We start from the raw sequence: 52,323 nt of genomic DNA, 5'->3' as shown, positions 1-52,323 counted from the left end.
GCGCGGCGTGGCGGTGGCGGTCAACGGCGAGGTGGTGCCGCGTACCGGCTGGCCGGCGACGGTGCTGCGCGGCGGTGACCGGGTCGAGGTGCTCAGCGCCGCCCAGGGCGGGTGAACCGGATGGACGAGTCGACCGGCTTCGAGCTGGGCGGGGTGCGGTTCACCTCCCGACTGATCCTCGGTACCGGCGGGGCGGCCAACCTGCACGTGCTGGAGCAGGCGATCCGGGCGTCCGGCACCGAGCTGGTCACCCTGGCGTTGCGCCGGGTGGAGACGGTGCCCGGCGGTTCCGGAGGTCTGCTGGACCTGCTCGACCGGTGCGGCGTACGGCTGCTGCCGAACACCGCCGGCTGCTACACGGCGGGCGAGGCGGTGAAGGTGGCCCGGCTGGCCCGGGACGCGTTCGAGACCGACTGGGTCAAGCTGGAGGTGATCGGCGACGAGCGGACGCTGCTGCCCGACGGGGTGGAGCTGCTGCGCGCCGCCGAGGAACTGGTCGACGACGGGTTCACCGTGCTGCCGTACACCTCCGACGACCCGGTGTTGGCGCGGCGGTTGGCCGACGTCGGCTGCGCGGCGGTGATGCCGGCCGGTGCGCCGATCGGCTCCGGCCTGGGGATCAACAATCCGCACCACATCCGGCTCATCCGGCAGGACGTCGCCGTGCCGGTGATCCTGGACGCGGGCATCGGCACCGCCTCCGACGCGGCGCTGGCCATGGAGCTGGGCTGCGACGCGGTGCTGCTGGCCAGCGCGGTGACCCGGGCCGTCGACCCGGTGGCGATGGCCACCGCGATGCGGTACGCGATCGCCGCCGGCCACCTCGCCCACGCCGCCGGCCGCATCCCCCGCCGCTTCCACGCTCTGCCCTCCACTCCCGACGAAGGCCGCCCCGACCTGTGACCGCGCGGACTGATCTCGTGGATCTTGGCCCGGGGGCGCCCCTCCGAGGGCCGGTTCGTACCAAGATCCAAATGCCCTCGGGGGTCGTGCTGCTGACGGATCGGCGGGTGGCGCGGAGGCCGCTGGTGGAGGTGGTGGCGGCGGCCGTGGCCGGGGGAGTGCGGTGGGTGGTGCTACGGGAGAAGGAGCTGCCGCGCGTCGAGCGCCTGGCCCTCGCCGCCGAGCTGCGGTCGATCCTGACCGAGGCGGGCGGAACCCTGATCATCTCCGGCCCCGACCCGCTGACCGACCACGGCGACCCCGACCGCCGTGCGCCCGGCGGCACAGCCGACGCGCCCGGTGCCGACATCACCGATGCTCGTCCCGGCATCCGGGCCGGTGCTGCCGGAGCCAGCCGGTCGACGGTCGCGCTGCACCTGTCGGCGGCCGGCCCGTACCCACCGCCCCTCGCCGACCTGGTCGGCCGCTCCTGCCACGACGTCGCGGAACTGCGTCGACTCACCACAGAGGACTACGTCACCCTCTCGCCGGTCTTTCCCACCCGGACCAAGCCCGGCTACGGCCCACCCCTGCGCCCCGCAGGGCTGGCCGAGCTGATCCGGCGGAGCCCCGTGCCGGTGCTGGCCCTCGGCGGCATCGAGACCCCCGCCCAGGTGCACGCCTGCGTCCAGGCCGGCGCCTGCGGCGTGGCCGTCCTCGGCGCCATCATGCGCGCCCACGACCCACAACAGACCGCCGCCGCCCTCACCGCCGCCTGCCACGCCACGACCACCCCGCACGCTCCAGACCGGCGCGTCCGGGCGGGGTCGCCCACGACGGATCAGGAGCAGCCCGTTCACCAGGCCCAGACGACCCCGAGCCCCCCAACCCGGCACGTTCCGGCGGGAGGTGACCACGACGGGGCTGCGGCCGACCGTGCCCACGCAGGGATCAAGCCTGACCGCCCGGAGTGGGCACGGTCGGCCGCAGCCCCCAACCGCGACCACACGACAACCCCAGACCAAGAGGAACTGCCGTGACCCCAACCACCGTGCTGACCGTCGCCGGCTCCGATTCCGGTGGTGGCGCCGGCATCCAGGCCGACCTGAAGGTCTTCGCCGCGCTCGGCGCGTACGGCACGAGTGTGCTGACGGCGGTCACCGCGCAGAACACCCGGGGCGTGGACGCGGTGCTGCCGCTGCCCCCGCACCTGGTCACCGACCAGCTCGACAGTGTGCTGTCGGACTTCGCGGTACGGGCGGTCAAGACCGGGATGCTGGGCACCCCGGCCGTGGCGGCCGCGATCGCCGACGCGGCGGCGGCCGGCCGGCTACCGCAGCTGGTCGTCGACCCGGTGCTGGTGGCCACCAGCGGGCACCGGCTCGGCGTGGTGGAGGCGGTGGAGCGGTTGCTGCCGTACGCCCGGGTGGCCACACCGAACAGCGCGGAGGCCGCCGCGCTGACCGGGACGGCGGTGACCGACGTGGCGGAGATGACCGCGGCGGCGCGGGCCCTGGCTGCCGGTGGACCGGAATGGGTGATCGTCACCGGCGGCGACGTGGACGCCGGTGCGGAGGCGGTGGACGTGCTGCACGGCCCGCAGGGGACGACGGTGCTGCGTGCCCCACGCGTGCCGACCCGGCACACCCATGGCACCGGGTGCTCGTTCTCGGCCGCCGTGACGGTGCGGCTGGCGCTGGGCGATCCGGTGCCGGCGGCGGTCGAGGCCGCCAAGGAGTACGTGACCCGGGCGCTGACCGGCGCGCGGGACTGGGAGCTGGGCGCGGGCCGTGGGCCGATGGACCACTTCGGCTGGTCCGCCTGAACAGGGAGGCTGTCATGCAGACACGTCGCAAGGTGTACGTCGAGGGATCACGGCCGGACATCCGGGTGCCGTTCGCGGAGGTGGAGCTGACCGGGGACAACCCCCCGGTGCGGCTCTACGACACCTCCGGACCGGGCTCCGACCCGGAGATCGGGCTGGCGCCGTTGCGGGGACCATGGATCGCCGAGCGGGCCGACGTGGCGCCGGTACGCGGTGGCGGAACCCCACTGGCCGGCTCGGACGGCAAACGGCCCACGCAGCTCGCGTACGCCCGCGCTGGTGTGGTCACGCCGGAGATGGAGTTCGTGGCGATCCGGGAGGGGATGGCACCGGAGTTCGTCCGGGACGAGATCGCCGCCGGCCGGGCCGTGCTGCCGCTGAACATCAACCACCCGGAATGCGAGCCGGCGATCATCGGCAAGGCGTTCCTGGTCAAGGTCAACGCGAACATCGGCACCTCGGCCGTGACCTCGTCGGTGGCCGAGGAGGTGGAGAAGCTCACCTGGGCCACCCGGTGGGGCGCGGACACGGTGATGGACCTGTCCACCGGCAAGCGGATCCACGAGACCCGCGAGGCGATCGTGCGCAACTCCCCGGTGCCGATCGGCACCGTGCCGATCTACCAGGCGCTGGAGAAGGTCGGCGGTGATCCGGTGAAGCTGAGCTGGGAGGTGTTCCGGGACACCGTGATCGAGCAGGCCGAGCAGGGCGTGGACTACATGACGGTGCACGCCGGGGTGCTGCTGCCGTACGTCCCGCTGGCGGTGGACCGGGTGACCGGCATCGTGTCGCGCGGCGGTTCGATCATGGCGGCCTGGTGCCTGGCGCATCACGAGGAGAACTTCCTCTACACCAACTTCCGGGAGCTGTGCGAGATCCTGGCCCGCTACGACGTGACCTTCTCTCTCGGTGACGGTCTGCGGCCCGGCTCGATCGCGGACGCCAACGACGAGGCACAGTTCGCGGAGCTGCGTACCCTCGGCGAGCTGACGAAGGTCGCCTGGGAGTACGACGTGCAGGTGATGATCGAGGGGCCCGGGCACGTGCCGATGCACAAGATCAAGGAGAACGTCGACCTTCAGCAGGAGTGGTGCCACCAGGCGCCGTTCTACACGCTCGGTCCGCTGACCACCGACATCGCGCCCGCGTACGACCACATCACCTCGGCCATCGGAGCCGCGATGATCGGCATGTTCGGCACCGCGATGCTCTGTTACGTCACGCCCAAGGAACACCTCGGACTGCCCGACCGGGACGACGTGAAGGCCGGGGTGATCGCGTACAAGATCGCGGCGCACGCGGCCGACCTCGCGAAGGGACACCCGGGGGCGCAGGCCTGGGACGACGCGCTGTCGAAGGCGCGGTTCGAGTTCCGCTGGGAGGACCAGTTCAACCTCTCACTGGACCCGGAGACCGCGCGGTCGTACCACGACGCGACGCTGCCCGCCGAGCCGGCGAAGACGGCGCACTTCTGCTCGATGTGCGGGCCGAAGTTCTGCTCCATGAAGATCACGCAGGACCTGAAGGAGTACGCCGCCCGCGGCATGCAGGACAAGTCCGACGAGTTCGTCGCCTCCGGCGGACGGGTCTACCTGCCGCTGGCCTGACCGGTCGGGACAGGTGAGACCTGAGTGCCTCATGTCCGAGTGACGTGACCATGTCACCCGGACATGAGGCGCCACACGTCAACCGTCCCTCGGGGGTCGTCGACGGTGAATCCGGACGCTGTGGACGGTGTGACCGGCCGGCTCTCAGCGTCGGTGGTGCCGACCCGTCGACCGCAGGGAGCGGCGTGGACCCTTCGGCGGGGTCGCCTCGTCGTCGTCGAGCGGTCGGCTGAGCCCGGCTACCCAGTCGACGTACTCCTCGTCCTGAGCCGGCAGCGGTTCGTCCTGCCCGGTCGCGGCATGTTCCGCGGACCGGGACCTGCCGCGTCGGAACAGTCCACGTCGGCCCTTCTCCGCTTCGCCGTCCGGCTGGACGTCCTCGGCCCGGACGGCGGGCGGCTTCGAGAAGGCGGCCGTGAGGTCACGGGCGGTGGCCGCCGGCTCGATGGAGACCTCCGGGGTGTCGGGGAGCGTCGCCGAGCTGCCCAGAGTCGACGACGCCTCGGATCCGACCGTGGCCCCGATGAGGTCGGGCGACCCGAACCGCTGCCGTGATCGCGACGGCGCCTCGGGCGGCACCTCCGCCGCCGATCGATCGCCGGCATCATCCGTTGGCGTTGGCGTTGGCGTTGGCGTTGGCGTTGGCGTTGGCTCGGCGATCGGCGCGGCCTGCGCCGTCGCAGCCGTCGGCTCCACCGGCGGGGCCGGTGCCCGGGGTGTGGGGGTGCGGGGCGTCGGGGTTCTGCCGCTGGAAGCGACCGGCGACTCCGCCCCCACCGTGCCGGGTGCCGCCTGGGGAAGGTCGCTGCCGTCGCCCACCGGCGCCGGCTCTGTCGATGCTCCGCGCTGCCCGTCGCTTCCCGCCACCGGTTGCCCGTCGAACACCGACCCGGCGGTCTCACGCGCTGGCTCGCCGCTCTGTGCTGGCTCGCCGCTCTGTGCTGGCTCGCCGCTCTGTGCTGGCTCGTCGCTCTGTGCTGGCTCGTCGCTCTGTGCCGGCTTGCGGCTCTGTGCCGGCTTGCCGCTCTGTGCCGGCTTGCGGCCCTGTGCCGGCTTGCCGGCTTCAATTCGCCGCGCGGCGTCGCCTGCTCGCTCGGTGGCGTCGGTTCGGCTTGCGGCGTCACCGGCACGCGCGACACCGGCATCAGCGGGGCCGGTGCGGTCGGTGCGGTGGTCGCCGGGTGCGCTTCCGGCGGAGGGCCCGCCGTCTGGCGGCTGCCCACCGTTGCCGGTCGTCGGCGCGACTGTCGTCGGTGCGGTGCCGGCGGCCGGGCGGCGTCCCACCGCACCGGCTGCGGTCGGGGTGGTGACGGCCGACGGCTCGGTGTGCGCGAGCGGCCAGTGCCAGTGCGGCGGTGACCCGTCCGACGTGACGACACCCCGGGGGGCGCCGTCGGAGCGGGTTCCACCGGTGGGCCGGTCGGCCTCGGTGCCGCCGTCGACCACCACGACCGGGCCGGCCGCCGGGCCGGCCGCCGGGTCGGCCGGTGCGCCGGCCGACCTGGGCGGCGCGGGGGTCGCCGGCAACGGTTGCAGGATGGCGGTCGGTTCGATGGCGGTCCCACCGGTGGGTGCGGCGGCCCGGTGGGCGAGCCGGCCGGTGGCCGGCCAGGGCAGCAGGGCTGCCGCGGCCGAGCCGAGCGCGCCGACCACCACCGCGATCAGCGCGGCGTAGTAGGGGGTCAACTGGTACCGGTCGCTCGTGTCACCCGGCCCGGCGGCCAGGTAGGCGAAGGCCACCAGCACCGGTCCGGCGACCCCACTGGGCCCGCTGACCAGTGGGGGATGGCCACGCCACCGGGCCACCGTCGCGGTCACCGCGCCGGCCAGCAGGGTCACCAGCGGAAGGATCAGCAGCGCCAGTTGCTGCGCGGTGCCAGCGGCGAGCCAGGCCGGCTCCAGCACGCCGAGGCGTACCGGGGTCAGCGGTCCGCTCGCCCCCAACGACGGGATCACGGAAAGTAACGCGAGGAACCAGACCGCCGCGGCCACCGCTGCCATGTTCCAGGCGAACGGCGGTCGGACCAGGACGGCCAGCGCGGCACCGGCGCCGACCACCGCGCCGAGTCCGGCGCAGATGGCCACGGCCCATACCGGGTCGACCGAGACGAGTTCCGCGTTGCGGGCCGGCTGCATGCACAGCGGCGCCACGACGGTGGCACCCAGGGCGGCGCTGCCCGCGACGGCCAGTTGCCGGGGGGTGCCGGTGAGCTGCCCACCATGACGGGCCAGCCGCTCGGTGAGCACGGCGCCGATCACGGCGGCGTTCGTGGCGAACCAGCCGGCCCAGACGAGCTGGGCCGGCCACTGGTTGATGCTCGCGCCGGTGAAGCTTCCGGTGAGCCGGACGATGCCGAAGCCGAAGGCGAGGCCGAGCTGACCGGCGCCGGCGAGCAGGCTCACGCCGAACGCGGTGAACAGTAGTCGGCTCGATGTCCGATGGGCCATGACCGGCACGTTACGGTCCGTCGCCACCGATCGCCACCGGCGCGCCGTGTACGGACGTACGACCTGCTCGCGGCGGGTCTACTTGAGCTCGACCAGCCGGGCCAGGTATGTCGTGTCGCCGACGTTGGTGAGCATGTGCACCGCCCCCGGATCGCGATAGACCACCCCGCCGGTCGGCTCGTCGGCGTCGATCTTGACACCGTCGATTGTCTGCACGACGTTCTTCGCGCCCTGGACGGCCACCACCAGATAGGGGAGGTCGTGCCGGTGCAGCGGCTGGCGCTCGCCGGGCTCCAGCCGGATGTGCCAGACCCGTACCCGGTCGTTCTCGAAGACGATCTCCTGGCCCACCGGGCCGAGTACGGCTCCGGAGTCGGGCGTGGGAACGTCGGGTGTCGGCTCGGTCATCGGGTTCCGTCCACGTGGGGGAGCACCTCGGCGGCGATCAGCTCCAGGTGGTCCAGGTCGGTGAGGTCGATCAGGCGTAGATGCACCCGGGTGGTGCCGATCGCGGCGAACTCGCCGATCCGGTCGACCAGTTGCTGCGGTGAGCCGACCACCGGATCCTCCGGCGGCAGGGCGCTCTTGACGTGCAGTGGCGCCGCTCGGCGGCGGGCCTCGCTGTCGGTACGCCCGATCGCCACCACGATGCCGGCGGAGAGCGTCAGCGGCCGGCGCCCGCTGCCGGCGCGGTCGACCCGCTCACTCGCCTCCTGAACCCGCTCGTACGCCTCACGGGCCTGCTCGACGCTGGTGAAGGGGACGTTGAACTCGTCGGCGTAGCGGGCGGCGAGCTCCGGGGTGCGCTTGGGACCGCGCCCCCCGACGATCACCGGAGGGCCCGGGCTCTGCACCGGCTTGGGCAGGGCCGGCGAATCGGTGAGCCGGTAGTGGTCCCCGACGTAGCTGAACGTCCCGCCGGACGGGGTGCGCCACAGCCCGGTGATCACTTCGAGCTGTTCGGCGAGCCGGTCGAAGCGTTCGCTGGTGCCGGGGAACGGGATGCCGTACGAGATGTGCTCCCGGGCGTACCAGCCGGCACCGATGCCCAGCTCGACCCGACCGCCGCTCATCTGGTCGACCTGAGCCACCATCACCGCGAGTGGACCGGGCAACCGGAACGTCGCCGAGGTGACCAGGGTGCCCAGCCGGATTCGGCTGGTTTCCCGGGCGAGCGCCGCCAGGGTCAGCCAGGCGTCGGTCGGACCGGGTAGGGCCGGTTCGTCGCCCATGGCCTGGTAATGGTCGGCGCGGAGGAAGGCGTCGAAGCCGCCCTGCTCGGCGAGCCGGGCGAAGCGGAGCTGGTCGTCGTAGGTGGCGCCGCGGTGCGGTTCCGTGAAGACAGCCACCCGCATGCTCATCGCGCCACCTCGCTCCGCTCGGCGCCGCGACGAGGCACCACGGCACTGCGCCGAATGATTCGCTCGCTGCGCTCGCTCATCGCGCCACCTCCGTACCGGCTCCCGCCGGCTGTTCGCGTTCCATCAGCAGTTCGTGCAGGTCGGCACTGACCCGGGCGACGTCGGCCAGATGGGCGTTGCGGCCCAGGGTGCGCGGGCGCGGAATGGTCACCTCGACGACCTTGCGGACCCGGCCGGGGCGTGGGCTCAGCACCACCACCCGGTCGGCGAGCAGCACCGCCTCGTCGATGGAGTGGGTGACGAAGACGACGGTCGCGCCGTTGCGCATGTGCACCCGCTGGAGTTCGCCGGCGAGTTCCTCACGGGTGAGCGCGTCGAGCGCGGAGAAGGGTTCGTCCATCAGCATCACCCGGGGGTCGCCGATCAGCGACCGGCACAGCGCGACCCGTTGCTGCATGCCACCGGACAGCTCGTGCGGAAGTCGCTTCTCGAAGCCGGACAACCCGGCCACCTCGAGCAGGTCCCGCGCCCGGTCCCGGTGGGCGGCCCGCTTCCAGCCGAAGATCTCCACCGGCAGCAGGACGTTGTCCAACACGCTGCGCCACGGCAGCAGGGCCGGCCGCTGGAACAGCATGGCGATGTCCCGGCGCGGCCCGGTGACCGGTTTACCGGCGACGGTGACCTCGCCGGAGGTGACCGGGATCAGGCCCGAGATCAGCCGCAGCAGCGTGGACTTGCCGCACCCGGAGCGGCCGAGTACCGCGACGAACTCACCCTCGGCGACGTCGAGGTCGATGCCGCGCAACGCCTCGACCCGACCGGCGCGGCCGTCGAAGGTGCGCGACACCTCGGAGAGTCGGATCATCGCCGACGGGCCTCCCCTGAGTGGAAAGTCAGGAACGGGCAAAGGCTATCGGCCTGCGTTCCGTATCGCACCGTCCGGGGTGGACATCACTTTGTATCCGTTCCGCAACCCGGTACGCCTGGCGTCGCAAAGGTGGGGTTCTCGTACGCTGTGCCCGCGAGAGTCCCCCTCGATACGCGGTGTCGGCTTCCATCCGGCTGCCGGTGCCGCCCCGACAACTCCCTTCCGGCGGCCCCGACGCCCCGGTTGGAAAGGACAAGGTGCACTGATGAGAAGGCTGACCCGTACGGTCGCCGCGGCCACGATGGCCACCGCGCTCGCCCTGGTCTCCGCGTGCAGCAGCGGCTCGGACGACGCGGACGGCAACGACGTCGGCTCGTCCCTGGAGCAGGTGACGTACCTCACCTCGTTCGGCAACTTCGGGCGCGACGCGTACGCCTGGGTGGCCAAGGAGAAGGGCTACTTCAAGGAGGCCGGCTTCGACGTCGAGATCAAGCCGGGGCAGGGCACCGGCTCCGTGATCCAGACGGTCGTCGGCGGTCAGGCGCACTTCGGCCCGATCGACCTGACCGGTGGACTGCTCCAGCTCGGCAACGGTGACGCCAAGGACTTCGTCGCGGTGGCCGCGATCCAGCAGCGCACCATGGCGGCCATCGCCACCGTGGAGGGCACGGGCATCACCACCCCGAAGGACCTGGAGGGCAAGACTCTCGCCGACACCCCCGGCTCGGTGGTCCGCAACCTGTTCCCGACCTACGCCCGGATGGCCGGCATCGACTACACCAAGGTGAAGTGGGTCAACGGCGAGGCGCAGACCCTGATGGGCACGCTGGCCTCCGGTTCGGTCGACGGCATCGGGCAGTTCGTGGTCGGTCAGCCCACCATCGAGGCGGTGACCAAGAAGAAGGCCGTCCTGCTGCCGTACAGCAACGTGATGCAGGACCTCTACGGCAACGTGCTGATCACCTCCAAGCAGTACGCCACCGAGAAGCCCGAGCAGGTCAAGCGGTTCACCGAGGCGCTGCTCAAGGGCCTGGAGTACGCCCTGGCGAACCCGCAGGAGGCGGCCGAGATCCTGGCCAAGAACGCCGAGGCGGTCGTGCTCGCCGCGGCGGCTGCCGAGCTGCAGTTGATGGCCGGCTACGTCCGTTCCAGCAACTCCGGCACCGCACTGGGCACGCTGGACAGCGGCCGGGTCGCGAAGAGCATCGCGATCCTGCGTGGCGCCGGCGCCCTCAAGTCGGACCTCACCCCTGACCAGATCATCGACTTCAACCTGGCACCGAAGGCCTGAGGCCGCCCGGTACCGCACGGAGTACGCCGCGCCGCGTTCGTCGGTGCGGCGTACTCCGCTCCCCGCTCATGACGATGCGCCGCACGCAGGAGGATCCGATGACCGACGTCCGTCCACGGCAGCCGGAGGCGACGCTCGCACCCGAGCAGTCGCCGGCCGCACCGGGTGGCCGACGGTGGCGAGCGGGAGACCTGCGCTCGGGCACCGCGGCCGCGCTGCTACCGGCGGCCGGGCTGCTGGTCGCACTCGGTGGCTGGTGGCTGGTGGCCCGGCTGGAGCTGATCCACCCGGCCGCCCTGCCGCCGCCCGGTGACGTGCTCACGGCGTTCTCCGCTCGGCCGGCCCGACTGCTGGAGCACACCGTCGCCACCACTGGCGAGATCCTGCTCGGCTTCGCCCTCTCCGCGGTGGCCGGGGTGCTGATCGGCCTGGCGCTGGCGGCCTCCCGGACGGTCGAGCGGATGTTCACCCCGCTGCTGGTCGCGGTCAACGCCGTGCCGAAGATCACCCTGGGGCCACTGCTGGTGGTGGCGCTCGGCTGGGGTCAGAAGCCGATCCTCACCATGGTCTTCCTGCTCTGCTTCTTCCCGATCGTGCTGTCCACCGCCACCGGGCTGACCACCACTCCGGCCGAACTCGCCGAACTGGTGCGGTCCTGGAACGCCTCCCGTTGGCAGGCGTTCCGCAAGGTCCGCTTTCCCGCCGCGCTCCCGCAGATCTTCGTGGGCCTCAAGGTCGCCATGCCGCTCGCCGCGATCGGTGCCGTGATCGGTGAGTTCCAGGCCGGTGAGGGTGGTCTCGGTTACGTCATCCAGCAGTACGCCGGCATCGGCGACACCGCCACCGCGTGGGCCGCGATCATCCTGGTCGCCCTGGTCAGCATCGTGCTCTACGCCGCGCTGGTGCTCATCGAGCGGCGCAGCCTGCCCTGGCTGCGGGAGACCACCTCCAGCCGCTGACCGCACCAGCCACCCAAGAGATCAGCCGGCCAGCCGCCACCGGCCGTTGCGGGCGATCAGGGTCGTCAGCGCCTGCGGCATCAGCCCGGAGTGGTTGTCCGGCGTCATCCGGATCGGACCGGACAGGCCGTCCAGCTGGGACGTCTCCAGCACGTCGCGGACGCGGTTCCGGTCGACCTCACCGACGGGCCCGCCGGCCCGCAGCTCCGCGTCCGCGATGAGCTGGATCGCGTCCGCGGCGAACGAGGCGGAGCCGTGGTAGCCGCCGTACCGGGCGGTGTAGTCCTGGAACCACTGACGGCGGGCGGCCTTCGCGGGGGTGGTGGCGATCACGTCGTCGATCACCATCGTCTGGGTGAAGACCAGGGTGGCCCGTTCGGCCGACCGGGCGGCCTCGCCGAGGAAGAGGTCGCCGGCGGCCGAGGCGTCGAGGAACAGGGCGCCGGTGTAGTTGGCCCGCTCGACCGCGCCGGCGGCGAGCATCGCCTGCTCCGGCGGGGTCCAGATGACCAGGGCGTCGGGATCGGCGCCGGTCAGCCGGCCGGCCTGCCCGTCCAGTTCCGTGTCGGTGCCGCGGACGGACGCCTCGGCCAGCACCCGGATGTCGACCTTGTCGAACTCGCGGCGCAGCGCGGCGGCACCCTCCTGGCCGTAGGCGTCGTCGCTGCGCAGGAGGCCGACCGTGGCGATGTTGCGGCGGCGCAGTTCGACGGTGAGGGCCGCGGCGTTGTCGTCGGCGTTCGGGGCCAGTTTGAACATGTAGCGGCGTTCCGCGACCGGGTTCGCCACGGCACCGGCCGGCGCGAGCGCCACGGTCGGGATCTTGTTCTCATTGACCGTACGCACGGCACCGAGGGCGCATTCGTTGCAGCCGCCCATGATGATGGCGGTGACCCGTTTGTCGTTGCTGAAGTCGACGATGTTGCGCAGTGACTCACTGGCGTCAGAGCGGTTGTCCTTGAACAATAGTTCGACCGTACGGCCGTTGAGCGCGCCTGAGGCGTTCAACTGATCGCGCTTCAGTTCCAGGGCCTGCCGGTACGCCTCGCCGACCCCGGCCGAGGCACCGGAGAGTTCCAGGTCGGCGGCGATCACGATCGGGCTCGTGTCCTGCTCCTCCCCGCCGAACTGGCAGCCGACGAGGGTGGTGGCGAGCAGGGTCGACACGAGCGCCGTGGCGGTGGCGGAGCGGAACGGGGTCAACTGGGTCCTCCTGATGCGGCACGGGCGGGGCCCGGTCACCGGCGGCTCATCCGTCCTCTGTGGATAATGAGACGGCTCTGCCGTACCGTGTGCGCGAAGCCTGCAAAACCTTGCCAATGCCGGGCGCTGCGGTCAAGCGGGTCAGCGAAGGCGTTTCGGGACACCGATCCCACATGTTGGTGTAACCAAATGTTTTCAAATGCTCACTGTGGCGACACGGGTGGCCACTCTGGAGTTACATGCCCTGTTCAGGGTGCTGTGGAAATGTAGGTATTAGTTGACCGGATCACGGGTTGCGTGCCGTCCGACCGTTTCCTGCCCTCCTGCGGCTTCCCAAACACGATCTCGTCTGATGAAATCGCGGCCGTGCCGCGCGTGGCGCCGGCCGTCGCTCGGCGCCCGGGTCGGCGGTTCTGGCGGGAAGAAAACGACGGAGGCGATGTCGTGAGCACCGGACCGACGACCCTGCCCGCCAGTGGCGACGCCGCGCAGCGGAGCGGCGGTCGGCTGCCCCGGCTGCGCGACGCCCGGATCCGGTCCAAGCTGGCGCTGATCCTGGTGGTTCCGGTGGCGGCGGTCATCGCACTGGCCACGGTCCGACTGGTCTCCGTCGGCGAAGGCGCCTACGACGCGAGTCAGTCCCGCGCCCTCACGGCGCTGTCCATCGACGTCTCCGCGCTGGCGAACGACCTGCACGCCGAACGGATGGCGGCGGCGGCCTTCCTCGCCGCACCGCAACAGCGGGCCGACGCGTACAACCTGCGGGTCCGCGAGACCCAGCAGCGGATCGACGAGTACCGCGCGGAGCGGGCCCGGGTGGGTGACGCCCCGGCGGCGATCCGCGACCGGCTCACGGCCATCGACGCGCACCTGGACACCCTCGACGGCACCCGGCAGGAGGTGCTCGCCCGCCAGCAGATGGAGGTCGCCGAGGCGGTGCTGCGCTACGGCGTGGTCCTCGACGACCTGGTCGCCTACGGCGACGGGCTGGCCCAGTTGCCCGGCGGCGAGGAGGTCGGTGACACCCGGCGGGCGGTCGCCGCCTTCGCCCGGGCGAAGGCGGCCGTCGCCGAGGAGGAAGCGGTCGCCTTCACGGCACTCAGCGCCGGCCGCCTGGACAACGAGCAGTTCTCCGCCTTCGTGGCCACTCTCACCGGGCAGCAGGAGGCACTGGTGGCCTTCTCGCTCGCCGCCGACCCGGTGCAGCGGGCCCTGGTCGAGAGCACCGTCTCCGGTGACGCGGTGGTGCTGGCCGACCGGATCGCCACCGACCTCAGTCGGTCGGTCAACCAGCGTGCGCCGTTCACCGCGCAGGAGGCCACGGCGGCGATCGGCGCGGTGAACGAGCTGATGCGGTGGGCCGAGATCGAGCTGGAGAACCGCCTGCTGGCCCAGGCCGAGCAGGCCCGCTCGGACGTCATCCGGCAGGCCGTCGTCGAGACCACGCTGGTGCTGCTCACGCTGATCATCGCGGTGACCCTGGCCGTGGTGCTGGCCCGCTCGCTGAACCACTCCCTGCGCCGGCTGCGGGAGGGCGCGCTCTCGGTGGCCAACCACGACCTGCCGGAGGCGGTGCGTCGGCTGCAGGGGATGGGCAACGTCAGCGACGGCAGCGTCGACGAGATCGTTCGCGAGGTACGCGACCCGATCCAGCTCAGCAACCGCGACGAGGTGGGGCAGGTCGCCCTGGCCTTCAACGTCGTGCACCGGGAGGCGGTCCGGGTCGCGGCCGAACAGGCGGCCCTGCGGACGAGTGTCTCGGCGATGTTCCTCAACCTGGCCCGACGCAGTCAGACGCTGGTCGACCGCATGATCGGCGAGCTGGACGCGATCGAGCGCGGTGAGGAGGACCCGAAGCGGCTCGCGCAGCTCTTCGAACTCGACCACCTCGCCACCCGGATGCGCCGCAACGACGAGAACCTGCTCGTGCTGGCCGGGGCCGACTCGGCCGTGCCGCGCCGCGACGACGCCCTGCTCGTGGACGTGCTGCGGGCCGCGCAGTCCGAGGTGGAGCTCTACAACCGGATCGAGTTCGGCACCGTCGACACCGACGTGTCCGTGGCGGCCCACGCGGTGAACGACGTGGTGCGGCTGGTGGCCGAGCTGCTCGACAACGCCACCCGCTTCTCGCCCCCCAACACCACCGTGGTGGCCGACGGACGGCGCATTCGGGACTACGTGCTCATCCAGATCGAGGACCGTGGTCTCGGCCTCTCCGACGAGCAGTTGGACTCGCTCAACCGCCGGCTCGCCGCGCCCTCCGCGGTCGACGTCGCGGCGTTCCGCCTGATGGGTCTGGCGGTGGTGAGCCGGCTCGCGGCCCGCTACGGCATCCGGGTCGAGCTGCGTCGCAACGTCGAGGGTGGCACTGTCGCACAGGTCACCCTGCCCGCCGCCACCGTGGTGCTGCCCAGCCTGCGCGGTCGCGACCAGGCGATCACCCGACCCCGGCAGCCGCTCGCGGTCGAGCAGAACCCGCTCGCGTCGGTCGGTCGCGGCGATCCGGCCGGCGGCACCGGCCGCAGCACCACCGCGACCCTGGTCGACCGGTGGCACAACGGCACGGGCACCGGCACGCCCTGGCCGGGGGCGGAGTCGGTCCCCGCCGACCCGCCGCCGACCCGTACGCCGCCGCCGGCCTTCAACGGGTTCAACGCGGGTTCGCCGACGGTCGCGCAGCCCACCCTCGACCCGCTGTCGCACCGCGGCGCCGGCAACCACGGCCAGCACGCCGATCCCGGCCTACCGGTGGGACCGGTCGCGGGTGCGGGCGGCACCGCGTCGGCGGGATTCGCTCCGGCCCCCGGTCAGCACGCCGGTGGCGGCGATGGCGACGGCTCCGGCTTCCGTGGGCTCGGTGCCAGCCTGGCCGCGACCGCACCACCCCCGACGCGCCCGATCACCGTGCCACCCGAGCAGTCCTCCGATTCGCCGATCTTCCGGGAGATGGAGGCGGTCTGGTTCCGGTCGCACGGCAACGACGTCACCACGATCTTCAGCCGGCCGCAGTTCGACGAACCCGCCCCGCAGGCGGTCGCCAGCCCACCGGCGCCGGCTGTCGAGCCGACCAGGGGACGAAGCCCGTTGCCCACCCGCACGCCGGGTGCGGCCGCCGCCGCGACACCCGCGCCGCCGCCACCGTCGTACACTTCCTCGTCCGCCAGCACGGCTGGTCCGGCGCCGAGCGCGCCGCCGACCCCGCCCGCGCCACCACCGCCGTCCGCGCCACCGCCGTCCAGCCGGCAGCCCGAAACCGATCAGCCGGAGGACGACGCCTGGCGGACGGCGGCCGACGAGGGCTGGTCACGGGCCAGCCGGGCGGCCGAGCCCACCCCCGCCGGCACGACCCGGTCGGGGCTACCCAAGCGGGTGCCCCAGGCACAGCTCGTGCCCGGCGGCATCGAGCCGCGCGGGCGTGAGCACGGCCGCCGGACCCCCGACGAGGTACGCGGTCTGCTGTCGGCGTACCACCGTGGTGTCCAGCGTGGTCGGACGGCTGGAGCGAGTCAGAACAGCACCTCGATCAAGGAGACGAGCCGATGAACAGGCCAGCGGCCATACAGGACATGGGTTGGCTGCTCAGCAACTTCGCCGACAGCGTGGCCGGCATCGCCCACGTCGTGGCGGTGTCCGCGGACGGGCTGTTGCTCGCCTCCTCCCGGGACCTGCCGGCGGATCGGGCGGATCAGCTCGCCGCGATCACCTCCGGCGTGGTGAGCCTGACCGAGGGTGCCGCCCGGATGTTCAGCGCCGGCGGGGTCCTGCAGACAGTTATCGAGATGGACAGTGGCTACCTGTTCCTGATGTCCATCAGTGACGGGTCGTCGATGGCGGTGCTCGCGGCGCGTAGCTGCGACGTCGGCCAGGTGGGCTACGAGATGGCACTGCTCGTGGAACGGGTCGGTGCGGCGTTGGTGCCGCTGCCCCGGGACGCGGTGCGGTCGTAACGGGTGCGCCGGACCGGCGGAAGGCGGAGGAGGTGATCGCGGATGGATCGGCAGCGTGACCCACGGGGTGCGCTGGTGCGGCCGTACGCGGTCACCCGGGGCAGGACCGAGCCGTTGCAGGACATCGCCCTGGAGGCGGTGCTCGTGGCCAGCCCCACACAGATCGCCGAATCACGGTTCGCCGGGCACGACAAGCATCGCATCGCCACGGTCTGCGAGGGCCGGCCCGAGTCGCTGGCGGAGATCGCCGCCTACACCCGGCTACCGCTGGGTGTCGCCCGGGTGCTGGTCGCCGACATGGTGGCCGAGGGCCTGCTGACGCTACAGACGGCCGCTCCCGCCACAGGTTTCGAGGAGCGGATGGAAATGCTGGGAAGGGTGCTGAGTGGACTTCGCGAGCTATGACCCCGCCGGGGCCCGCCAGAGCCGGGGAATCATCTCCGCGAAGATCGTCGTCGCGGGTGGCTTCGGTGTCGGCAAGACCACGCTGGTCGGTGCGATCTCCGAGATCACACCGCTGACCACCGAAGCGGTGATGACCTCGGCCGGCGTCGGCATCGACGACCCGTCCAAGGTGCCGGGCAAGGAGACCACCACGGTCGCCATGGACTTCGGCCGGATCACCATGGCGCAGGATCTGATCCTGTACCTCTTCGGCACGCCTGGGCAGACCCGGTTCTGGTTCATGTGGGACGAGATCATCCGAGGTGCGGTGGGCGCCGCGGTGCTGGTGGACACCCGCCGGATCACCGACGCGTTCGCCCCGCTCGACTACTTCGAGAACCGCAACCTGCCGTACGTGGTCGCGCTCAACCGGTTCGACGGCGCACCTCAGTACGAGTTGGACGAGGTGCGCGAGGCGTTGGCCATCTCGCCGGACGTGCCGTTGGTGATGACCGACGCCCGGCAGCGTGATTCGGTCAAGCGGGTCCTGGTGACCGTCGTCGAGCACGCCATGGCGCGGCTGCAGGCCGAGCACGACCGCGGCTTCCCGACCCCGGTCGGATAGGCGGTGGCCCGCCGGCCCGGTAGCGGCCGGGCCGGCGGGCTCAGTCGACGCGGAGGCGGTAGCCCCGCTTGACCACCGTCTGCACGACGCGGGGCGCCTTCAGGCCGGCCCGCAGCCGGGCCACCGCCATCTCCACCGCGTGCTCGTCGGCCCCGCGCGGCAGCGTCCGCAGCAGGGCGGTACGCGACAGCACCCGGCCCGGCGTCTGCGCCAGTGCCCGCAGCACCGCCATCGGCGCCGGGGCCAACGGGCGCAACTCGCCGTCGACCACCGCCGCGTGTCCGCGCAGGGTGAGCAGGTGCCCGGCGACCTTGATGGTCACCGTACGGCGGGGCAGTTCGTCGACGATGGTGCGGACCAGCGCGCCGAGCCGGGCCCGGCTCGGCGCGCTCACCGGCACCCCGCGCCGGACCAGCGGCTCGGCGGTGACCTGTCCGACGCAGCTGGCCAGCACGTCCGTACGCAGCGCGTCCAGCACCGCCTCCGTGCGATCGCCGGAGGCACGCAGCAGCGCTTCCACCGCCGGTGCCGAGGTGAAGGTGACCGCGTCGACCAGCCGCCCCGCCACCAGGTCGACCAGCCGGTGCAGCGGCGCCGGATCGGTCGGTGGGGCCCAGCGGTAGACCGGGATCTCGATGACCGTGGCGCCGGCCTCCTCCAGTGCGCGGGTGCACTCCGGTTGCCGCTCGCCGTGCAGCTGCATGGCGATCACCTGACCGGACACCCCCCGTCGACGTAGGTGATCGACCACCTCGTCGCAGCTCTCCGAGGCCGGTGACCACTGGTCGTACAGACCGGCCGCCCGGATCGCCCCCCGGGCCTTCGGGCCCCGGGCCACCACGTACGCGTCACCGAGGATCCCGCGCAGCGGCTCCGCGAGCCCCCAGCCCTCGGCGGCCTCCAGCCAGCCGCGCATCCCGATGCCGGTGTTGGCCATCAGGATGTCGGGTGGCCGTTCCAGGCAGGCACGGGTGGCCTCGCGCAGCTCGGTGTCGTCCGCGAGCGGCACGATCCGCAGGGCGGGGGCGAGCACCACCCGGGCGCCCCGCCGTTGGAGCAGCGCGGCGAGTTCGTCCCGCCGCCGGTCGGCGGTCACCCCGATGGTGAAGCCGGCCAGTTCCTCGCGCATCAGCCCTCCTGTCGCAGCCGCACCTCGACCATGCCGTTGTGGCAACGGATCTGGTGCCGAGCGACCGAAACGCCCGGCAGGTCGAGACAATCCCCCGTGCGCAGGTCGTACACCTGCTTGTGCAGCGGCGACGCGACCGTCGGCACCTCGCCCCGACTGCCCACGATGCCGCGGGAGAGCACGTACGCCCCGGAGACCGGGTCGAGGTTGTCGATCGCGTACAGCCCGTCCGCGGTCCGGAAGATCGCCACCTGCACCCCGGCGACCAGGGCGGCGACGCCCCGGTCCCGGTCCAGGCGATCCAGCGGGCAGACGGTGACCCAGCCCAGTGCCGTCGCGGCGGTCATCGGCGCACCTCCGGCAGGCCGAGCGCGACCGGTTGACGGCCCTGCGCGCCGGACGGTTGCCCACCGACGGGTACCGGTTGTCCGCGTTCGGTGACGAAGGTGATCGACGGGTCGGGCACCTCCGGCGCGTTGACGAAGGAGGTGAACCGGCGCAGCCGGTCCGCGTCGGTCAGGACGTCGCGCCACTCGTCCGAGTAGGACCGCACGTGCCGGGCCATCGCGGCGTCGAGTTCGGCGCAGAGACCGAGCGAGTCGTCCACGATCACCGCCCGGAGGTGGTCCAGGCCGCCGTCCATCGCCTCGATCCAGGCGGCGGTGCGTTGCAGCCGGTCGGCGGTGCGGATGTAGTACATCAGGAACCTGTCGATCAGCGTGACGAGCGTTTCGGTGGACAGGTCGGTGGCGAACAGGTCGGCGTGCCGGGGCCGGAAGCCACCGTTGCCGCCGACGTAGAGGTTCCACCCGGTTTCCGTGGCGATCACACCGAAGTCCTTGCTGCGGGCCTCGGCGCATTCCCGGGCGCAGCCGGAGACCGCAGATTTGATCTTGTGTGGGGCACGGAGACCCCGGTAGCGCAGCTCCAGGGCGACGGCCAGGCCGACCGAGTCCTGCACGCCGTAGCGGCACCAGGTGGAACCGACGCAGGACTTCACGGTGCGCAGCGCCTTGCCGTACGCGTGCCCGGACTCGAACCCGGCGTCCACCAGTCGGCGCCAGATCTGCGGTAGCTGGTCGACCCGGGCGCCGAACAGGTCGATCCGCTGCCCACCGGTGATCTTCGTGTAGAGGTTGAAGTCGCGGGCCACCTCGCCGATGACGATCAGCTTCTCCGGGGTGATCTCCCCGCCCGGTATCCGGGGCACCACCGAGTAGCTGCCGTCGCGTTGGATGTTCGCCAGGAAGTGGTCGTTGGTGTCCTGCAACGAGGCCTGCTCGCCGTCGAGGATGTGGCCGGTGCCGAGCGAGGCCAGGATCGAGGCGACCACCGGTTTGCAGATGTCACAGCCGCGTCCCCGGCCGTGCTCGGCGATCAGCCGGGAGAACGTCCGGATCCCGCGGACCCGGACGATGTCGAACAGCTCCTGCCGGCTGACGTCGAAGTGCTCGCAGAGCGCCTTCGACTGGACCACGCCGGCCGCGTCGAGCAACTGCTTCAGCATCGGTACGCAGGAACCGCAGCTCGTCCCGGCCCGGGTGCACGCCTTCAGGGCGGCCACGTCGGCGCAGCCGTCGGCGATGGCCGTGTCGATGTCGCCCCGGGTCACCGCGTTGCAGGAGCAGACCTGGGCGGTCGCGGGCAGCGCGCCCGCCGTGGCGCCCACCGCGTCGTCACCGGCCAGCAGGGCCAGCGGTGCGGCCGGCAGCGGCCCGCCGACACTGGCGCGCAGCGTCGGGTACGCGCCGGCGTCGCCGACCAGCACCCCGCCGAGCAGCGTGGACGCGTCGTCGGAGAGGACCAGTTTGGCGTACACCCGGGCGGCCGGGTCGGTCCAGGTGACGTCCAGGCAGCCGGGCGTCGCCCCGTGCGCGTCGCCGAACGAGGCGACGTCGACGCCGAGCAGCTTGAGTTTGGTGGCGGTGTCCGCACCGGGGAAGGTGGCGGCACCACCGACCAGCCGGTCGGCCACCACCTCGGCCATCGCGTAACCGGGGGCGACCAGGCCGTAGCAGGTGCCGTCGACCGCCGCGCACTCGCCGACCGCGTAGATCCGCTCGTCCGTGCTCCGGCAGGCGGCGTCGACCAGGACCCCGCCGCGCGGACCGATGTCGAGCCCGGCGGCCCGGGCCAGCTCGTCGCGGGGCCGGATGCCGGCGGCCACCACCACCAGGTCGGCGTCGAGCACCGCGCCGTCGGCGAGTTCCAGGGCGGCCACCGCACCGTCCGCGCCGGACCGCAGCGCGGTGGTCGCCACGCCCAGGTGGCAGGCCACGTCCAGGTCCTCGACGTAGCGGCGGAGCATCGCGCCACCGGCGGTGTCGACCTGCACCGGCATCAGCCGTGGGGCGAACTCCACCACGCTCGTGGTCAGCCCGAGCAGGCGCAGCGCGTTCGCCGCCTCCAGGCCGAGCAGCCCGCCGCCGATCACCGCGCCGGTGCGGCGGTCCTTGGCGTACCGGCGGATGGCCGCGAGATCGTCGAGCGTGCGGTAGACGAAGACGCCGGCCAGGTCCGACCCCGGCACCGGCGGCACGAACGGGTACGACCCGGTGGCGAACACCAGCACGTCGTACGGGTGCTCGCCGGTGGTCGTGGTGACCACCCGCCGGTCCCGGTCCACGCCGGTGGCCGGCTCGCCGAGGCGCAACTGGACGCCGTCGTGCGCGGTGTGCAGGTTCAGGTCCTGCTCGTCGGCACCGTCGAAGTACGCCGAGAGCCGCACCCGGTCGTACGCCGGGCGGCTCTCCTCGGCGAGCACCGTGACCCGCCACAGCCCCTGTGGGTCGCGGGCCCGCAGCGCGTCCACGAACCGCTGGCCGACCATGCCGTTGCCGATGACGACCACGTTGCCGCCGGTCATCGCCCCACCTCCACGGGATCCGTTCTGGACAACCAGTCGACGATGCCGGCGACCGCGTCGCGGCAGCTGCCGCAACCGGTGCCGGCCCGGGTCGCCGCGACCACGGCGTCGACCGTGCGGGCTCCGTCCCGCCAGCAGCGCACGAGGGCGCCCTTGCTCACCGTGTTGCACTGGCAGACCGTGGCCGCGTCCGGCATCAGTGCCGGCGACGCGGCGGGTGCCGCGACCGCCCCGCCGACGGCGCGGCCGAGCAGCAGCGCCCGCCGGTCGGTGGGCACCGGGTGACCACGGTCGAACAGCTGGATCACCGTGCCGACCGAGGGGTTGTCGCCGAGCAGGATCGCGGCGGCCAACCGTTCGTCGTGGATGCGCAGCCGGGCGTACGTGCCTCGGGCCGGGTCGGCGAAGGTCAACTCCTCGCCGGGACCACCCGTCGGGTCACCCATCGCGGCGAGATCGATGCCGGCCGCCTTGAGCCGGGTGACCACCGGTCGCGGCCGGTACCGGGCCTGTGGGTCCTGCCCGGTCACCAGCTGGGCCACCACCCGCGCCTGCGCCCAGGCCGGTGCCACCAGCCCGGTGAGCGTGCCGTCGTGCTGCGCGCAGTCACCGATCGCGGAGATCCGCCGGTCGCTGGTGCGCAGCCGGTCGTCGACCAGCACCCCCCGTTCCACGGCCAGGCCGGCCGCGGCGGCGAGGGCGGTGTCGGGGCGTACGCCGCAGGCGAGCACCAGCAGGTCGGCGTCGAGCGACCGACCGTCGGACAACTCCAGCCGCACCCCTGCGGCGTCGGCGCGTACCGCGGTCGGCTCCACCGCCACGTGGGTGGTCACGCCGAGACCGGCGAGGGTGCCGGCGAGCATGGCGCCGGCGGCCGGGTCGAGCTGACGGTCCATCAGGTACGGCACCCGGTGCACCACGCCCACGTCGAGCCCCCGCAGCGCCAGCCCACGGGCGGCCTCCAGGCCGAGCAGCCCGCCGCCGAGCACCAGGGCGCGCCGGGCGGTGCCGGCGAGGGCGAGGATGCGCCGGCAGTCGTCCAGGGTGCGGAACGGGATCACCCGTGCCGGCAGCTGCTCCGGGTCGAGCCCGGGCAGCGCGGGCACCACCGCCCGGCTGCCGGTGGCGAGGACCAGGTGGTCGTAGGGGATCCGGTCGCCGTCGTCGGTGCGTACCTGGCCGGTGGCCCGGTCGATCGCGCTGACCGTCACCCCGGTGCGCAGGTCCACGCCGCGTCCGGCGACCTCCGCCAACTCCACGTCCGACTCGTCGATCTTGCCGGTGAGCAGGGTGGACAGCATGATCCGGTTGTACGCGGGGTGTGGTTCCGCGCCGAGCACGGTCACCTTCAGGTCCTCGCCCCGGGCGTGCAGTTCCGCCGCCACCCGGGCGCCGGCCATCCCGTTGCCGACCACCACGACCCGTTCGCTGTGCCCGGTCATGCCCGCTCCACCCGTACCGCGCAGATCTTGAACTCCGGCATCCCGGAGACCGGGTCGACGGCGTCGTTGGTGACGGAGTTCGCCCGTGCCGGCCCACCCCAGTGGAACGGCGCGAAGACGGTGTCCGCCCGGATGCCCGGGCTCAGCCGGGCCGGTGCCTGGAACTCGCCGCGCCGCGAGAGCACCCGTACCGGCTCGCCGTCGGTGACGCCCAGCCGCTCGGCGAGATCCGGGTGCAGCTCCACGAACGCCTCGGGTGCGGCTCGCCGCAGCGCGGCCACCCGGCGCGTCTGGGTGCCGGACTGGTACTGCGCGAGCACCCGGCCGGTGGTGAAATGCAGCGGAAAGTCGGCGCAGACCTCCTCGGCCGCCGGCCGGTGCTCCACCGGGTGGAACCGGGCCAGCCCGTCGGCGGTGGGGAAGCGCTCGGTGAACAGGCGGGGGGAGTCGGGCCCGTCGTCGTCGGGGCACGGCCAGAAGACACCGTCCGTGGCGTCGATCCGGTCCCAGCTGATCCCGGCGTAGTCGGCGATGCCGCCGGCCGAGGCCCGGCGCAGCTCGGCGAAGACCACGCGCGGGTCCGCCGCCTCCGCCTCGCTCGGTCGGCCGCCCCCCGCCTCGCTCGGTCGGCCGACCGCCGTCGAGTCGGTGTGCCGTTCGCGCACCGGGCGGTCCGCAGGTGTCGTTCCTCGCATCCGGACGGAGAGGGCGGCCAGGATCTCCAGGTCGGTGCGGACGCCCGCCGGAGGCGGACGGAGCGCACGGCGGCGCAGCACCCGTCCTTCCAGATTGGTCATCGTGCCGTCCTCCTCGGCCCACTGGGCGGTGGGCAGCACCACGTCGGCCAGCGCCGCCGTCTCGGAGAGCAGGAAGTCGGCGACGACCAGCAGGTCCAGGTCGCGCAGGCGGCCCTCGACCCGGGCGGCCCGGGGTGCGGAGACCACCGGGTTCGAGCCGAACACCAGCAGCGCCCGAGGCCCCTGGTCGGTGCCGAGCGAGTCGAGCAGCTGGTACGCCGGCACGCCCGGCCCGGGCAGCTCGTCGGCGGGTACCCCCCAGACCCGCGCGACGTGGGCGCGGGCCTCCAGGTCGTCGATCTTGCGGTACCCGGGGAGCTGGTCGGCCTTCTGCCCGTGCTCCCGGCCACCCTGGCCGTTGCCCTGCCCGGTCAGGCAGCCGTAGCCGGAGCCGGGGCGGCCGGGCAGACCGAGCGCGAGGGCGAGGTTGACGAAGCCGGTGACGGTGTCGACGCCCTTGGCGTGCTGCTCGGCGCCGCGGGCGGTGAGGATGATCGCCCGTTCGGCGGTGCCGAGGGCGCGCGCGGTCTCCTCCAGGTCGGCCACGGGTACCCCGGAGAGCGCTTCGGCGCGGGCCGGCCACCAGCCCGCCACGGTGCGGCGCACGTCGGTGAAACCGGTGGTGCGGGTGGCGACGTAGTCCCCGTCGACGTAACCCTCGGTGAGGGCGATGTGCAGCAGCGCGTTGGCCACCGCCAGGTCGGTGCCGGGCAGCGGTTGCAGGTGCAGGTCGGCCTGCCGGGCGGTGGCGGTCACCCGTGGGTCGATCACGATCAGCTTGCCGCCCCGCTCCCGGTGCTCGGTCAGCCAGCGCACCAGCGGCGGCATGGTCTCCGCCGGGTTCGCGCCGACCAGCAGCAGGGTGTCGGCCCGACCCAGGTCGGACAGCGGGAACGGCAGTCCCCGGTCCACGCCGAAGGCCCGCATGCCGGCGGCCGCGGCCGAGGACATGCAGAACCGTCCGTTGTAGTCGATGTGCCGGGTGCCCAGTGCCACCCGGGCGAACCGGCCCAACGCGTACGCCTTCTCGTTGGTGAGCCCGCCGCCGCCGAAGACGGCGACCGCGTCGCGGCCGTGCCGCTGCTGCACGTCGTGAAGGCCGGTGGTGATCCGGTCCAGCGCGGCTTCCCAGGTGGCCGGGCGCAGCTCGCCGGTGGCCGGGTCGCGCAGCAGGGGACTGGTCAACCGTTCCGAGTGGCTGAGCAGCTCCGGCGCGGTCCAGCCCTTCTGGCAGAGGCCGCCCCGGTTGGTGGGGAACTGGCGAGGTAGCACGCTTACCGCGCCGTCCTCCTCGCGCAGGACCATCCCGCACTGGAGGGCGCAGTACGGGCAGTGGGTCGCCACCTCGCGGGGCTCGCGCCCCGGTGGTGTCGCCGGCCGTGCACCGTCTGTCATGTCGGCAAAGCGTGCCGTTGGGCAGTTTCCGGTCCGCGTCCCGTTTGTTTCGGTCCTGTCAAGAGCCGCTCACACCGCACCTCGGCTGGGGGATGGCTCGCGAGGTCTACAATGTGGAACGGTAATCCTGCTATATGGGAGGCTGGTGTGGGCGTTGCCGAGGCGTTCGATGCGGTTGCGGGCGATTACGACGCCGCGCGCCGCAGGCTGATCCCCTGTTTCGACGCGTTCTACTCCACCGCCGTGGAGGTGGCCGCGCCACAGTTGCGGGCCGCCCTGGCGGTCGGGCGTACGCCCGAGGTGCTCGATCTCGGCGCCGGGACCGGTCTGCTCTCGTCATTACTCTCCGCAGTCGTGCCGGGCGTGCGGCTGACCCTTGTGGATGCCGCACCACAGATGCTTGCCGTCGCCGCCGAGCGGTTGGCCGGCCGGGGCGTCGCGCACCGGGTGGTGGTGGCCGACCTGGCTGACCCGCTGCCCGCCGGGCGTTACGACGCGGTGGTCAGCGCGCTGGCCATTCACCACCTGGACGACGCCGCCAAGCGTGACCTATACCGGCGGGCGGCCGGTGCGCTGGTCTCCGGTGGGGTCTTCGTCAACGCCGAGCAGGTGGCCGGCCCGACCCCGGAACTGGACCGGCGCTACCACGAGGTCTGGCTGGCGCAGGTCGCGGCGCTCGGTTCCGATTCCGCCGAGATCGCCGCTGCCGAGCAACGGATGGCCTACGACCGTCCCGCACCGGTGACGGAGCAGTGCCGTTGGCTGACCGAGGCGGGCCTGGCGGACGTGGACTGCTTCTTCAAGGCGTGGCGCTTCGCCGTGATGGGCGGCCACGCGCCCGGCGGAACCGTCGACGATCCGTCCGCGCCATCAGCTCGACAGCGCTGACACGGGGTCTCCGGCTGCCACGGGCGGCACGTCGGGGATGACTGTGAGTCATACCAGTGGGTAGTCTGTCGGTATGACAGCCAAGGTGACTCTGTCGTTCGCCGACGACACGATCGCGGATGCCCGGCGGTTCGCCAAGCGGGAAGGGCTCTCGCTCTCCGCCTGGATGGACCAGGCGGCCCGGGAGAAGGCGCTGCGCGAGGTCTTCGCCGCGCACGCCGCCGCGGTCGGCCGGGCCGGGCTGGACCTGGAATCCGCCTCGCTGGCCGATGCCCAGGAGGTCGGCATGGTCGACGACCTGCTCTTCGGCGGTCCACCGCGTGCTGCGTAGGGGCGAGGTCTGGCGGATCGAAGGGGCCCGGGAGCGTCTCGGTCTGGTGGTCAGTTCCGATGTCTACAACTCCACGGCGGTGCCAATCGTGATCGTGACCGAGGTGGTGGAGACAGCGCTGCTGCGCGACTCGCCACTGGCGGTGTCGATGGGTGACCGGATGGTGATGCCGGACCGGATCTCCTCGCCGATGAAGAAGTGGTTCACCGAGTGCGTGGACGTCGCCGACGCGGAGACGATGCGGCGGGTGGACCGGGCGTTGCGGATTCTCCAGCAGCTCTGAGTCGACCCGTTCCTCACCGCCGCCGTCGGCACGTGGTGCGATCCCCGTTGCCGGGCCGACCCGAACGGCGAACGCCGCGGTAACGGCGGCTCCCTAGCTTCTGCGGCATGACCACCACGAGCGAGCAGCCGACGGTAATCGAAGAGGAGAGCCTGGACCGCCGACCAGGTCGGTGGATCGGGCACTGGGCACCGGAGGATCCGGCCTTCTGGCGGCGGATCGGTCGCGGTGTCGCCCAACGCAACCTGATCTGGTCGATCTTCGCGGAGCATATCGGCTTCTCCGTGTGGTTGCTCTGGAGCATCGTCGTCGTCCGACTCGGCGACGCCGGCTGGCAGCTGACCACCAGCCAGGCGCTCTGGTTGACCGCCGTGCCCAGCGGGGTCGGCGCGCTGCTGCGCCTGCCGTACACCTTCGCCGTGCCGGTCTTCGGCGGGCGCAACTGGACCGTCATCTCCGCGCTGCTGCTGATCGTGCCCTGCGCCGGGCTGGCCTGGGCGGTCGAGCATCCGGAGATCGGCTTCGTGCCGTTGCTGCTGATCGCCGCCACGGCCGGGTTCGGCGGTGGCAACTTCGCCTCCAGCATGGCCAACATCTCCTTCTTCTATCCGGAGCGGGAGAAGGGGTGGGCGTTGGGGCTCAACGCCGCCGGCGGCAACATCGGGGTGGCCGTCGTGCAGTTCGTGGTGCCTCAGGTGATCGTGCTGGGCGGCGGACTCGCGCTGGCCCGGGCCGGTCTGATGTACATCCCGCTGGCGGTGATCGCGGCCGTCTGCGCGTACCTGTTCATGGACAACCTGGCCGAGGCGAAGGCCGACGTGGGGCCGGTCTGGTCGTCGCTGCGACACCGCGACACCTGGATCATGTCGCTGCTGTACATCGGCACCTTCGGCTCGTTCATCGGCTACTCGGCGGCCTTCCCCACCCTGCTCAACTCGGTCTTCGGCCGGCCGGACGTCGCACTGGCCTGGGCGTTCCTCGGCGCGGGGGTGGGCTCGCTCTGCCGGCCCTTCGGCGGCCGCCTGTCCGACCTCGTCGGCGGGGCCCGGGTCACGGTGGCCAGCTTCGTGCTGATGGCGGTCGGTGCCCTGGGCGCGCTCTGGTCGGTCGAGCAGCGCAGCATGGGCCTGTTCTTCGTGGCGTTCCTGCTGCTCTTCGTGGCCACCGGCGTGGGCAACGGCTCGACCTACCGGATGATCAGCAGGATCTTCCAGGTCAAGGGCGAGGAGCGGGGCGGCACGCCGGAGATCATGCTGGCGATGCGCCGGCAGGCCGCCGGTGCCCTGGGCATCATCTCCGCGGTCGGTGCCTTCGGCGGTTTCCTGGTGCCGATCTGTTACGCCTGGGCCCGGTCGACCTACGGGGGCATCCAGCCGGCGTTGCGCTTCTACGTGGGATTCTTCCTGGTGCTGCTCGTGATCACCTGGGTCGCGTACCTGCGCCCCGGCAGTCGGATGGCGCGCGCCGGGGTGTGACGGCCGTCATGTCGGCCTCCGCGCGCCCCGCCGGTCGGACCCCGTTTTGACCGGCCGGCGGGGCTGCGGGTATCGTTGCCTGCTGTTGTACGACATCTGTGGGCGTGCCGCCTGAGGTACGCTTGGTCGTTCGTGCGCGCTGGTCCGGCTGGGAAGTCCTGGTCACCTCGGCGCGCTACCCCAGACCGACGACGAGACAAGGTAGACCTGTGCGTACGTACAGCCCGAAGCCGGGTGAGATCGAGCGTCAGTGGCACGTCATCGACGCCTCTGATGTCGTGCTGGGCCGCCTGGCCACCCACGCCGCCACGCTGCTGCGGGGCAAGCACAAGCCGACTTTCGCGCCGCACGTCGACACGGGCGACTTCGTCGTCGTCGTGAACGCGGGCAAGGTCGCGCTGACCGGCAACAAGCGCCAGCAGAAGATCGCTTACCGGCACTCCGGTTACCCGGGTGGCCTGAAGCAGGTCGGCTACGAGGAGCTGCTGGCCAAGCGCCCCGAGCGGGCCATCGAGCTGGCGGTGAAGGGGATGCTCCCGCACAACAAGCTCGGCCGTCAGCTCATCAAGAAGCTGAAGGTCTACGCCGGTGCCGAGCACCCGCACGGCGCGCAGCAGCCGGTGCCGTTCGAGATCAAGCAGATCGCGCAGTGAGCGCGGGCGAAGGAAGCAGCATGACCGACATCACCGCCACCGAGGTCGCCCCTGAGGCCACCGAGGCGCCGGCGCCCGTCGCGCGCGCGCCTCGTGGTGACCGCCCGATCCAGACCGTGGGTCGGCGCAAGGAGGCCATCGTCCGGGTGCGCATCGTGCCGGGCACCGGCAAGATCACCTGCAACGGGCGTGACCTGGAGGCGTACTTCCCGAGCAAGGTGCACCAGCAGCTGATCAAGGATCCGCTGGTGACCGCCGAGAAGCCCGAGGCGTTCGACGTCATCGCCAACCTGCGCGGCGGCGGCACCACCGGCCAGGCCGGTGCGCTGCGGCTGGCCATCGCCCGGGCGCTGATCGTCAGCGAGCCCGACGACCGCCCGGCGCTGAAGAAGGCCGGCTTCCTGACCCGGGACGCCCGGGTCAAGGAGAGCAAGAAGTACGGCCTCAAGAAGGCCCGTAAGGCTCCCCAGTACTCGAAGCGCTGATCTCCAGCCGCACCTTGTACTTCTGACGGACGGCCGGTCCGCCTCCCCTCGACGGGGAGGTGGGCCGGCCGTTTCCGTTGCCGCACGACAAGGCGTTTCTCCTAGCATCGGCAGTTCATCGGAGGTTGTGGGTATGGGCCGGTTGTTCGGCACGGACGGCGTACGCGGGCGGGCGAACGCCGACCTCACCCCGGAGTTGGCGCTCTCGGTGGCCGTCGCGGCCGCCCACACCCTCGCCGAGTCGGATCGTGGCCGCGCCCCACTGGCCGTGGTGGGCCGGGACACCCGGGCCAGCGGCGAGATGCTCGAGGCTGCCGTGGTGGCCGGCCTGACCAGCGCGGGCGCGACGGTGGTCAGGGTCGGCGTGCTGCCCACCCCGGCGGTGGCGTTCCTCACCGCGGAGGCCAAGGCGGACCTCGGCGTGATGCTGTCGGCCTCGCACAACCCGATGCCGGACAACGGGATCAAGCTGTTCGCCGCCGGCGGGCACAAGTTGCCCGACGAGATCGAGATGCGGATCGAGGCGGCCATCGAGGCCAACGCCACCACCGCCTGGCAGCGCCCGGTCGGCGCGGGAGTGGGCCGGGTGCACGATCTGCTCGACGGCGCGAGCCACTACGTGCAGCACGTCGCCGGAACGGCTCCCCACCGTCTCGACGGGATCAAGGTCGTGGTCGACTGCGCCAACGGCGCCGCCGCCGAGGTGGCCCCGGCGGTCTACCGGGAGGCCGGTGCCGAGGTCATCGCGATCAACGCCGAGCCGGACGGGCTCAACATCAACGACGAGTGCGGCTCCAACCACATCGAGGCGCTGCGCCAGGCGGTGGTGGAGCACGGGGCGCATCTCGGCATCGCGCACGACGGTGACGCCGACCGGTGCGTGGCGGTGAGCGCCGACGGCGAGGAGGTCGACGGCGACCAGGTGATGGCGATCCTGGCGCTGGCCATGCGGGAGGCCGGCACGCTGACCGGTGACACCCTGGTCGCCACCGTGATGAGCAACCTCGGTCTGCGCCTGGCCATGTCCGCGGCGGGCATCCGACTGGTCGAGACCAAGGTCGGCGACCGGTACGTGCTGGAGGAACTGCGGGCCTCCGGGCTCGCCCTCGGCGGCGAGCAGAGCGGGCACATCGTCATGCCGGCGTACGCGACCACCGGCGACGGCGTGCTCACCGGGCTGCACCTGATGGCCCGGATCGCGGCCACCGGTCGCCCCCTGGCCGAGCTCGCCAGCGTGGTGACCAGGCTGCCGCAGGTGCTGATCAACGTGCCGGTCGGTGACCGCACCGTCGGCGCCGCCGCACCGGCGGTACGCGCCGAGGTCGAGCGGGCCGAGGCCGAGCTGGGCGAGACCGGCCGGGTGCTGCTGCGCCCGTCGGGTACCGAACCGCTGGTCCGGGTGATGGTCGAGGCCGCCACCGAGCAGACCGCCCGCGAGGTCGCCGAGCGCATCGCCGCCCACGTCCGCACCGCCAGCCCGGCCTGACCCGTACCGCGCGCGTGACCGGCTCCACCGGAGCCGGACGGGTGTCCCCTACTGTGTCCGGTGCCGTGGGACGATGACCGCCGGCCGCCGCAGGAGCGGACACGTCTCACGGGGGTGACTGTGTACCACCCAGGTTCTCCTGGTCTGGTCGGGCGATCCGCCGACGGTGCGTCGGATGAGGCACCGCCCGGCGCACCGCGGAGCTGGCTCGGGGCCCGCTGGGGCCGACTGCTCATGATCTTGATTGTGCTGGGGCTGATCATCGGCTCCGTGGCGGCACCGTGGTCCGAGGTGACGATCGAGGTGCTGGGCAGCAGGGCCGGCTCGCTGCTCTACCAGGACTCGACGGTCGGGCTCGGCGTCACCGAGATCGACGGGTGGGGATGGGCGTATCTGCTCCTGGTGGGGGCGTTGCTGCTGCTGACGTTGGCCTCGGTGCTGTTGCCCAGGCACGCGGGACGGGTCGCCGCCGTCGCGGCGGGTGGCGCCCTGTTGGCCATGTCGACGGTCCTGGCCGGTGCCGCCTATCGCCTCTCGTCGACGCCGGACGAGGGTGCCGCCCGCTGGGCCGAGGTCGTGCGCCGGGTGGCGCCCGTTCTCGACCGGGACTACGGGGCCATCTGGTTCGGCTACGAAAGCTCCGGCCTGACGTTCGCGGTGCTCGTCGTGGCGGCCCTCACCGCGGTGGTGCTGACCAGTTGGTGGCCGGGCTCCGGCCGGATCGTCGCCGCCGCGGCCGGCACCCTGGCGCTGCTCGCCGGCCTCGCGCTGCCCTGGATCACCGTGTACGGCGCGACCGCTGACGACCTGGACCGACGCGACGTCTGGTGGCCCACCTTCGGCACCGCGTCGGTGCTCACCATGGTCGGCACGCTGGCACTCGCCGCCCTGACCTGGTGGGCCGCGCTACGTCGGTCGCCGCGAGGCCGGCTGCCCCTGCTGCTCGTCACGGTGCCGGCGGCCTGCGCACTCGTCCTCGTGCACGACTACCTCGGGCTGAATCCCGAGGAGTGGCAGGACGCCGCCGAGCGAGCCCGCTACCTGGCGGTCACCGACGACATCCGTTCGGCAGCCGAATTCGCTCAGCTCGCGCCCGCGCTCTTCCTCGTGGCGATGGTGCTGGCCTGGTCGGCTGCGCGGCGGCGGGCCCGGGCCGCCCGGTCACCGGTCGTCACGGCACCCGCCCACACCAGTCCGGCCCACGCCCCGAACTGACGTCGGCCGGTCACCGCACCTCGGGCAGCCGGCGCAGCCGGGTTACCGCCTCGGCCAGCACCTCGGGGCGTTTGCAGAAGGCGAACCGGATCAGCCGCCGACCGGCCTCGGGGTCGTCGTAGAAGACCTGGGTGGGTACCGCCACCACACCGGACCGCTCGGGCAGCGTACGGCAGAAGTCGACGCCGTCGGTGCCGCCGAGAGCGGTGATGTCGGCGGTGACGAAGTAGGTGCCCTCCGGGGTGAGCACGTCGAACCCGGCCGCGCTCAGCCCGTCGATCAGTTGGTCGCGGCGGACCTGCAGGTCGGCCCGGAAGGCGGTGAAGTAGTCGTCGGGCAGGGCGAGTGCCACCGCCACCGCGGGTTGCAGGGGTGCGGCGTTGACGTAGGTGAGGAACTGCTTGACCCGCAGCAGCGCCGACACCAGCGCCGCCGGCCCGCTGGCCCAGCCCACCTTCCAGCCGGTGCAGGAGAAGCTCTTGCCGGCCGAGGAGATCCGCAGGGTGCGCTCCCGCATCCCGGGCAGCGTGGCCAGCGGCAGGTGCCCGCTGGCGGCGTCGGTGAAGGCCAGGTGCTCGTACACCTCGTCGGTGACCGCGTACGCGCCGTGCTCCTGGCAGAGTTCGGCGACCAGGGTCAGCTCGTCCGGGGTGAACACCTTGCCGGTCGGGTTGTGCGGCGAGTTGAGCAGCACCAGCCGGGTCCGGGCGCTGAACGCGTTCCGCAGGTCGTCGGGGTCGAAGGCGTACCGCCCGTCGACGCCGGGACGGAGGGTCACCGGTCGCCGGGTCGCGCCGGCCAGGGCGATCGAGGCGGCGTACGAGTCGTAGTAGGGCTCGAAGCAGACCACCTCGTCGCCGGGTTCGCAGAGGGCGAGGACGGCCGCGGCGACGGCCTCGGTGGCGCCGGCGGTCACCACCACCTCGCCGTCCGGGTCGTACTCCAGACCCCAGAAGCGGCGCTGGTGCGCCGCCACGGCCGCCCGCAGCTCGGGGATGCCGGGGCCGGGCGGGTACTGGTTGCGCCCGGCGTTGAGGGCCTGCGCCGCGGCGGCGAGCATCTCGGGCGGGCCGTCGGTGTCCGGAAAGCCCTGCCCGAGGTTCACCGCGCCGGTACGCAGCGCGAGAGCGGACATCTCGGCGAAGATCGTCGTCCCGAACGGGCGCATCCGGGCCACCAGCGGGTCGACATCGCGGCTCGTCACGCCCGTCAGGGTACGGGTGTGACGAGCCGAGCCGCCCGCCACCCGAGCGCGTGCTTTGTCGCTCCGATCGCCACGATCGCCGGATCGCTCAAATTCAGTGATTGTTTACCCCTGTTTCGAGCAGACATCGTGAGCGAAACTGGTTAGGCTGCGATCCATGTGTGGAATCGTGGGTTACGCCGGTGCCCGACCGGCGCTCGGCATCGTGCTCGACGGCTTGCGGCGGTTGGAGTACCGCGGCTACGACTCGGCCGGCGTCGCCGTCGTCTGCGACGGGGCGCTGTTGACCGAGAAGAAGGCCGGCAAGCTGGCGAACCTGGAGAAGGTGCTCTCCGAGCGGGCGGCCGAGGACCCGGCCGGCTGCGGAGCGAGTCCGATCGGCATCGGCGACGGCACCACCGGCATCGGACACACCCGGTGGGCCACCCACGGCGGCCCCACCGACCGCAACGCCCATCCGCACCTGTCACCCGACGGGCGGGTCGCGGTGATCCACAACGGCATCATCGAGAACTTCGCCAAGCTCCGTGCCGAGCTGGAGGACGCGGGGGTCACCTTCACCAGCGACACCGACACCGAGTGCGCCGCGCACCTGCTCTCCGCCGCCCTGACCGATCTGCGGGCGGCGGGTCAGCCGGACGGGCCGCAGCTGTTGACCGCCGCCATGCGGGTGGTCTGCCAGCGACTGGAGGGCGCCTTCACGCTGCTGGCCGTCGACTCGGCGATCCCCGGTGCGGTGGTCGGTGCCCGCCGCAACTCACCACTTGTCGTCGGTCGGGGCGACGGGGAGAACTACCTCGCCAGTGACGTCGCCGCGTTCATCGAGCACACCAGGGACGCGGTCGAGCTGGGCCAGGACCAGATCGTGCTCATCACCGCCGAGAGCATCGAGATCACCGACTTCGAGGGGCAGCCGGCCAGCGGCAAGGACTTCCACATCGACTGGGACTCCTCGGCCGCCGAGAAGGGCGGCTACGACTGGTTCATGCTCAAGGAGATCGAGGAGCAGCCGCAGGCGGTCGCCGACACGCTGCTCGGACGGTTGACCGAGACCGGCGAGATCATGCTCGACGAGGTCCGGCTCAGCGACCAGGACCTGCGTGACGTCGACAAGATCTTCATCGTCGCCTGCGGCACCTCCTACCACGCCGGGATGGTGGCCAAGTACGCCATCGAGCACTGGACCCGGATTCCCTGCGAGGTGGAGCTGGCCAGCGAGTTCCGCTACCGCGACCCGGTGCTGGACCGGTCCACCCTGATCGTGGTGATCTCGCAGTCCGGCGAGACAATGGACACCCTGATGGCGCTGCGGCACGCCAAGGATCAGAAGGCCCGGGTGCTGGCCATCTGCAACACCAACGGCTCCACCATCCCCCGGGAGTCCGACGCGGTGCTCTACACCCACGGCGGGCCGGAGATCGCCGTCGCCTCCACGAAGGCGTTCCTCACCCAGGTCATCGCCTGCTACCTGATCGGGCTGCACCTGGCCCAGGTGCGCGGTGTCAAGTACGCCGACGAGGTGGCGGCCGTGGTCGACCAGCTCCACCAGGTGCCGGACAAGCTGCGCGAGCTGCTCGGGCGGATCGAGCCGGTCCGCGAGCTGGCCCGCGAGCTGCGTGCCGAGTCGACGGTGCTGTTCATCGGCCGGCACGTCGGCTACCCGGTGGCGCTGGAGGGCGCGCTGAAGCTCAAGGAACTGGCGTACATGCACGCCGAGGGCTTCGCCGCCGGTGAGCTGAAGCACGGCCCGATCTCGCTCATCGACGAGGGCACCCCGGTGATCTGCATCGTGCCCTCTCCGGTGGGTCGGGGCATGCTGCACGACAAGGTCGTCTCCAACATCCAGGAGGTACGCGCGCGGGGCGCCCGCACCATCGTCATCGCGGAGGAGGGCGACGAGTCGGTGGTCCGCTACGCCGATCACCTGATCCACGTGCCGCGTACCCCGACGCTGCTCGCGCCGTTGGTGACCACCGTGCCGTTGCAGGTGTTCGCGGCCGAGATCGCCGCCGCTCGGGGACACGACGTCGACCAGCCGCGCAACCTCGCCAAGTCCGTCACCGTGGAGTAGCCGGCGACCGGTAACCGGCGGTCGGTGCCCGGCCGCCGGTGCCGGTATCAGCGACCCAGCATGACCCGGGCCATGCCGTCCAGCGCCGGATTGTCCGGATGCCAGTAGCCGGTGTGGCCGTACCGGCCGCTGGGGAACGTCCGACCGCCGAAGCTCGGCTCGGCCGGGTCGCGGCCGAACCACCGTTCGTCGCTCGGCCCGGCCAGCCAGCCGGCGATCATGCCGACCGGGGAGGCGCTGAGCGCCGCCCGCAGGGCGAGCTCGTCCGGCGGGCGGGTCAGCCGGATCACGTCGTCCGGTGCGGTGCTGGCCCACACCTGCCCGGTCGGCATGCCCAGCTCGGCGGCGTGCGCCACACCGACCCCGGGTGAGCCGACGAAGACCAGCGCGTCGGCGGCGAGGCCGTGGTCGCGAGCGGCGGTGCCCACCACCAACGAACCGTAGCTGTGCCCGAGCACGGTCTGCCGGGCCGGCGGGCCGTCGTGGGTGGCCCGCAGACCGTCCTGGAACCGGTGCAGTGCCTCCCCGGCCGCGCGGGCCTGCCCGTCCCAGGCCGCCTCGTGCAGGAAATCCGGGGCGTCGTAACCCAACCAGAGCACCGCAGAGGTCTGCGTCTCCGGAGCCAGTTCGGCACCACGGGCCAGCACCCGTGCCGCCCGGCCCAGCTCGCCGGTGGCGTCGTCGAGCCCGGCGGTCATCCCGGGTACGTAGGTGAGCACGTCGGTGGCCCGGTCCGGGTTGCCCAGCGCCACCACCGCCCGTCCCTCGCCGCCGACGTCCAGACCCAGCAGGTACGCCCGTGGCTGCTGGGTCGACTCCAGCCGGGCGGCGAGTGCGTCCAGCCCGGACAGCGCGGCCTCGACACCACGCAGCCCGGCCACCTCCAACGGGCCTCGGGGCACCCGGGCCAGCAACTGCTCCCACCGTTCGACGAGGGTCGCGCGCCGGGCCGCCAGCAGCAGTCGGTTGGCCTGGTCGCGGGCCTCGGCCGGCACCCCGTCGAGCCGCCCGGTCAGCTCCGGCTCGTGCACCACCAACCAGCGCCGCTCGGCCGGGGTGAGCCCGGCCCACCAGCGCCGCACCGCACCGGGCTCGGCGTCCGGCGGTGGACGGTACGACGGTGGCCGAGCCGTCCAACCGGTACCGGCGGCCTCGGTCAGCCGGGCGAGGCGCGTCGTGGCCTCCCCGTCGGCCGTGGCGGCCAGGTCGAGGGCGTCCCGCAGGGCCGTGGCCACCTGAGCCACCGCCGGGCCGGTGCGCTCGGACGGCATCCGGGCGGGATCGGCGCGTACGCCACCCCGGCGGTCGATGAGCACGCCGGTGGTGGCGGCCAACGTGACGGCCGCTGTCAGCCGGGCCCGGGCAGCCACCAACCGCGCGGCGAACTCGGCGAGCACCTGATCGGTCTCGATCGCGGCCGGAACCAGTGCGACCAGTTCCGCGCGCAGCCCGGTCAGCCGGGCACCGGCCGACCCGGCGGCACGGCCGGACCAGCCGGTGCGCAGGGCGGCGCCGCTGTCGGTGAGTTCGCCGGCCCGCCGCTCGGCCACGCCGGCCAGGCCGGCCCAGGTCGATCCGGTGGCCCGCCACGCGGCCGGATCGGCCGTGGAGAGCTGGACGTAACCGACCACCGGCCCGGGTGCGCTCATCGGGGCAGGACGGAGAGCCGGGCGGCGGCCCTGGCGTCCACCGACTCGTACGCCCCGGCGGCGGCGCGCACCGCGTCGCCGGTCTCGGCGACCCGGGCGGCGAGCCGACCGGACCAGGCGTGCACGGCCGCCTCCAGGTCGGCGAGGGCCCGCGCCGTCGACCATTCCCGGGCCGGCGCGCTCAGCCCTCGCCCACCTGACATCCCCTGCGCCAGCCGGTAGCCGGTGTCATCCAGCGACCGACCCACCCGGTGCAGCAGTTCCGGCCGGACGGCCAACGTCTCCTCGGCCATCGTTCCTCCCACCTGGCGTCGACACGACGCCGACGACGCTAGGCGGCCACGGTGCCGACGGTCGTGCCCTGTGGACAGCCGGCGGCCGGCGTACCCCTGGTTCGTCCACAGGCGTTGCCGCGGGCGCGGCCGACGGCTATCTTGCGGCCCCCGCGCCGGTAGGGTTGGCCGGGTGATCGGGAAACGGGGTGCGGCATGAGACCGGTCTGGCGGGTGGCGGACGTACGGGCGGCGGAGGCCGCCCTGATGGCCACCGTGCCGCCCGGCACGCTCATGCAACGCGCCGCCGCCGGGCTGGCCCGCCGCTGCGCGTTGCTGCTCGCCGGGCGGGGCGGGGTGTACGCCGCGCCGGTGCTGCTGCTCGTCGGCTCCGGTGACAACGGCGGTGACGCGCTCTACGCCGGGGCCCGGCTGGCCCGGCGCGGTGCCGCCGTGTCGGCGTTGCTGCTCACCCCGGATCGGGTGCACGCCGAAGGGCTGGCCGCGCTGCGTGCCGCCGGGGGGCGGGTCGTGTCGCGACCGCCGGCCGTGGTGGACGTGGTGCTCGACGGGATCGTCGGCATCGGCGGTCGCGGCGGCCTGCGGGAGACCGCCGAGCAGTTGGCGGCGAGCCTGCTGCGGCACCGGGGGCGGGACGGCGAGCGGGCGACGGTGGTGGCGGTGGACGTGCCGAGCGGTGTCGCGGTGGACACCGGGGCGGTGCCGTTGACGCCGTCCGGCCGTCCGAACGCGGTGCGCGCCGACGTGACGGTGGCCTTCGGAGCCCTGAAGCCGGCCCTCGCGGTCGGGCCCGCCGCCGCGCTGGCGGGCGAGGTGGACCTTGTCGACATCGGCCTGACGCCGTGGCTGCGGGGCAGCCCCGCGTGGCACGTCCTGGACTGGTCGGACGTGGCCGACTGGTACCCGAGGCTCGGACCCGCCTCGGAGAAGTACACCCGGGGTGTGGTCGGGGTGGCCACCGGCTCGGCGACGTACCCGGGTGCGGCGGTGCTCTCCGTCGGCGGGGCGCTCGCCGGTCCGACCGGCCTGGTCCGCTACGCCGGGGGCGCCCGGGAGGAGGTGGTCCGCGAGCATCCCTCGGTGATCGCCACCGGCCGGGTCGCCGACGCCGGCCGGGTGCAGGCCTGGGTGTGCGGGTCGGGACTCGGCACCGACGAGCGGGCGGCGACCGAGTTGCGGACCGTGCTCGCCGCCCCGGTGCCGGTGGTGCTGGACGCCGACGCGCTGACCCTGCTCGTCGACGGCTCCCTGGCGGAGCAACTCCGGCGACGGGACGCGCCGATCGTGGTCACCCCGCACGACCGGGAGTTCACCCGGCTCTGCGGGGAGGAGCCGGGCGCCGACCGGGTCGCCGCCACGCTTCGACTGGCCGCCTGGATGAACGCGGTGGTGCTGCTCAAGGGGGATCGCACGGTGGTCGGCACGCCGGACGGGCGGGCGTACGTCAATCCGACCGGCACCCCCGCGTTGGCCACCGGTGGCACCGGAGACGTGTTGGCCGGACTGCTCGGCTCGTTGCTCGCGTCGGGACTGCCGGCCGAGCGGGCCGCGGCGGCAGCGGCGTACCTGCACGGGCTGGCCGGCCGGGAAGCGGCCCGCGGTGGCCCGGTGACCGCGCCGGACGTCGCCGTCGCGCTGCGTCCGGTGGTGGCGCGTCTGCCCTGAGTACCCGCCGTGGTGATCAGCGCGGAAAGTAGGGTGGGGGGCATGTGGCAGGCCGAGGTACGTGTCGACCTTGATGCGATCCGGGAGAACGTGGACCGGCTCCGCGCCGGCACCAGCGCGGAACTGATGGCGGTGGTCAAGGGCGACGGCTACGGCCACGGCATGGTCCCGGCGGCCCGGGCCGCACTCGACGCGGGAGCGGACTGGCTCGGCGTCTGCACCCTGGACGAGGCGCTGGCGTTGCGCGCCGCCAGCATCGACGCCCCGGTGCTGGCCTGGCTGCTCGCCCCCGGGCTACCCCTGCACACCGGCGTGACCGCCGGCGTCGACCTGGGCGTGGCGAGCCTGTCGCAGCTCGACGAGATGCGGGAGGCGAGCCGGACGGCCGGGCGGCCCGCCCGACTGCATCTGAAGATCGACACTGGGCTGTCCCGGGGGGGCGCGACGGTCGCCGACTGGCCGGCCCTGCTCGACGCCGCCGCCAAGGCACAGGCCGACGGGCTGGTCGAGGTGGTCGGGGTGTGGAGCCACTTCGTCTACGCCGACCTGCCCGGTCACCCGACCACCGACCGGCAGTTGGCGGTCTTCCACGAGGGCCTGGCCATGGTCGAGCGGGCCGGGCTACGCCCGCGCTACCGGCACCTGGCCAACTCGGCGGCCACGCTGACCCGGCCGGACACCCACTTCGACCTGGTCCGTCCGGGGCTGTCCGTCTACGGCCTCTCCCCGGTGGCGGGCGAGACGTACGGGTTGCGGCCGGCGATGACCGCCCGTGCCCGGGTGATGCTCACCAAGCGGGTGCCGGCCGGTGCGGGCGTCTCCTACGGCCACACCTACACGACCGAACGCGAGGCGAACCTCGCCGTGGTGCCGCTCGGCTACGCCGACGGGGTGCCCCGGCACGCCTCGAACCGTGGCCCGGTGCAGCTCGCCGGGGCCCGGCGGACCATCTCCGGACGGGTCTGCATGGACCAGTTCGTGCTCGACTGCGGGGACGATCCGGTGGCCGCCGGCGACGTGGCGATCCTGTTCGGCGACGGGGCCGAGGGAGCGCCCACGGCCGACGACTGGGCCGAGGCGGTCGGCACCATCAACTACGAGATCGTCACCCGGTTCGGCAGCACCCGGGTCCCGCGCGTCTACGACGGCGATCGGACATGACCGGTCTGCGCATCCCGCGCCCCCGGACCACCGCCGGAAAGGCCGCCGGGCTGGTCGGTGCGGCGCTGGGGGTGGCCGCCGCCGGGCTGGCCGCCGGGGTCGCCACGGAACGCGCCCTGGTGCGGCGGCTGAAGGCGGACCCCACCGACGCGTACGCCGACGAGGTATTCGGCGACCAGCGGTACGACGAGGCGTACCGGCTGGAGATGCCCGACGGCACCGACATCCACGTCGAGGTGGTCGAGCCGACCCGGCCGGTCGACGGCAACCCGACCGTGCTGCTGGTGCACGGCTTCTGCCTGGACATGGGCACCTTCCACTTCCAGCGCAAGCTCCTCGCCGAGCGGGGTGAGCACCGGATCGTCGCGTACGACCAGCCGGGGCACGGCCGGTCGGGGCGGCTGGAGAGCGGTGAGTACGACCTGACCGCGCTCGGCCGTACGCTGCGCCGGGTGATCGACGAGGCGGCTCCGGAGGGTCCACTGGTGCTCGTCGGCCACTCGATGGGTGGCATGACCATCATGGCCCTGGCCGAGCTGTATCCGGAGATGTTCGGCGACCGGGTGGTGGGTACCGTGCTGATGGCCACCTCGGGTGGGCTGCTGGCGGAGACGAAGCTGGTCGCGCCCGCCCTGCTGGGCCGGGTGGGTGCGCCGGTGCTCTACATGGCGGGCAACGTCACCCGGTACGGCGGGGCGGTCATCGACCGGGCCCGCCGCTCGACCACGAACGTGGCCTGGTTGCTGACCCGCAGGTACGGCTTCGGCACCCGGTCGCCCAGCCCGGCGCTGGTGTCGTACGTGGAGGAGATGAACTCCCGTACCTCCGCCGACACGGTGACCCGCTACCTGCGTACCCTGGCGACCCACTCCCGGTTCCCGGCGCTGGCGGCGCTGGCCGGCACGCCGGTGCTGGTGATCGTCGGAGACAAGGACATGATCACACCGCTGACCCACTCGGAGGAGATCGTCCGGCGGCTGCCGCACGCCGAGTTCGTCAGGATCCCCGACAGCGGTCACGTGGTGATGCTGGAGCATGCCGACGAGGTGAACGCCGCGCTGCTCCGTTTTCTCGACACCTGCGGGCGGGACGGCCCGTGACCGGGTTCGTGCTGCCGACGGTCCCGGACACGTACGCCTTCGGGCAACGGCTGGCCGGGTTGCTGCGCCCCGGTGACCTGGTGCTGCTCACCGGTCCGTTGGGTGCCGGCAAGACCGCGCTGACCCGGGGAATCGGCGCAGGCCTGGGGGTGCTCGGTGACATCACCTCACCGACCTTCGTGATCGCCCGGGTGCACCGCCCGGACCCGAAGACCGGACGGGGTGTATCGCTGGTGCACGCCGACGCGTACCGGTTGGGTGACGCGGGCGATCCCCGGGCCGAGATCGACGACCTCGACCTGGACGCTTCCGTCGACGACTCGGTGACCGTGGTCGAGTGGGGCGAGGGACTGGTCGAGCAACTGGCCGACGCTCATCTGCGGATCCGCCTGCACCGGCACGACGACGACACCCGCACGGCGGAGCTGGAGCCGGTCGGCGGCGACTGGGCGGAGCGCCTGTCCGCCCTGGGCTGAGCGCTGTCGTACCCGGTGCCTACAGTGCCCGCAGACGTTCCGACCGGTGAGAGGTTGCCGATGCCCGACGACACCCCCGCTCTCGACCTGCTGGCGCTGCTGCCCGACGAGTGGCGGGCGGTGCTGACGCCTCATCTCGACCCGGCGCGGATGTCCACGCTGAGCGAGTTCGTCGCCGCGGAGTACGCCGCCGGCCCGGTCTTCCCGCCGCTGGAGGATCTGTTCTCGGCCTATCGGCTCTGCCCGCCGTCGGCCTGCCGGGTGCTGATCCTCGGGCAGGACCCCTACCACCGCGCCGGCCAGGCCCACGGGCTCAGCTTCAGCGTGCGCGAGGGTGTGTCGGTGCCGCCGTCGCTGCGCAACGTCTTCAAGGAGTTGGGCGAGGATCTGGGTGTGCCCAAGCCGCGCAGCGGCACCCTCGACGGCTGGGCGGCGCAGGGTGTGCTGCTGCTCAACTCGGTGCTGACCGTGCGCCAGGGCACGCCCGGGTCACACGCCAACCGGGGTTGGGAGGAGTTCACCGACGCGACCATCCGGGCCCTCGACACCCTGGAGTCGCGGGTGGTGTTCCTGCTCTGGGGTGGGTACGCCCGCAAGAAGGCGGCGCTGGTCGGCAACCCTCAGCACGTGGTCCTGGAGGCCGGGCACCCCAGCCCGATGAATCCCCGCGGTTTCCTCGGCAGCCGCCCGTTCAGCGCCGCCAACAAGGCGCTCGCCGACGCCGGCCTGCCCACCATCGACTGGGAGCGCTCGGCCGACTGAGCCGTGTGCTCCTGCCGCCAGGTCGCCCATACGTACCAGATGGCGGCATCCGCCTGGTTGGTCGTGGAGCCGGTCGGACGACACTTCTTGACTGACGTCGGTCGTTGGATAACGATATCGGAAATATAGATGCTGGCTTACGTCTTCAGTCTGGGGGTCAGCGGCAACGTAAGGCAGCAGTGGAGCACCCACAACCGACAGTCCGGCAATTCGTACAACATGGCGCGGCCTCGACGCGTGGTGACCGTCCCTCTACCACACGCACCCCGCCGATTACGTCACGCCGCCTCTCGCAAGGAGAAGCCCACCACCATGAACGAAGTCCCCACACACCGTAAGAGTCACCGACGCGGCCGCGTCAGGATGCTGGCTGCCGCCGCCTTCGCCGCGGTGTTGGCCACCACCGGCACCGTCGCGATCTCGGCCACCCCCGCCCAGGCCGAGGCCGACCGGCAGGTCTGCTCGAACACGGAAGGCACCCACAACGGGTTCTTCTTCTCGTTCTGGAAGGACAGCGGCGACGCCTGCATGGTGTTGCGCGAGAACGGCCGCTACTCCAGTTCGTGGAGCAGGAGCACCAACAACTGGGTCGGTGGCAAGGGTTGGAACCCGGGCACCCGCCGTACGATCAGCTACTCGGGCAGTTACAACCCGGGTAACAACAACAGCTACCTCGCGTTGTACGGCTGGACCCGCAGTCCGCTGGTCGAGTACTACATCGTCGAGAACTTCGGTAGCTACAACCCGAGCAGCGGCGCGACCCGGCTGGGTAGCGTGACCACCGACGGGGGTACCTACGACATCCTGCGCAGCCAGCGGGTCAACGCCCCGTCGATCGACGGCACCCAGACGTTCTACCAGTACTGGAGTGTGCGGCAGCAGAAGCGCAGCAGCGGGACCATCACCACCGCCAACCACTTCGACGCCTGGGCGCGTGTCGGTCTGAACCTGGGCAACCACTACTACCAGATCATGGCCACCGAGGGTTACCAGAGCCAGGGCAGCTCGGACATCACCCTGTCCGAAGGCGGGGGCTCGAACCCGCCGCCGAGCAACCCGCCGCCGAGCAACCCGCCGCCCGGTGGCGGGTCCGGCCAGATGATCGTCGGTCAGCAGTCCGGCCGGTGCCTGGACGTGCCGAACTCCAGCACGAGCAACGGCACCCAGATCCAGTTGTACGACTGCCACGGTGGCTCGAACCAGCGGTTCACCCACACCTCGGGCCGGCAGCTGACGGTGAACGGCAAGTGCCTGGACGTGCCGAACTCCAGCACGAGCAACGGCACCCGGATCCAGTTGTATGACTGCCACAGCGGCGCGAACCAGCAGTGGAACATCAACTCCAACGGCACGATCACCGGAGTGCAGTCCGGGTTGTGCCTCGATGCCGGTGGCACCGGTAACGGGGCGATGATCCAGCTGTACAGCTGCTGGGGTGGAGCGAACCAGCAGTGGAGCCGACGCAACTGATCGGTCGCCGCGGGGCCAGGCGCTGACGCGCCTGGCCCCGTGCCTCCATGAGAAGCGCAGCAGTGCGCGCGAGCGCTACGATCCGGCGGCGATGGCGGGCGGGCGTCCAAGGGCCGGAGGCGATACGGCTAGGCTGGGTCATTGTGCTCGTACTGGTGGTGGACAGCTCGACCCCGGCGGTGACCGCGGCGCTCGTCGAGGTCACCGCGAGTGGCGTCACGACCCGGGCGCACCGGTGCACCGTCGACGCTCGGGCGCACGGCGAACTGCTTGCCCCGCAGGTCGACGCGGTGCTCGCCGACGTCGCCGCCCGGCCGGCCGACCTGCACGCGATCGTCGCCGGGGTCGGCCCGGGGCCGTTCACCGGGCTGCGGGTGGGGCTGGTCACCGCCGCCACCATGTCCCAGGTGCTCGACATCCCCGCGTACGGTGTCTGCTCGCTGGACGCGATCGGCCACCCGGCGGCGGCCGGCGAGCCGGTGCTGGCGGCGAGCGACGCGCGGCGCCGGGAAATCTACTGGGCGGTTTACGACGGCACCGGCCAGCGCCTGGTCGGGCCGGAGGTCGGCGCGCCCGCGGTGGCCGCCGAGCGGGCCCGCGCGTTGGCCGTCACCGTCGTGGTCGGCGATGGCGCACACCGGTACGCCGATGTCCTAGGGCTGCCGCTGCGACCCGAGCCGCGCTACCCGGACGCGACCGCGCTGGCCACCCTGGCCGCCGAGCGGATCCGCACCGGCGCGCCCGGTGATCCGTTGACGCCGCTCTACCTGCGTCGACCGGACGCGGTGGCGGCGACCGCGCGCAAACCGGTCCTGCCGTGAGCCGCGGGCAGAGCGGTCTTGTCGTGAGCGAGGTGCGACTCGGCCGGTTCCGCTGGTGGCACATCGACGAGGTGTTGCCGATCGAGGCGGACCTCTTCGGTGCCGAGCAGTGGTCGGCACCGATGTTCTGGAACGAGTTGGCCCACGGGCATTTCTACCGGGTCGCGACCGACGGCGAGGGGGCGGTGCTCGGTTACGCCGGGCTCGCGGTCGCCCCGCCCGACGAGGCGTGGGTGCAGAACATCGCGGTCCGGCGGGACGCCCAGCGCCGGGGGATCGGCCGACTGCTGCTGGAGGCGCTGCTCGCCGAGACCACCCGGCTCGGGGTACGCGCCGTGCTGCTGGAGGTCGCCGCCGACAACGCGCCGGCCCAGCGGCTCTACGCGACGTACGGTTTCGAGCCGATCGGCGTGCGGCGCGGCTACTACCAACCGAGCAACACCGACGCGCTGGTGATGCAGCGCATCCAGGACTGAGACCTGCCATGGCTGACGAACCACTGATCCTCGGCATCGAGACCTCGTGCGACGAGACCGGCGTCGGTGTCGTGCGCGGGCACACCCTGCTCGCCGACGCCCTCGCGTCCAGCGTGGACCAGCACGCCCGATTCGGCGGGGTGGTGCCGGAGGTGGCCAGCCGGGCGCATCTGGAGGCCATCGTGCCGACGATGCGGCGGGCGTTGACCGAGGCGGGCGTGACGCTCGCCGACGTCGACGCGATCGCGGTGACCGCCGGGCCGGGCCTGGCCGGAGCGCTGCTGGTCGGCGTGGCCGCGGCCAAGGGGTACGCGGTCGCCGCCGAGAAGCCGGTCTACGGGGTCAACCATCTCGCCGCGCACGTCGCGGTGGACACGCTGGAGCACGGCCCGCTGCCCGAGCCGGCGATCGCGCTGCTGGTCTCCGGCGGCCACTCGTCGCTGCTGCTGGTCGACGACCTGGCCCGGGGCGTCACCCCGCTGGGCGCCACCATCGACGACGCGGCCGGCGAGGCGTTCGACAAGGTGGCCCGGCTGCTCGGCCTGCCCTTCCCCGGTGGGCCCTACATCGACCGGGAGGCCCGGGCCGGCGACCCGGCGGCGATCGCCTTCCCGCGTGGCCTGACCGCCGCCAAGGATCTCGTCGCCCACCGCCACGACTTCTCCTTCTCCGGGTTGAAGACCGCGGTGGCCCGGTGGGTGGAGGCGCGCCAGCGGGCCGGCGAGCCGGTCCCGGTCCCGGACGTCGCCGCGTCCTTTCAGGAGGCGGTCTGCGACGTGCTTGTCGACAAGGCGCTGGACGCCTGCCGTGGCCAGGGTGTGCGGACCCTGGTGATCGGCGGGGGAGTGGCGGCCAACTCACGGTTGCGGGCGATGGCCGAGCAGCGGGCCGCCCGGCACGGCATCCGGGTCCGGGTGCCCCGGCCCGGGCTGTGCACCGACAACGGCGCGATGGTGGCGGCCCTCGGTTCGCACCTGGTCGCCTCGGGTGTCGCGCCGAGCCGGCTCGACCTGCCCGCGGATTCGGCCATGCCGCTGACCACGGTCAGCGTCTGAGGGGGACGGCGACGTGATCGTACGGATGTGGGAGGCGCGGGCGGAGCCGTACGCGCTCGCCGACCTGATCACCTGGGTCTGCGACAGCGCGCTGCCCGAGTTCGAACACGACCCGCTGCACGTGTCCAGCGAGGTCTTCTCCTCCACCGACCACCGGGTCGTGGTGATCTCCAAGTGGCGCAGCAGCCCGCAACCGCTGCCCGATCCGCCGGTGATGCTGCTCGCCCGGCAGCCGCATTCCTGGGACTTCACCCAGGTCGACCGCTGAGACGTCACCCGGGTCGGGTCAGCGGATCGTCACCGTGGTGGTGGCGGTGGAACGGTCGATCTCACTGGTCCGGGCGCTGATCCGCAACGTCCATTCACCGGCGACCGGGAAGTGGATCTCGGCGCTGCCGTGGTGCGGCTCCAGCGCGAAGACGTCGACGGTGATCGGCTCGATGCCGGCCTCCGGCAGGGCGGCGGTGACCGTCCACTCCGCCACCGGCAACTCCTTCGCCTGCGGGGTGTAGACGTAGGCGTGCAGGCTGTTCGCGGTGCCGGCGACCGCCGGGTAGATGTCGAACTGCAGGGTGAACAGGTCGGTGGTGAGTGACTGTGCGACGCCCTCCCGGCTCACCCCGTCGGCCGCGGTACCGACGGACCGGCCGGGCGGGGTCTGCACCAGCACCGCCGTCAGGGCCAGCACCACCGCCGTCACGGCGAGTTCCACGCCGGCCGCCCGAGCGACCCAACGGGGCCGGTCCGCCGCGATCCGTCGCCTGATCAGTCGGCGTTGCCCGGCCGCCACCGCCAGCACCCCGGCCAGCAGCGCCGCCTTGGCCAGCAGCAGACGACCGTAGGTGCTGCCCCACAGGGCGGCGGGCCGGCCGAGTTCGATCACGGCCTGACCGAGGCCGGCGGCGACCAGCCAGGCCACCGCGAGGGTGGCCAGCCGGGACCAGGCCGGCAGGATCCGGGCGAGCACCCGCCGGTGGGTACCCCGGAGCAGGAACACGGTGAGCGCGAACAGCCCGCCCAACCAGGCGGTCACCCCCGCGACGTGCAGGGTACCCAGGGCGATGCTCACCGGCGGCAGCGGCGAGGCGACCGGATGCCCGGCCAGCGGCCAGGTGACGAACCCGGCCAGGCCGACCGCCGCCAGTGCCCAACCGCGTACCCGTCCGGCGACGCCGGGACCGGCCGGCGACCGGTCGACAGCGCCCCGCAGCACCGTCGGCAGCAGGATCGCGGCCAGCCCCACCAGCGCCAGCCGTACGGCCAGCACCACGCCGACGTCGCTGTCCGCCACGGCCCGCAGATCGGCCGGAGAGAGTTGCCCGACCGGCGCACCCACCACCTGGGCGGCCTGCCCGACCCAGGTGCCGAGGGTGCCGGCGGCGACCAGACCGAGCCCGACCAGCGCGGTGGCCGTGGCGCCTCGACGGGAGCGACGGCGGGGCCAGATGGTTGCCGCGAGCAGCGGCGGGCCGACCGCCAGGAGCAGCCCCAGGTATCCGAGGTACTTCGCGGCCGGAACCAGCACCCCGCCCGGCGACTCGGACTCCGCCAGGGCCGGCTCCGGTGGGGTCGCCGACGGTGCTCCGGCGGCGAAGGTGAAGCTGCCCGCCACCGGGTGGCTGTCCGCCGAGATGACCCGGTAGCTGACCAGGTAGGTGCCGAGCGGACGGTCCGAGGGCCGCAGGGCGATCCGGATCGTCCGGTCCCGGACCTCGGGTTCGCCGACGTTGATCCGCTTGCCGTCCGGCGCGAGGACCTGCACCCGGCCGGGGACCACGGCGATGGTCTCGCTGAAGGTGACAAGCACCTCGCGGGGCGCGTACCCGAGCACCTCGTCGCGCTGCGGGGTGGTGGCGACCACCACGGCGTGCGCCGCCGCCGGGCCGGCGGGGCCCAGGGCGACGCACAGCGCGGTGAGCACCAGCCCGAGCAGGGCAGCGGCTCGGGTGCGGGCGGTCATCGATCGGCGCGGTGGCGGTCAGCTACGACGGAACATGCGGTACGTGAGGAAGCCGCCGGTGCCCAGGGCGCCGAGGAAGATCGCCCAGATGAGCGTGTTGCTCACGCCGATCTGCGGGCCGGTGTTGGCCTGCGCGGCGGCGAGCAGGCCGTCGTTGCCCGGTGCCGGCAGTGCGGCGGGCGGCAGCTCGGCGTAGCGGACCAGGCCGGTGCTCTCCAGCATCCGCATGTGGTCGCCGACGAACGTGTTGGCCGAGTTGGCCAGGTCGCGGATCACCTCGTTGCGGGTGCTGGCCCGCACCGCGCCGATGACCGGGAAGATCTTGCCGTGGGCGACCCGGAGCCGGGTGACGAAGATCTGGTCGAAGCGGGCGCCCCGGGCGTCCTTCATCTCGGTGAGCCAGCCCTGCTGCTCGGCGGTCGGCGCGTTGGGGATGACCGCACCCAGCTTGTTGGCCGCCTCGACGGTGATCCGGTCAAGCTCCTCGTGCTGCCGGGCGATCTCGGCGCCGACCTCGCGGACCACCCGGGACTGACCCTTCTCGGCGGCCATCTGCCCGGCCGGCATCTCCCACAGACCGGCCAGCCGCACGCCGTCGAGCAGGGCCTGGTCGGCGGCGGCGAGTTGCTGGGCGGCGGGCGCGGCCAACGCCACGCCGGGCAGGACGACGAGAGCTGCGACGATCGTGGTGAGCAGCACCGCCAAGCGACGGGACCGGTTGCCCTGCCGGCGACGAGCGGAATCCAGCGGTGCCATGTCTGCGGCGCCTCCTCGGACGAGAACCGATCGTTGAGCGTCGGACGTCCGCACCCGTCGGCCGTCCGCAACCTGGTACGGATTGTGCGGCCGATCAGTTCAGCGGATGGCGAAACCGGTTCGCGAAATCTGGAACTGGAGGTCAGCTGACGTCGAGCGGATCGGCGAGCAGCCGGTCGAAGGCGAGTTCGGCCGCGCCGACCAGGGGAGCGTCCTCGCCGAGCTTCGGCGTACGCAGCCGGACGTGCTCCAGGCAGGCCGGCAGTCCGTTGGAGTTCAGCCGGCTGCGCACCTGGGCGGCGGCGGCCAGGTAGAGGTCGCGCATGGTGCCGCCGAAGATGACCATCTCCGGGTTGAAGATGTTCACCAGGTTGGCGACGCCGAAGCCGAGCCAGTCACCGGCCTGGCGTACCGCGATCTGGGCCTGGGCGTCCCCGCGGTCGGCGGCGTCGAAGACCGCGAGCATCGCCTCCCGGCCCCGGGCGTCGGAACGGCCGGCGGCCCGGAGCAGCCCGTGCTCGCCGATCTCGGTCTCCCAGCACCCCCGGTTGCCGCACTCGCAGCGGGCCCCGTCCCGGACCACCACCATGTGGCCCACCTCGCCGCTGTAGCCGCCGTGCCCGGTCAGCCGCCGGCCGCCGGCGATGATCCCGGCACCGACGCCGACGTCGCCGTAGAGGTAGATGACGTTGTCGCAGCCGGCCGCCGCGCCCCGGGCGTGCTCGGCGAAGGCGGCCACGTCGGCCACGTTTCCGACCGTGACCGGCACGTCGACCCCGAGTTCCGTACCGAGGGCGGTGCCGATCGGCTCGTCCACCCAGCCGGTGGTCGGACCGAGCCGGACCAGCCCGTCGTCGCGGCGGACCATCCCGCAGACCGCCACCCCGGCACCGACGCAGACGGCGTCCTCCGGCAGCGCCTGCCGCATCTCCTTGACCGCACCGGCCAGCAGCGGGGCCGCCTCGGCGGCGGTCAGACCGCGAGGGCGGTCCAGCTCCCGGCGGTCGATCACCGCGCCGCCGAGCCCGACCCGCGCGGCCCGCAGCCGGTCCACCTCGATGCTGTACGCGTACGCGAAGACCCGGTCCGACTCGGGCCGGACGACCAGCGACGGTCGTCCGGCCCGGCCGGTTTCCTTCGGCGCCCCCTCAGTCACCAGGCCGGCCGCGGCGAGGTCGGCGGTGAGCGCGCCGATGGTGCTCCGGTTCAACCCCAGTGCGGTGGTCAGTTCCGCCCGTGTGGTGGCACCGTGCACGTGCACGTAGCGCAGCAGGGCCCCCAGATTCTGTCGACGAATCTCGTCCTGGCTCGGTCCCACGCGCATCGGTTGTGACTACCTTCGGTGCAGCGGATCAGCGACTACCGCTGGTGGCGGCTCGCCGGCGCGACAGCGCGTCGACGCTGGCCGCCAGGAGCAGGACCACGCCGGTGACCACGTACTTGACGCCCGAGCTGTAGCCCATCAGGCCCATGCCGTTGTCGATCACCGCGACCACCGCGCCGCCGAGCACCGCGTCCAGCACCCGGCCCTTGCCGCCGAAGAGGCTGGTACCGCCGATAACGGCCGCGCCCACGGCATAGAGCAGCACGTTGCTGCCGCCGGTGTTCGGGTCGACCGAGTTGGCCCGGCTGGCGGCCACGATGCCGCCGATCGCGGCCATGGTGGAGCAGATGACGAAGACCGAGATGCGGATCCGGTCCACGTTGATACCGGCCCGGCGGGCGGCCTCCTTGTTGCCGCCGACCGCGTAGATGTGCCGGCCGTAGCTGGTGCGGTGCAGCACGAAGGTCCAGACGACGAGCAGCACGGCGATGATCGGTACGACGATCGGCACACCCTTGAGCGAGCTGATCAGCACGTTGCGGCTGCGCTCCAGGTTGAGCACGTACACCGCGAGGCCGAGGATGACCGCCAGGCCGCCGATCCGGGCGAGCACCACCGCCATCGGGTCGGTGACCAGACCCCGCGCGGCGCGGTTGCGGTAGCGCAGCAGTTGCACGGCGGCGTAGCCGGCGACGGCCACGGCGGCGAGCGCCCAGCCGAGCAACGGCGGCAGGTTGCGGTTGGCGATCGCCACCAGCACCGAGTCGCGCACCGAGATGTTGCGGCCTTCCTCCATGAGCAGCAGCACCACGCCCTGGAAGGCCAGGAAGCCGGCGAGGGTGACCACGAAGGAGGGAATGCCGATCTTGGCGACCAGGAGACCGAGCGTCGTACCGATCACCATGCCGGTGAGCACGGCGGCGGCCACCGCGACGTACCAGGGGTGGCCGAGCACGGTGACCACGTTGGCCAGCACCGCCGCGCAGACGCCGCTGGCGAAGCCGGCCGACAGGTCGATCTCACCCAGCAGCAGGACGAAGACCAGGCCCATCGCGATCAGGGTGACCGCCGCGCCCTGGGTGAACAGGTTGGCGAAGTTCCCGGCGCTGAGGAACGAGGGCCGCAGGATCGAGAAGACCGTGCAGAGGACGAGCAGACCGAGCACGGCGGGCAGGGCGCCGATGTCGCCACCGCGTACCCGTCGCCAGTAGCTGCGGACGTGCGTGCCGACGGAGGGCGTCGACGTGACTGCGGCCGGACCCTCCTGCTTGACGGCGGTGGTGCTCATGAGACGCCTCCCGTGGTGCTGCCGGCCGGCGCCGCGCCGTTGCCGTTGGTGGCCGGTTCGCCGGTGAGACCGAGCCCGCCGGAGCGACCGGCGGTGATCAGCTCGACCACCTGCGCGTGAGTGATGTCGGTGGTCTTCACCTGCGCGACCATCTGGCCGAGGTAGAGCGCGGCGATCCGGTCGGAGACGGCGAAGACGTCGTTCATGTTGTGCGAGATCAGCACGACGGCCAGACCGTTGTCGGCCAGCCGCCGGACCAGTTCGAGCACCTGGGCGGTCTGCGCGACGCCGAGCGCGGCGGTCGGCTCGTCCAGGATCACCAGCTTGCTGTTCCAGAGCACCGCCTTGGCGATCGCCACCGTCTGACGCTGGCCGCCGGAGAGGCTGGAGACCTGCTGGCGCAACGACTTGACGGTGCGTACGGAGAGCCCGGCGAGGGTCTCGGCCGCCATCTGTTCCATGGTCGGCTCGTCGAGCACGATGCCGCTGCGCTTCTCGCGGCCGAGGAACATGTTCTGCACGATGTCGAGGTTGTCGCAGAGCGCGAGGTCCTGGTAGACGACCTCGATGCCGAGCGCCGCGGCGTCGCGCGGGCTGTGGATGTTCACCGGCCGGCCGTCGAAGACGAACTGCCCGGCGTCGGTCGGGTAGATGCCGCTGATGCACTTGACCAGGGTCGACTTGCCGGCACCGTTGTCACCGACCAGCGCGGTGACCTCGCCCGGATAGGCGGCGAAGGCGACATCGCGTAGAACCTGGACGGGACCGAAACTCTTGTCGATCCCGCGTAGCTCCAGCAGAGGGGTCGCGGACACGGGGTTCTCCTTTGTCGCGGAGGGGAGATCGGGGCCCGTCCAGCGGCGGCACGCCGCCCGGCACGGGGGTGGCGGGGGGGGGGGCGCCCCCCAGGCGGGGGTGGGGCGCGGTAGGCCGCGGGGGGGCCGAGC

47 protein-coding genes and 1 pseudogene are annotated in these 52,323 nt (G+C 72.5%); 30 read left to right on the top strand and 18 right to left on the bottom strand.

Features of this window, described 5'->3' with window-relative positions:
- From thiS to thiC, 5 genes and pseudogenes are all read left to right on the top strand, one after another.
- The coding region (thiS, locus tag V5O40_RS18510) for a sulfur carrier protein ThiS (RefSeq protein WP_332906618.1) at nt 1–115 on the top strand (115 nt) is incomplete at its 5' end.
- A gap of 5 nt (nt 116–120) precedes the next feature.
- Complete coding sequence (locus V5O40_RS18505; protein WP_332906615.1) at nt 121–903, top strand: thiazole synthase; 783 nt, start codon at nt 121–123, stop codon at nt 901–903.
- 65 nt (nt 904–968) lie between these two features.
- Nucleotides 969–1,658 (top strand): annotated as a pseudogene (locus tag V5O40_RS18500) (thiamine phosphate synthase); the annotation flags it as partial.
- 260 nt (nt 1,659–1,918) lie between these two features.
- Nucleotides 1,919–2,707: a bifunctional hydroxymethylpyrimidine kinase/phosphomethylpyrimidine kinase gene (gene thiD / locus V5O40_RS18495; protein WP_332906614.1), complete on the top strand. Its 789-nt coding sequence runs from the start codon at nt 1,919–1,921 to the stop codon at nt 2,705–2,707.
- Between the two features lie 14 nt (nt 2,708–2,721).
- Nucleotides 2,722–4,314 carry a phosphomethylpyrimidine synthase ThiC gene (gene thiC / locus V5O40_RS18490; protein WP_332906613.1) on the top strand — a complete coding sequence of 531 codons (1,593 nt, stop codon included), beginning with the start codon at nt 2,722–2,724 and terminating at the stop codon, nt 4,312–4,314.
- Nucleotides 4,315–4,458: 144 nt separating this feature from the next.
- Here the strand turns inward: thiC and V5O40_RS18485 are convergent, their stop codons facing one another.
- The 4 genes from V5O40_RS18485 to V5O40_RS18470 all read right to left on the bottom strand — a co-directional run bounded on the left by V5O40_RS18485 (nt 4,459) and on the right by V5O40_RS18470 (nt 8,988).
- Nucleotides 4,459–6,762, bottom strand: coding sequence for a hypothetical protein (locus V5O40_RS18485; protein WP_332906612.1), 2,304 nt, complete (start codon nt 6,760–6,762; stop codon nt 4,459–4,461).
- 78 nt (nt 6,763–6,840) lie between these two features.
- Nucleotides 6,841–7,170 carry a cupin domain-containing protein gene (locus tag V5O40_RS18480; protein WP_332906611.1) on the bottom strand — a complete coding sequence of 110 codons (330 nt, stop codon included), beginning with the start codon at nt 7,168–7,170 and terminating at the stop codon, nt 6,841–6,843.
- Nucleotides 7,167–8,117 (bottom strand): LLM class F420-dependent oxidoreductase, encoded by a 951-nt coding sequence (locus V5O40_RS18475; RefSeq protein ID WP_332906617.1) that lies wholly within the window; start codon nt 8,115–8,117, stop codon nt 7,167–7,169. The genes V5O40_RS18480 and V5O40_RS18475 overlap by 4 nt, the downstream gene beginning before the upstream one ends.
- Before the next feature lie 82 nt (nt 8,118–8,199).
- The gene (locus V5O40_RS18470; protein ID WP_269738291.1) at nt 8,200–8,988 is read right to left on the bottom strand and encodes an ABC transporter ATP-binding protein; all 789 of its coding nucleotides are present in this window, start codon (nt 8,986–8,988) and stop codon (nt 8,200–8,202) included.
- A 268-nt stretch (nt 8,989–9,256) separates the two neighbouring features.
- On the opposite strand from V5O40_RS18470, the gene V5O40_RS18465 reads away from it, so the two are divergent.
- Both V5O40_RS18465 and V5O40_RS18460 read left to right on the top strand, forming a co-directional pair.
- The gene (locus V5O40_RS18465) at nt 9,257–10,282 is read left to right on the top strand and encodes an ABC transporter substrate-binding protein (protein WP_332906610.1); all 1,026 of its coding nucleotides are present in this window, start codon (nt 9,257–9,259) and stop codon (nt 10,280–10,282) included.
- 98 nt (nt 10,283–10,380) lie between these two features.
- A complete protein-coding gene (locus tag V5O40_RS18460) occupies nt 10,381–11,241 on the top strand; it encodes an ABC transporter permease (protein ID WP_332906609.1) in 861 nt (286 codons plus the stop codon).
- Nucleotides 11,242–11,262: 21 nt separating this feature from the next.
- Here V5O40_RS18460 and V5O40_RS18455 read toward each other — a convergent pair whose 3' ends face one another.
- Nucleotides 11,263–12,444: an ABC transporter substrate-binding protein gene (locus tag V5O40_RS18455; protein ID WP_332906608.1), complete on the bottom strand. Its 1,182-nt coding sequence runs from the start codon at nt 12,442–12,444 to the stop codon at nt 11,263–11,265.
- A gap of 444 nt (nt 12,445–12,888) precedes the next feature.
- On the opposite strand from V5O40_RS18455, the gene V5O40_RS18450 reads away from it, so the two are divergent.
- The 4 genes from V5O40_RS18450 to V5O40_RS18435 are packed head-to-tail and all read left to right on the top strand — an operon-like array spanning nt 12,889 to nt 17,400.
- Nucleotides 12,889–15,987, top strand: coding sequence for a sensor histidine kinase (locus V5O40_RS18450; protein WP_332906607.1), 3,099 nt, complete (start codon nt 12,889–12,891; stop codon nt 15,985–15,987).
- The gene (locus V5O40_RS18445; RefSeq protein ID WP_093403659.1) at nt 15,984–16,391 is read left to right on the top strand and encodes a roadblock/LC7 domain-containing protein; all 408 of its coding nucleotides are present in this window, start codon (nt 15,984–15,986) and stop codon (nt 16,389–16,391) included. Before V5O40_RS18450 ends, V5O40_RS18445 begins: the two co-directional genes overlap by 4 nt.
- Before the next feature lie 42 nt (nt 16,392–16,433).
- A complete protein-coding gene (locus V5O40_RS18440; RefSeq protein WP_269738286.1) occupies nt 16,434–16,796 on the top strand; it encodes a DUF742 domain-containing protein in 363 nt (120 codons plus the stop codon).
- The gene (locus V5O40_RS18435) at nt 16,777–17,400 is read left to right on the top strand and encodes a GTP-binding protein (RefSeq protein WP_093403661.1); all 624 of its coding nucleotides are present in this window, start codon (nt 16,777–16,779) and stop codon (nt 17,398–17,400) included. The genes V5O40_RS18440 and V5O40_RS18435 overlap by 20 nt, the downstream gene beginning before the upstream one ends.
- A 40-nt stretch (nt 17,401–17,440) precedes the next feature.
- On the opposite strand, the gene V5O40_RS18430 is transcribed toward V5O40_RS18435, so the two are convergent.
- From V5O40_RS18430 to V5O40_RS18410, 5 genes are read right to left on the bottom strand one after another with little or no spacing between them, the layout of a single operon-like run.
- The gene (locus V5O40_RS18430; RefSeq protein WP_269738285.1) at nt 17,441–18,529 is read right to left on the bottom strand and encodes a uroporphyrinogen-III synthase; all 1,089 of its coding nucleotides are present in this window, start codon (nt 18,527–18,529) and stop codon (nt 17,441–17,443) included.
- Nucleotides 18,529–18,876, bottom strand: coding sequence for a nitrite reductase small subunit NirD (nirD, locus tag V5O40_RS18425; RefSeq protein WP_164447857.1), 348 nt, complete (start codon nt 18,874–18,876; stop codon nt 18,529–18,531). Before nirD ends, V5O40_RS18430 begins: the two co-directional genes overlap by 1 nt.
- Nucleotides 18,873–21,395, bottom strand: a complete 2,523-nt coding sequence (nirB, locus tag V5O40_RS18420; RefSeq protein WP_332906606.1) for a nitrite reductase large subunit NirB — start codon at nt 21,393–21,395, stop codon at nt 18,873–18,875. Before nirB ends, nirD begins: the two co-directional genes overlap by 4 nt.
- Entirely contained in the window at nt 21,392–22,837 is a 1,446-nt protein-coding gene (locus V5O40_RS18415; protein WP_332906605.1) for an FAD-dependent oxidoreductase, read from the bottom strand. The genes nirB and V5O40_RS18415 overlap by 4 nt, the downstream gene beginning before the upstream one ends.
- Nucleotides 22,834–25,029: a molybdopterin oxidoreductase family protein gene (locus V5O40_RS18410; RefSeq protein ID WP_332906604.1), complete on the bottom strand. Its 2,196-nt coding sequence runs from the start codon at nt 25,027–25,029 to the stop codon at nt 22,834–22,836. The genes V5O40_RS18415 and V5O40_RS18410 overlap by 4 nt, the downstream gene beginning before the upstream one ends.
- Before the next feature lie 111 nt (nt 25,030–25,140).
- Between V5O40_RS18410 and V5O40_RS18405 the strand changes: the two genes are divergently transcribed.
- The 8 genes from V5O40_RS18405 (at nt 25,141) to V5O40_RS18370 (ending at nt 31,845) form a co-directional block, all read left to right on the top strand.
- The gene (locus V5O40_RS18405) at nt 25,141–25,917 is read left to right on the top strand and encodes a class I SAM-dependent methyltransferase (RefSeq protein WP_332906603.1); all 777 of its coding nucleotides are present in this window, start codon (nt 25,141–25,143) and stop codon (nt 25,915–25,917) included.
- A gap of 73 nt (nt 25,918–25,990) precedes the next feature.
- Nucleotides 25,991–26,248 carry a hypothetical protein gene (locus tag V5O40_RS18400; RefSeq protein WP_210829640.1) on the top strand — a complete coding sequence of 86 codons (258 nt, stop codon included), beginning with the start codon at nt 25,991–25,993 and terminating at the stop codon, nt 26,246–26,248.
- Nucleotides 26,187–26,531 carry a type II toxin-antitoxin system PemK/MazF family toxin gene (locus V5O40_RS18395; RefSeq protein WP_332906602.1) on the top strand — a complete coding sequence of 115 codons (345 nt, stop codon included), beginning with the start codon at nt 26,187–26,189 and terminating at the stop codon, nt 26,529–26,531. Before V5O40_RS18400 ends, V5O40_RS18395 begins: the two co-directional genes overlap by 62 nt.
- A 107-nt stretch (nt 26,532–26,638) precedes the next feature.
- Complete coding sequence (locus V5O40_RS18390) at nt 26,639–28,006, top strand: nitrate/nitrite transporter (RefSeq protein WP_332906601.1); 1,368 nt, start codon at nt 26,639–26,641, stop codon at nt 28,004–28,006.
- Nucleotides 28,007–28,215: 209 nt separating this feature from the next.
- Nucleotides 28,216–28,659 (top strand): 50S ribosomal protein L13, encoded by a 444-nt coding sequence (rplM, locus tag V5O40_RS18385; RefSeq protein ID WP_093411456.1) that lies wholly within the window; start codon nt 28,216–28,218, stop codon nt 28,657–28,659.
- 20 nt (nt 28,660–28,679) lie between these two features.
- Nucleotides 28,680–29,144 carry a 30S ribosomal protein S9 gene (gene rpsI / locus V5O40_RS18380; RefSeq protein ID WP_018784602.1) on the top strand — a complete coding sequence of 155 codons (465 nt, stop codon included), beginning with the start codon at nt 28,680–28,682 and terminating at the stop codon, nt 29,142–29,144.
- 133 nt (nt 29,145–29,277) lie between these two features.
- Nucleotides 29,278–30,630 (top strand): phosphoglucosamine mutase, encoded by a 1,353-nt coding sequence (gene glmM, locus V5O40_RS18375; RefSeq protein WP_332906600.1) that lies wholly within the window; start codon nt 29,278–29,280, stop codon nt 30,628–30,630.
- Nucleotides 30,631–30,864: 234 nt separating this feature from the next.
- Nucleotides 30,865–31,845, top strand: a complete 981-nt coding sequence (locus tag V5O40_RS18370) for a hypothetical protein (RefSeq protein ID WP_332906599.1) — start codon at nt 30,865–30,867, stop codon at nt 31,843–31,845.
- A gap of 10 nt (nt 31,846–31,855) precedes the next feature.
- On the opposite strand, the gene V5O40_RS18365 is transcribed toward V5O40_RS18370, so the two are convergent.
- On the bottom strand, nt 31,856–33,049 hold the full coding sequence (locus V5O40_RS18365; RefSeq protein ID WP_332906598.1) for a pyridoxal phosphate-dependent aminotransferase: 1,194 nt from the start codon (nt 33,047–33,049) through the stop codon (nt 31,856–31,858).
- Between the two features lie 157 nt (nt 33,050–33,206).
- Here V5O40_RS18365 and glmS point away from each other — a divergent pair, with 157 nt between their 5' ends.
- Complete coding sequence (gene glmS / locus V5O40_RS18360; protein ID WP_332906597.1) at nt 33,207–35,120, top strand: glutamine--fructose-6-phosphate transaminase (isomerizing); 1,914 nt, start codon at nt 33,207–33,209, stop codon at nt 35,118–35,120.
- Between the two features lie 47 nt (nt 35,121–35,167).
- Here the strand turns inward: glmS and V5O40_RS18355 are convergent, their stop codons facing one another.
- Both V5O40_RS18355 and V5O40_RS18350 read right to left on the bottom strand, forming a co-directional pair.
- Entirely contained in the window at nt 35,168–36,769 is a 1,602-nt protein-coding gene (locus V5O40_RS18355) for an alpha/beta hydrolase (protein WP_332906596.1), read from the bottom strand.
- Nucleotides 36,766–37,062 carry a type VII secretion target gene (locus V5O40_RS18350; RefSeq protein ID WP_332906595.1) on the bottom strand — a complete coding sequence of 99 codons (297 nt, stop codon included), beginning with the start codon at nt 37,060–37,062 and terminating at the stop codon, nt 36,766–36,768. The genes V5O40_RS18355 and V5O40_RS18350 overlap by 4 nt, the downstream gene beginning before the upstream one ends.
- A gap of 195 nt (nt 37,063–37,257) precedes the next feature.
- On the opposite strand from V5O40_RS18350, the gene V5O40_RS18345 reads away from it, so the two are divergent.
- The 10 genes from V5O40_RS18345 to V5O40_RS18300 all read left to right on the top strand — a co-directional run bounded on the left by V5O40_RS18345 (nt 37,258) and on the right by V5O40_RS18300 (nt 46,316).
- Nucleotides 37,258–38,727, top strand: coding sequence for an NAD(P)H-hydrate dehydratase (locus tag V5O40_RS18345; RefSeq protein WP_332906594.1), 1,470 nt, complete (start codon nt 37,258–37,260; stop codon nt 38,725–38,727).
- A gap of 42 nt (nt 38,728–38,769) precedes the next feature.
- Nucleotides 38,770–39,888 (top strand): alanine racemase, encoded by a 1,119-nt coding sequence (alr, locus tag V5O40_RS18340; RefSeq protein WP_332906593.1) that lies wholly within the window; start codon nt 38,770–38,772, stop codon nt 39,886–39,888.
- Nucleotides 39,885–40,988, top strand: a complete 1,104-nt coding sequence (locus V5O40_RS18335) for an alpha/beta fold hydrolase (RefSeq protein WP_332906592.1) — start codon at nt 39,885–39,887, stop codon at nt 40,986–40,988. Before alr ends, V5O40_RS18335 begins: the two co-directional genes overlap by 4 nt.
- On the top strand, nt 40,967–41,464 hold the full coding sequence (gene tsaE, locus V5O40_RS18330) for a tRNA (adenosine(37)-N6)-threonylcarbamoyltransferase complex ATPase subunit type 1 TsaE (protein WP_332906616.1): 498 nt from the start codon (nt 40,967–40,969) through the stop codon (nt 41,462–41,464). The genes V5O40_RS18335 and tsaE overlap by 22 nt, the downstream gene beginning before the upstream one ends.
- Nucleotides 41,465–41,524: 60 nt before the next feature.
- The gene (ung, locus tag V5O40_RS18325; RefSeq protein ID WP_332906591.1) at nt 41,525–42,226 is read left to right on the top strand and encodes a uracil-DNA glycosylase; all 702 of its coding nucleotides are present in this window, start codon (nt 41,525–41,527) and stop codon (nt 42,224–42,226) included.
- Nucleotides 42,227–42,538: 312 nt separating this feature from the next.
- Entirely contained in the window at nt 42,539–43,696 is a 1,158-nt protein-coding gene (locus V5O40_RS18320; protein ID WP_332906590.1) for a glycoside hydrolase family 11 protein, read from the top strand.
- Nucleotides 43,697–43,839: 143 nt separating this feature from the next.
- On the top strand, nt 43,840–44,517 hold the full coding sequence (tsaB, locus tag V5O40_RS18315) for a tRNA (adenosine(37)-N6)-threonylcarbamoyltransferase complex dimerization subunit type 1 TsaB (RefSeq protein ID WP_332906589.1): 678 nt from the start codon (nt 43,840–43,842) through the stop codon (nt 44,515–44,517).
- Between the two features lie 23 nt (nt 44,518–44,540).
- On the top strand, nt 44,541–44,993 hold the full coding sequence (rimI, locus tag V5O40_RS18310) for a ribosomal protein S18-alanine N-acetyltransferase (protein ID WP_332906588.1): 453 nt from the start codon (nt 44,541–44,543) through the stop codon (nt 44,991–44,993).
- An 8-nt stretch (nt 44,994–45,001) separates the two neighbouring features.
- Nucleotides 45,002–46,048, top strand: a complete 1,047-nt coding sequence (gene tsaD / locus V5O40_RS18305; RefSeq protein ID WP_332906587.1) for a tRNA (adenosine(37)-N6)-threonylcarbamoyltransferase complex transferase subunit TsaD — start codon at nt 45,002–45,004, stop codon at nt 46,046–46,048.
- Nucleotides 46,049–46,061: 13 nt separating this feature from the next.
- A complete protein-coding gene (locus tag V5O40_RS18300) occupies nt 46,062–46,316 on the top strand; it encodes a hypothetical protein (protein ID WP_210936599.1) in 255 nt (84 codons plus the stop codon).
- 18 nt (nt 46,317–46,334) lie between these two features.
- Here the strand turns inward: V5O40_RS18300 and V5O40_RS18295 are convergent, their stop codons facing one another.
- The 5 genes from V5O40_RS18295 to V5O40_RS18275 all read right to left on the bottom strand — a co-directional run bounded on the left by V5O40_RS18295 (nt 46,335) and on the right by V5O40_RS18275 (nt 52,191).
- Nucleotides 46,335–48,008: a copper resistance CopC/CopD family protein gene (locus V5O40_RS18295; RefSeq protein WP_332906586.1), complete on the bottom strand. Its 1,674-nt coding sequence runs from the start codon at nt 48,006–48,008 to the stop codon at nt 46,335–46,337.
- Between the two features lie 18 nt (nt 48,009–48,026).
- Nucleotides 48,027–48,764 (bottom strand): DUF4142 domain-containing protein, encoded by a 738-nt coding sequence (locus V5O40_RS18290; protein WP_269738263.1) that lies wholly within the window; start codon nt 48,762–48,764, stop codon nt 48,027–48,029.
- Between the two features lie 142 nt (nt 48,765–48,906).
- Entirely contained in the window at nt 48,907–50,088 is a 1,182-nt protein-coding gene (locus V5O40_RS18285) for an ROK family transcriptional regulator (protein WP_332906585.1), read from the bottom strand.
- A gap of 28 nt (nt 50,089–50,116) precedes the next feature.
- A complete protein-coding gene (locus tag V5O40_RS18280; RefSeq protein WP_332906584.1) occupies nt 50,117–51,376 on the bottom strand; it encodes a sugar ABC transporter permease in 1,260 nt (419 codons plus the stop codon).
- Nucleotides 51,373–52,191 carry an ATP-binding cassette domain-containing protein gene (locus V5O40_RS18275; RefSeq protein ID WP_269738260.1) on the bottom strand — a complete coding sequence of 273 codons (819 nt, stop codon included), beginning with the start codon at nt 52,189–52,191 and terminating at the stop codon, nt 51,373–51,375. Before V5O40_RS18275 ends, V5O40_RS18280 begins: the two co-directional genes overlap by 4 nt.
- Between the last annotated feature and the right edge of the window lie 132 nt (nt 52,192–52,323).

This window comes from Micromonospora palythoicola, from assembly GCF_036689795.1.
Classification (GTDB): domain Bacteria; phylum Actinomycetota; class Actinomycetes; order Mycobacteriales; family Micromonosporaceae; genus Micromonospora; species Micromonospora palythoicola.
The sequence above is the reverse complement of the archived record's forward strand: the minus strand, read 5'-3'. Positions and strand labels throughout refer to the sequence as shown.

What these genes read in the sequence shown, in the direction of transcription:
- V5O40_RS18505 (WP_332906615.1), top strand. Translation starts at nt 121, where the DNA reads ATGGACGAGTCGACCGGCTTCGAGCTGGGCGGGGTGCGGTTCACCTCC.
- thiC (WP_332906613.1), top strand. Translation starts at nt 2,722, where the DNA reads ATGCAGACACGTCGCAAGGTGTACGTCGAGGGATCACGGCCGGACATC.
- V5O40_RS18485 (WP_332906612.1), bottom strand. Translation starts at nt 6,762, where the DNA reads ATGGCCCATCGGACATCGAGCCGACTACTGTTCACCGCGTTCGGCGTG.
- V5O40_RS18480 (WP_332906611.1), bottom strand. Translation starts at nt 7,170, where the DNA reads ATGACCGAGCCGACACCCGACGTTCCCACGCCCGACTCCGGAGCCGTA.
- V5O40_RS18475 (WP_332906617.1), bottom strand. Translation starts at nt 8,117, where the DNA reads ATGCGGGTGGCTGTCTTCACGGAACCGCACCGCGGCGCCACCTACGAC.
- V5O40_RS18470 (WP_269738291.1), bottom strand. Translation starts at nt 8,988, where the DNA reads ATGATCCGACTCTCCGAGGTGTCGCGCACCTTCGACGGCCGCGCCGGT.
- V5O40_RS18465 (WP_332906610.1), top strand. Translation starts at nt 9,257, where the DNA reads ATGAGAAGGCTGACCCGTACGGTCGCCGCGGCCACGATGGCCACCGCG.
- V5O40_RS18460 (WP_332906609.1), top strand. Translation starts at nt 10,381, where the DNA reads ATGACCGACGTCCGTCCACGGCAGCCGGAGGCGACGCTCGCACCCGAG.
- V5O40_RS18445 (WP_093403659.1), top strand. Translation starts at nt 15,984, where the DNA reads ATGAACAGGCCAGCGGCCATACAGGACATGGGTTGGCTGCTCAGCAAC.
- V5O40_RS18440 (WP_269738286.1), top strand. Translation starts at nt 16,434, where the DNA reads ATGGATCGGCAGCGTGACCCACGGGGTGCGCTGGTGCGGCCGTACGCG.
- V5O40_RS18430 (WP_269738285.1), bottom strand. Translation starts at nt 18,529, where the DNA reads ATGCGCGAGGAACTGGCCGGCTTCACCATCGGGGTGACCGCCGACCGG.
- nirD (WP_164447857.1), bottom strand. Translation starts at nt 18,876, where the DNA reads ATGACCGCCGCGACGGCACTGGGCTGGGTCACCGTCTGCCCGCTGGAT.
- nirB (WP_332906606.1), bottom strand. Translation starts at nt 21,395, where the DNA reads ATGACCGGCGGCAACGTGGTCGTCATCGGCAACGGCATGGTCGGCCAG.
- V5O40_RS18415 (WP_332906605.1), bottom strand. Translation starts at nt 22,837, where the DNA reads ATGACCGGGCACAGCGAACGGGTCGTGGTGGTCGGCAACGGGATGGCC.
- V5O40_RS18410 (WP_332906604.1), bottom strand. Translation starts at nt 25,029, where the DNA reads ATGACAGACGGTGCACGGCCGGCGACACCACCGGGGCGCGAGCCCCGC.
- V5O40_RS18405 (WP_332906603.1), top strand. Translation starts at nt 25,141, where the DNA reads ATGTGGAACGGTAATCCTGCTATATGGGAGGCTGGTGTGGGCGTTGCC.
- V5O40_RS18400 (WP_210829640.1), top strand. Translation starts at nt 25,991, where the DNA reads ATGACAGCCAAGGTGACTCTGTCGTTCGCCGACGACACGATCGCGGAT.
- V5O40_RS18395 (WP_332906602.1), top strand. Translation starts at nt 26,187, where the DNA reads ATGCCCAGGAGGTCGGCATGGTCGACGACCTGCTCTTCGGCGGTCCAC.
- V5O40_RS18390 (WP_332906601.1), top strand. Translation starts at nt 26,639, where the DNA reads ATGACCACCACGAGCGAGCAGCCGACGGTAATCGAAGAGGAGAGCCTG.
- rpsI (WP_018784602.1), top strand. Translation starts at nt 28,680, where the DNA reads ATGACCGACATCACCGCCACCGAGGTCGCCCCTGAGGCCACCGAGGCG.
- glmM (WP_332906600.1), top strand. Translation starts at nt 29,278, where the DNA reads ATGGGCCGGTTGTTCGGCACGGACGGCGTACGCGGGCGGGCGAACGCC.
- V5O40_RS18370 (WP_332906599.1), top strand. Translation starts at nt 30,865, where the DNA reads ATGATCTTGATTGTGCTGGGGCTGATCATCGGCTCCGTGGCGGCACCG.
- glmS (WP_332906597.1), top strand. Translation starts at nt 33,207, where the DNA reads ATGTGTGGAATCGTGGGTTACGCCGGTGCCCGACCGGCGCTCGGCATC.
- V5O40_RS18355 (WP_332906596.1), bottom strand. Translation starts at nt 36,769, where the DNA reads ATGAGCGCACCCGGGCCGGTGGTCGGTTACGTCCAGCTCTCCACGGCC.
- V5O40_RS18350 (WP_332906595.1), bottom strand. Translation starts at nt 37,062, where the DNA reads ATGGCCGAGGAGACGTTGGCCGTCCGGCCGGAACTGCTGCACCGGGTG.
- V5O40_RS18345 (WP_332906594.1), top strand. Translation starts at nt 37,258, where the DNA reads ATGAGACCGGTCTGGCGGGTGGCGGACGTACGGGCGGCGGAGGCCGCC.
- alr (WP_332906593.1), top strand. Translation starts at nt 38,770, where the DNA reads ATGTGGCAGGCCGAGGTACGTGTCGACCTTGATGCGATCCGGGAGAAC.
- V5O40_RS18335 (WP_332906592.1), top strand. Translation starts at nt 39,885, where the DNA reads ATGACCGGTCTGCGCATCCCGCGCCCCCGGACCACCGCCGGAAAGGCC.
- ung (WP_332906591.1), top strand. Translation starts at nt 41,525, where the DNA reads ATGCCCGACGACACCCCCGCTCTCGACCTGCTGGCGCTGCTGCCCGAC.
- V5O40_RS18320 (WP_332906590.1), top strand. Translation starts at nt 42,539, where the DNA reads ATGAACGAAGTCCCCACACACCGTAAGAGTCACCGACGCGGCCGCGTC.
- tsaD (WP_332906587.1), top strand. Translation starts at nt 45,002, where the DNA reads ATGGCTGACGAACCACTGATCCTCGGCATCGAGACCTCGTGCGACGAG.
- V5O40_RS18295 (WP_332906586.1), bottom strand. Translation starts at nt 48,008, where the DNA reads ATGACCGCCCGCACCCGAGCCGCTGCCCTGCTCGGGCTGGTGCTCACC.
- V5O40_RS18290 (WP_269738263.1), bottom strand. Translation starts at nt 48,764, where the DNA reads ATGGCACCGCTGGATTCCGCTCGTCGCCGGCAGGGCAACCGGTCCCGT.
- V5O40_RS18285 (WP_332906585.1), bottom strand. Translation starts at nt 50,088, where the DNA reads ATGCGCGTGGGACCGAGCCAGGACGAGATTCGTCGACAGAATCTGGGG.
- V5O40_RS18280 (WP_332906584.1), bottom strand. Translation starts at nt 51,376, where the DNA reads ATGAGCACCACCGCCGTCAAGCAGGAGGGTCCGGCCGCAGTCACGTCG.